The 55,920-nt window shown below is 61.2% G+C and carries 50 protein-coding genes, 1 tRNA gene and 5 pseudogenes (1 of these 56 only partly in view); 10 read left to right on the top strand and 46 right to left on the bottom strand.

The genetic code is table 11. The annotated features are described in order from the left end of the window. Window positions 1-161, bottom strand: partial view of an XRE family transcriptional regulator gene (locus AC1DUB_RS00280; protein WP_477727797.1) — the 5' portion only. It extends 694 nt beyond the left edge of the window; the window shows 161 of its 855 coding nt (coding positions 1-161); its start codon is at window positions 159-161; its stop codon lies off the left edge, out of view. A gap of 12 nt (window positions 162-173) precedes the next feature. Between AC1DUB_RS00280 and AC1DUB_RS00275 the strand changes: the two genes are divergently transcribed. Together AC1DUB_RS00275 and AC1DUB_RS00270 are read left to right on the top strand one after the other, a co-directional pair. Beyond that, complete coding sequence (locus tag AC1DUB_RS00275; protein ID WP_477727796.1) at window positions 174-677, top strand: helix-turn-helix domain-containing protein; 504 nt, start codon at window positions 174-176, stop codon at window positions 675-677. Between the two features lie 78 nt (window positions 678-755). Beyond that, complete coding sequence (locus AC1DUB_RS00270) at window positions 756-1,127, top strand: hypothetical protein (protein WP_477727795.1); 372 nt, start codon at window positions 756-758, stop codon at window positions 1,125-1,127. Here the strand turns inward: AC1DUB_RS00270 and AC1DUB_RS00265 are convergent. From AC1DUB_RS00265 to AC1DUB_RS00255, 3 genes are read right to left on the bottom strand one after another with little or no spacing between them, the layout of a single operon-like run. Next, the gene (locus tag AC1DUB_RS00265) at window positions 1,075-2,034 is read right to left on the bottom strand and encodes a PDR/VanB family oxidoreductase (RefSeq protein ID WP_477727794.1); all 960 of its coding nucleotides are present in this window, start codon (window positions 2,032-2,034) and stop codon (window positions 1,075-1,077) included. The genes AC1DUB_RS00270 and AC1DUB_RS00265 overlap by 53 nt on opposite strands. A gap of 10 nt (window positions 2,035-2,044) precedes the next feature. Next, window positions 2,045-3,220 carry an ABC transporter substrate-binding protein gene (locus AC1DUB_RS00260; protein WP_477727793.1) on the bottom strand — a complete coding sequence of 392 codons (1,176 nt, stop codon included), beginning with the start codon at window positions 3,218-3,220 and terminating at the stop codon, window positions 2,045-2,047. A 36-nt stretch (window positions 3,221-3,256) separates the two neighbouring features. After that, on the bottom strand, window positions 3,257-4,336 hold the full coding sequence (locus tag AC1DUB_RS00255; RefSeq protein ID WP_477727792.1) for a Rieske 2Fe-2S domain-containing protein: 1,080 nt from the start codon (window positions 4,334-4,336) through the stop codon (window positions 3,257-3,259). Window positions 4,337-4,562: 226 nt separating this feature from the next. On the opposite strand from AC1DUB_RS00255, the gene AC1DUB_RS00250 reads away from it, so the two are divergent. After that, window positions 4,563-5,171 carry a TetR/AcrR family transcriptional regulator gene (locus AC1DUB_RS00250; protein WP_477727791.1) on the top strand — a complete coding sequence of 203 codons (609 nt, stop codon included), beginning with the start codon at window positions 4,563-4,565 and terminating at the stop codon, window positions 5,169-5,171. 18 nt (window positions 5,172-5,189) lie between these two features. Here the strand turns inward: AC1DUB_RS00250 and maiA are convergent, their stop codons facing one another. From maiA to AC1DUB_RS00190, 12 genes are all read right to left on the bottom strand, one after another. Next, window positions 5,190-5,840 carry a maleylacetoacetate isomerase gene (maiA, locus tag AC1DUB_RS00245; protein ID WP_477727790.1) on the bottom strand — a complete coding sequence of 217 codons (651 nt, stop codon included), beginning with the start codon at window positions 5,838-5,840 and terminating at the stop codon, window positions 5,190-5,192. Then, on the bottom strand, window positions 5,841-6,554 hold the full coding sequence (locus tag AC1DUB_RS00240) for an ABC transporter ATP-binding protein (RefSeq protein ID WP_477727789.1): 714 nt from the start codon (window positions 6,552-6,554) through the stop codon (window positions 5,841-5,843). It lies immediately after the preceding gene. Between the two features lie 19 nt (window positions 6,555-6,573). Further along, window positions 6,574-7,329, bottom strand: coding sequence for an ABC transporter ATP-binding protein (locus AC1DUB_RS00235; RefSeq protein WP_477727788.1), 756 nt, complete (start codon window positions 7,327-7,329; stop codon window positions 6,574-6,576). After that, complete coding sequence (locus tag AC1DUB_RS00230; protein ID WP_477727787.1) at window positions 7,329-8,384, bottom strand: branched-chain amino acid ABC transporter permease; 1,056 nt, start codon at window positions 8,382-8,384, stop codon at window positions 7,329-7,331. The genes AC1DUB_RS00235 and AC1DUB_RS00230 overlap by 1 nt, the downstream gene beginning before the upstream one ends. Before the next feature lie 5 nt (window positions 8,385-8,389). Then, window positions 8,390-9,307: a branched-chain amino acid ABC transporter permease gene (locus AC1DUB_RS00225; protein ID WP_477727786.1), complete on the bottom strand. Its 918-nt coding sequence runs from the start codon at window positions 9,305-9,307 to the stop codon at window positions 8,390-8,392. A 4-nt stretch (window positions 9,308-9,311) separates the two neighbouring features. Further along, window positions 9,312-10,496: an ABC transporter substrate-binding protein gene (locus AC1DUB_RS00220; RefSeq protein ID WP_477727785.1), complete on the bottom strand. Its 1,185-nt coding sequence runs from the start codon at window positions 10,494-10,496 to the stop codon at window positions 9,312-9,314. A 66-nt stretch (window positions 10,497-10,562) separates the two neighbouring features. After that, complete coding sequence (locus AC1DUB_RS00215) at window positions 10,563-10,883, bottom strand: non-heme iron oxygenase ferredoxin subunit (protein ID WP_332778312.1); 321 nt, start codon at window positions 10,881-10,883, stop codon at window positions 10,563-10,565. Window positions 10,884-10,886: 3 nt separating this feature from the next. Then, window positions 10,887-11,375 (bottom strand): aromatic-ring-hydroxylating dioxygenase subunit beta, encoded by a 489-nt coding sequence (locus AC1DUB_RS00210; RefSeq protein WP_477727784.1) that lies wholly within the window; start codon window positions 11,373-11,375, stop codon window positions 10,887-10,889. A gap of 55 nt (window positions 11,376-11,430) precedes the next feature. After that, window positions 11,431-12,708 (bottom strand): aromatic ring-hydroxylating dioxygenase subunit alpha, encoded by a 1,278-nt coding sequence (locus AC1DUB_RS00205; RefSeq protein WP_477727783.1) that lies wholly within the window; start codon window positions 12,706-12,708, stop codon window positions 11,431-11,433. Window positions 12,709-12,774: 66 nt separating this feature from the next. Then, a complete protein-coding gene (locus AC1DUB_RS00200) occupies window positions 12,775-13,470 on the bottom strand; it encodes a fumarylacetoacetate hydrolase family protein (protein ID WP_477727782.1) in 696 nt (231 codons plus the stop codon). A gap of 42 nt (window positions 13,471-13,512) precedes the next feature. Next, the gene (gene gtdA, locus AC1DUB_RS00195) at window positions 13,513-14,559 is read right to left on the bottom strand and encodes a gentisate 1,2-dioxygenase (protein ID WP_477727781.1); all 1,047 of its coding nucleotides are present in this window, start codon (window positions 14,557-14,559) and stop codon (window positions 13,513-13,515) included. A 19-nt stretch (window positions 14,560-14,578) separates the two neighbouring features. Then, window positions 14,579-15,562 (bottom strand): 2Fe-2S iron-sulfur cluster-binding protein, encoded by a 984-nt coding sequence (locus AC1DUB_RS00190; protein WP_477727780.1) that lies wholly within the window; start codon window positions 15,560-15,562, stop codon window positions 14,579-14,581. A 168-nt stretch (window positions 15,563-15,730) separates the two neighbouring features. On the opposite strand from AC1DUB_RS00190, the gene AC1DUB_RS00185 reads away from it, so the two are divergent. Further along, the gene (locus AC1DUB_RS00185; protein ID WP_477727779.1) at window positions 15,731-16,636 is read left to right on the top strand and encodes a LysR family transcriptional regulator; all 906 of its coding nucleotides are present in this window, start codon (window positions 15,731-15,733) and stop codon (window positions 16,634-16,636) included. A 114-nt stretch (window positions 16,637-16,750) separates the two neighbouring features. Here AC1DUB_RS00185 and AC1DUB_RS00180 read toward each other — a convergent pair whose 3' ends face one another. Further along, window positions 16,751-17,647: a LysR family transcriptional regulator gene (locus AC1DUB_RS00180; protein WP_477727778.1), complete on the bottom strand. Its 897-nt coding sequence runs from the start codon at window positions 17,645-17,647 to the stop codon at window positions 16,751-16,753. A gap of 152 nt (window positions 17,648-17,799) precedes the next feature. On the opposite strand from AC1DUB_RS00180, the gene AC1DUB_RS00175 reads away from it, so the two are divergent. Beyond that, entirely contained in the window at window positions 17,800-19,320 is a 1,521-nt protein-coding gene (locus AC1DUB_RS00175; RefSeq protein ID WP_477727777.1) for an MFS transporter, read from the top strand. 409 nt (window positions 19,321-19,729) lie between these two features. Here the strand turns inward: AC1DUB_RS00175 and AC1DUB_RS00170 are convergent, their stop codons facing one another. After that, a complete protein-coding gene (locus tag AC1DUB_RS00170) occupies window positions 19,730-19,948 on the bottom strand; it encodes a hypothetical protein (protein WP_477727776.1) in 219 nt (72 codons plus the stop codon). 1,216 nt (window positions 19,949-21,164) lie between these two features. On the opposite strand from AC1DUB_RS00170, the gene AC1DUB_RS00165 reads away from it, so the two are divergent. Beyond that, window positions 21,165-22,004 (top strand): SDH family Clp fold serine proteinase, encoded by an 840-nt coding sequence (locus tag AC1DUB_RS00165; RefSeq protein ID WP_477727775.1) that lies wholly within the window; start codon window positions 21,165-21,167, stop codon window positions 22,002-22,004. Between the two features lie 528 nt (window positions 22,005-22,532). Here AC1DUB_RS00165 and AC1DUB_RS00160 read toward each other — a convergent pair. The 17 genes and pseudogenes from AC1DUB_RS00160 to AC1DUB_RS00080 form a co-directional block, all read right to left on the bottom strand. Next, window positions 22,533-23,051 carry a GIY-YIG nuclease family protein gene (locus tag AC1DUB_RS00160; protein WP_477727774.1) on the bottom strand — a complete coding sequence of 173 codons (519 nt, stop codon included), beginning with the start codon at window positions 23,049-23,051 and terminating at the stop codon, window positions 22,533-22,535. 18 nt (window positions 23,052-23,069) lie between these two features. Beyond that, window positions 23,070-23,468 carry a hypothetical protein gene (locus AC1DUB_RS00155; protein ID WP_477727773.1) on the bottom strand — a complete coding sequence of 133 codons (399 nt, stop codon included), beginning with the start codon at window positions 23,466-23,468 and terminating at the stop codon, window positions 23,070-23,072. A 212-nt stretch (window positions 23,469-23,680) separates the two neighbouring features. Then, window positions 23,681-24,670: pseudogene (locus AC1DUB_RS00150) on the bottom strand (DUF3387 domain-containing protein); the annotation flags it as partial. A gap of 66 nt (window positions 24,671-24,736) precedes the next feature. Continuing rightward, a pseudogene (locus AC1DUB_RS00145) lies at window positions 24,737-26,926 on the bottom strand (type I restriction endonuclease subunit R); the annotation flags it as partial. A gap of 675 nt (window positions 26,927-27,601) precedes the next feature. Next, window positions 27,602-28,507, bottom strand: coding sequence for a DUF3800 domain-containing protein (locus tag AC1DUB_RS00140; RefSeq protein WP_477727772.1), 906 nt, complete (start codon window positions 28,505-28,507; stop codon window positions 27,602-27,604). Further along, window positions 28,504-29,847 carry a restriction endonuclease subunit S gene (locus AC1DUB_RS00135; RefSeq protein WP_477727771.1) on the bottom strand — a complete coding sequence of 448 codons (1,344 nt, stop codon included), beginning with the start codon at window positions 29,845-29,847 and terminating at the stop codon, window positions 28,504-28,506. Before AC1DUB_RS00135 ends, AC1DUB_RS00140 begins: the two co-directional genes overlap by 4 nt. Beyond that, window positions 29,837-31,387 (bottom strand): class I SAM-dependent DNA methyltransferase, encoded by a 1,551-nt coding sequence (locus tag AC1DUB_RS00130; protein ID WP_477727770.1) that lies wholly within the window; start codon window positions 31,385-31,387, stop codon window positions 29,837-29,839. The genes AC1DUB_RS00135 and AC1DUB_RS00130 overlap by 11 nt, the downstream gene beginning before the upstream one ends. A 380-nt stretch (window positions 31,388-31,767) precedes the next feature. Continuing rightward, window positions 31,768-33,312 (bottom strand): hypothetical protein, encoded by a 1,545-nt coding sequence (locus tag AC1DUB_RS00125; RefSeq protein ID WP_477727769.1) that lies wholly within the window; start codon window positions 33,310-33,312, stop codon window positions 31,768-31,770. An 871-nt stretch (window positions 33,313-34,183) separates the two neighbouring features. Next, window positions 34,184-34,486: a type II toxin-antitoxin system RelB/DinJ family antitoxin gene (locus AC1DUB_RS00120; protein ID WP_477727768.1), complete on the bottom strand. Its 303-nt coding sequence runs from the start codon at window positions 34,484-34,486 to the stop codon at window positions 34,184-34,186. Between the two features lie 109 nt (window positions 34,487-34,595). Then, on the bottom strand, window positions 34,596-36,044 hold the full coding sequence (locus AC1DUB_RS00115; protein ID WP_477727767.1) for a hypothetical protein: 1,449 nt from the start codon (window positions 36,042-36,044) through the stop codon (window positions 34,596-34,598). 164 nt (window positions 36,045-36,208) lie between these two features. Continuing rightward, a complete protein-coding gene (locus AC1DUB_RS00110) occupies window positions 36,209-36,574 on the bottom strand; it encodes a glycine zipper family protein (protein ID WP_477727766.1) in 366 nt (121 codons plus the stop codon). A gap of 336 nt (window positions 36,575-36,910) precedes the next feature. Then, entirely contained in the window at window positions 36,911-38,551 is a 1,641-nt protein-coding gene (locus AC1DUB_RS00105) for a DUF6538 domain-containing protein (protein ID WP_477727765.1), read from the bottom strand. Window positions 38,552-38,632: 81 nt separating this feature from the next. Further along, a tRNA-Ser gene (locus tag AC1DUB_RS00100) sits at window positions 38,633-38,720 on the bottom strand. A 277-nt stretch (window positions 38,721-38,997) separates the two neighbouring features. Continuing rightward, window positions 38,998-40,329: a serine--tRNA ligase gene (gene serS, locus AC1DUB_RS00095; RefSeq protein WP_477727764.1), complete on the bottom strand. Its 1,332-nt coding sequence runs from the start codon at window positions 40,327-40,329 to the stop codon at window positions 38,998-39,000. Window positions 40,330-40,369: 40 nt separating this feature from the next. Next, a pseudogene (locus tag AC1DUB_RS00090) lies at window positions 40,370-41,273 on the bottom strand (threonine/serine dehydratase). 8 nt (window positions 41,274-41,281) lie between these two features. Continuing rightward, entirely contained in the window at window positions 41,282-42,283 is a 1,002-nt protein-coding gene (ispH, locus tag AC1DUB_RS00085; protein ID WP_477728075.1) for a 4-hydroxy-3-methylbut-2-enyl diphosphate reductase, read from the bottom strand. 92 nt (window positions 42,284-42,375) lie between these two features. After that, window positions 42,376-42,849, bottom strand: coding sequence for an FKBP-type peptidyl-prolyl cis-trans isomerase (locus tag AC1DUB_RS00080; RefSeq protein WP_011481908.1), 474 nt, complete (start codon window positions 42,847-42,849; stop codon window positions 42,376-42,378). 129 nt (window positions 42,850-42,978) lie between these two features. Here AC1DUB_RS00080 and radC point away from each other — a divergent pair, with 129 nt between their 5' ends. After that, window positions 42,979-43,653 carry a RadC family protein gene (gene radC / locus AC1DUB_RS00075; protein WP_477727763.1) on the top strand — a complete coding sequence of 225 codons (675 nt, stop codon included), beginning with the start codon at window positions 42,979-42,981 and terminating at the stop codon, window positions 43,651-43,653. A gap of 278 nt (window positions 43,654-43,931) precedes the next feature. On the opposite strand, the gene AC1DUB_RS00070 is transcribed toward radC, so the two are convergent. The 9 genes and pseudogenes from AC1DUB_RS00070 to AC1DUB_RS00030 form a co-directional block, all read right to left on the bottom strand. Beyond that, window positions 43,932-45,116 (bottom strand): acetyl-CoA C-acyltransferase, encoded by a 1,185-nt coding sequence (locus AC1DUB_RS00070; protein ID WP_477727762.1) that lies wholly within the window; start codon window positions 45,114-45,116, stop codon window positions 43,932-43,934. 108 nt (window positions 45,117-45,224) lie between these two features. Further along, a pseudogene (locus tag AC1DUB_RS00065) lies at window positions 45,225-45,362 on the bottom strand (Asp/Glu racemase); the annotation flags it as partial. Beyond that, window positions 45,359-45,901, bottom strand: a complete 543-nt coding sequence (locus AC1DUB_RS00060) for an acyl-CoA thioesterase (RefSeq protein WP_477727761.1) — start codon at window positions 45,899-45,901, stop codon at window positions 45,359-45,361. The gene AC1DUB_RS00060 and the pseudogene AC1DUB_RS00065, both read right to left, overlap by 4 nt. Beyond that, complete coding sequence (locus tag AC1DUB_RS00055; protein ID WP_477727760.1) at window positions 45,898-47,109, bottom strand: FAD-dependent monooxygenase; 1,212 nt, start codon at window positions 47,107-47,109, stop codon at window positions 45,898-45,900. The genes AC1DUB_RS00060 and AC1DUB_RS00055 overlap by 4 nt, the downstream gene beginning before the upstream one ends. After that, on the bottom strand, window positions 47,106-47,363 hold the full coding sequence (locus AC1DUB_RS00050; RefSeq protein ID WP_477727759.1) for a hypothetical protein: 258 nt from the start codon (window positions 47,361-47,363) through the stop codon (window positions 47,106-47,108). Before AC1DUB_RS00050 ends, AC1DUB_RS00055 begins: the two co-directional genes overlap by 4 nt. After that, entirely contained in the window at window positions 47,360-47,965 is a 606-nt protein-coding gene (locus tag AC1DUB_RS00045) for a VOC family protein (protein ID WP_477727758.1), read from the bottom strand. Before AC1DUB_RS00045 ends, AC1DUB_RS00050 begins: the two co-directional genes overlap by 4 nt. Window positions 47,966-47,979: 14 nt before the next feature. Beyond that, window positions 47,980-49,665 (bottom strand): AMP-binding protein, encoded by a 1,686-nt coding sequence (locus AC1DUB_RS00040; protein WP_477727757.1) that lies wholly within the window; start codon window positions 49,663-49,665, stop codon window positions 47,980-47,982. Window positions 49,666-49,779: 114 nt separating this feature from the next. After that, entirely contained in the window at window positions 49,780-50,760 is a 981-nt protein-coding gene (locus AC1DUB_RS00035) for a Bug family tripartite tricarboxylate transporter substrate binding protein (protein ID WP_477727756.1), read from the bottom strand. 74 nt (window positions 50,761-50,834) lie between these two features. Further along, window positions 50,835-52,091, bottom strand: a complete 1,257-nt coding sequence (locus AC1DUB_RS00030) for an alpha/beta hydrolase (protein WP_477727755.1) — start codon at window positions 52,089-52,091, stop codon at window positions 50,835-50,837. A gap of 95 nt (window positions 52,092-52,186) precedes the next feature. On the opposite strand from AC1DUB_RS00030, the gene AC1DUB_RS00025 reads away from it, so the two are divergent. The 3 genes and pseudogenes from AC1DUB_RS00025 (at window position 52,187) to AC1DUB_RS00015 (ending at window position 54,005) form a co-directional block, all read left to right on the top strand. Next, window positions 52,187-53,029 (top strand): TetR/AcrR family transcriptional regulator, encoded by an 843-nt coding sequence (locus tag AC1DUB_RS00025; protein ID WP_477727754.1) that lies wholly within the window; start codon window positions 52,187-52,189, stop codon window positions 53,027-53,029. A gap of 81 nt (window positions 53,030-53,110) precedes the next feature. Next, window positions 53,111-53,329 (top strand): annotated as a pseudogene (locus tag AC1DUB_RS00020) (JAB domain-containing protein); the annotation flags it as partial. 10 nt (window positions 53,330-53,339) lie between these two features. Further along, window positions 53,340-54,005, top strand: coding sequence for a Smr/MutS family protein (locus AC1DUB_RS00015; protein ID WP_477727753.1), 666 nt, complete (start codon window positions 53,340-53,342; stop codon window positions 54,003-54,005). Between the two features lie 9 nt (window positions 54,006-54,014). Here the strand turns inward: AC1DUB_RS00015 and AC1DUB_RS00010 are convergent, their stop codons facing one another. Then, entirely contained in the window at window positions 54,015-55,109 is a 1,095-nt protein-coding gene (locus AC1DUB_RS00010) for a patatin-like phospholipase family protein (RefSeq protein ID WP_477727752.1), read from the bottom strand. A gap of 228 nt (window positions 55,110-55,337) precedes the next feature. Beyond that, entirely contained in the window at window positions 55,338-55,778 is a 441-nt protein-coding gene (locus AC1DUB_RS00005) for a group II truncated hemoglobin (RefSeq protein WP_477727751.1), read from the bottom strand. Between the last annotated feature and the right edge of the window lie 142 nt (window positions 55,779-55,920).

The following is a 55,920-nucleotide window of genomic DNA, read 5'->3' as shown; positions in this document are numbered from 1 at the left end:
GCTTCGGTCCGCACTGTTTTCAGGCCAGCCTTGTCCGCTGCCGCAGCAGCGTGATGGAGATACCAGGCGATCGGCTCCTCAACGCCGACCGGCGGCGCTGGCTCGAAGGAATATGGCTCGGCGCCATCGGGCTGCACCGGCGCTGCTTCTTTTGTGCTCATGAACACTATTCTGTGTCCATAGACACAAAAAAGCAAACACAACCGATCGAATTCCAGGAAAAAATCATAAAAATATCAGCACAAAAACAAATTTTTGAGCAAAAACTTGTTGACTTCACTTTGTTTGTGCTGAAAATAATGGATATGAGCACAAATAAATCGACGCCAATACAAGAAGATATGCACCCCGCCGATGTCATTGCTGCCCTGCACAAGCGCGGCACCAGCCTTCGAAAAATAGCCATTGAGAACGGCTACAGCCATATACAGCGCGTACTGACCAGCCCCTGGTTGGCGGCCGAGCAATTGGTGGCGAAAGCGCTCAATAGGAAGCCGGAAGATCTGTGGCCGTCACGCTACCTGAATCCCGCTGATCGTGCGCTTGCTTTTCAGCAGACCCGCAAGATCACGGTGACCATGCCGCGCCAACGCAAGCAAGCACCCCGCATCACGCACGAGTTGACTGTCGGCAACTTCGGCTCACTCAACGAGGGCATTCCCCATTCCCAGTCATAGCGATAGAGGCTCTGCAAAACAACATCGCAAATGACGCCAGCCGCACCGGGCACTCCAGGGCAGAACCGGATGTCAAGCATGGGTGACCCCATCACTCAAGACGTGCGCGCATTGTGGCTGCGGCTACGCAAGGACGGCGGCTGGTGGACGCTGGACATGCTCACGCATCACTGGAAGCCGACCCACACACCGCGCACCATCCAGCACGCCATGGATGCGCTGGAGGCTGGCGGCTTCGTGGAAAGCCGCGACCAGGCGACCCGCCTGAGCTATCGAGTCACTTCGGACTGCGAACCGTTGCCCGGTTTTTTGAGCCGCTCTGTCAACCAGGAGGCCCCCGATGAGCGCTCCACGAACAACCCGGAAATGAGGCCACCGAAACCGACGCATCCATTTTTTATAAATCCAGGACCAGTACCTTCGATCGGGCCCTTGAGCAGCATGGAGTGAATTGATCGTTTCTCTCGTGTTCTTCGCTTGTCAGGTATTGATCATGGTGATCCGGAACGCCCTCTGCCACGCGTGTCAGGCAGGTTCCGCAAATACCTTGCTCGCACGAAACCGGTATCTCTATGCCAAGCCGAGCGACCGCGCTGACCACAGTCTCATCGGCAGCAACCACTACAGACTGTCCGGTGCTCGAAATGCGAACCTCGAAGGAATCGCCAGCTGTCGGCTGCGGCGGCGAAAAGGTCTCATAGTGCACCTGGCTGCCCGGCCAATCCAGCGCGGAGGCCGTTTCCAAAACGTGGTTCAGGAAACCGGTGGGGCCGCAGGTGTAAATATGCGCATCGCGCTGCAGGGTTTCGAGAAGTGAACGTAAGGGCCTGGCGCCCGCGACAGCCTCATCATCCAGGTGCAACACCACATTTCCGGCAAAGCCGCTGCTCTGGAGTTCGGCAAGGAATGCCACACGGTCCCTGGATCGCGCGAAATAGTGCAGCGCAAAGGAGCTGCCCAGCGCGTGCAGGTGATATGCCATCGCCAGCAAAGGCGTCACGCCGATACCGCCTGCCAGCAGAACGCTGGCCTGCGCCTCTGCAGCCAGCCTGAAGAGATTACGCGGCGCACTGATGCACAGGGTATCGCCTTCGTGCACCAGGTCATGGACCGCCTCGGACCCTCCACGGGATTTCGGGTCCCTGAGCACCGCGATGCGATAGCGGTCTTTCTGGTGCGGCATTCCGCACAGGGAGTATTGCCGCACAAGGCCATTGGGGAGATGCACATCCACATGCGCACCCGCTTCAAACGCGGGAAGCGCCTGCCCATTGACGGACACCAATTCATAGGAATTGATGTCCTGCGCCTCGCGGACCTTCCTCGCGACTTTTACGGCAATCTCATTGGCACTCATGACTTGCACATCACTTCAGGGGACATTGGGACGCGTAGGCATCCTGGTAGCTCTTGAACGGCGTGGAAACCGACTTCAGGTTCAGGCGGCCGCTGCCATCCCTGGCCACTTCCATGATGTGCATACCCTGTATGGGAAAGTTGTTGTTGCCAAACCTGAAGTCGCCCCGCAGTGACTTGAAATCGGCCGCTTTCAGCGCGGCCATGAAAGCCTTCTTGTCGGCGACATTGCCTTTGACCTTGCCGATGGCCGAGTCCAGTAGCTGGGCTGCGTCATAGCTCTGCGCTGCGTAGTTCGAAGGTATGCGTTTGTACTTGCGCTCGAATTCCTCGACGAACTGTTTGCTCTGGGCGTTCTGGAAGTCAGGCGCCCAAAAGCCGCCGCTCACGATCCCGATGGCCGAATCGCCAATGGCCGGCAGCGACAGCGCGTCGGCGATGAAGGTCGACAGCAAAGGCAGGCTCTTCGACATGCCGGCCTGGGCGTACTGCTTGGCAAACGCCACGCCCAAGCCACCGGGGAAGAACGCAAATACCGCATCAGGCCTCGCAGCAGAGACCTGCGACAGCTCGGCCGAAAAGTCCATCTGCGTCAGCGAGGTGTAAACCTCATCTGCCAGCGGCCCCTTGTAATAGCGCTTGAAGCCCGCAACGATGTCCTTGCCGGCCTGGTAGTTGGGCGCCAGCACAAAGACTTTTTTATAGCCCTTGTCTTTTGCGTACTGACCCACGGCCTCAGCCGCCTGGTCACCCTGCCAGGAGGTGATGAACTGGTAAGGAGAGCACTGGCTGCCAGCGATCTGCGACGGACCCGCATTCGATCCAACCAGAAAGACCTCCTTGTCGGTCACGTACTTGTGCACGGCCATCATGATGTTGGAGAAAGACACGCCGGTGATGATGGGCACGTTTTCTTTTTCAATGAGGCGACGCGCGGCCTGGTTGGCCACGTCCGGCTTGAGCTGGCTGTCTTCCTTGACCAGCTGCACCGGCACGCCGCCCAGCTTGCCGCCGTTGCGTTCAAGCAGCAAATTGAAACCGTCGAGCTGGTCCTGACCTACGCCAGCCGTCGGGCCCGACAGCTCCCCCATGAAGCCGATCTTTATTGGTGTCGCCTGCGTCCAGCCGGTGGCCAGCGAGAGCATGAGGCCGGCGCCGGCCAGGCATTGAATCACTTGTCTTTTCATCACTGTCTCCGTTTATGAATTCGTGAAATGGTGGTTTCAAACGCTCGCGTGTGCGGCTCGAACCACCTTGATAGGCACCACTGGCGTCTCGATGGCGGCGTCTGCTTTGACCATGCGTTCGATGGCCCGGCGCATGCGCACCGGGCCCGCATCCACACTCAACAGCACCGGCTTCATCTCCCAGAAGTCGTTGTCGCCAATGGCCGCCTGTTGTGCATTGATGATGGGTTTGTCCTGGGCCTCAAATGCGTGACGGCGCAGGGCGGAAAACTTCGCGGCTTCATCGGGTGTCATCCTGGTGCCCGGCGGCATCGCGGCGGCGAAGTGGTAGTGCACCGTTTTCTCCGACTCGGGCGTGAGGATGTGCACGCCGTAATACCAACCATGATCCTCGCGCTTGCCGCCCACTTCATGCACGCCGGAGTCCAACAGAAAGCAGCTTGGCGGAATCCAGGTCATGTTGGTCCACATGTCCACCGGCTTGCCGTCGCGGCGGTACACCATGTCGAAGATGGGAGGTACCGAAATGTTGGGCATCCAGCGGTCGCAATGGATCTTGCCGCCCTCTTCCTTGAGCACCTGGTCGGCGCCAACCTGTTCGGGGCTGCCGAGATAGCCGTCATGCAGATAGGTGATGTGGCTCAGGTCAAGCAGGTTTTCGCCCATCAGTTCGTAGTTGGCCTCAATGTGGAGGTAGCCACGACTGGTGGCAAAGCCAGCTTCGGACTCGAGCACGCTGTAGTCTGGAATGGTCACGGGATCCGCGGCCTGACTGCCCATCCAGATCCACAGCATGCCGTGCTTTTCGGCGACCGGGTAAGAGCGCACCCTGGCTGCAGATGGCACCTTGCCATCGCCGTGCGGGTTCTTCACGCACTTGCCCGAACAATCGAAGGTAAGGCCGTGGTAGGCACATTCGATGGAATCCCCGACGATTTTCCCCAGGTGAAGCGGAATGAAACGATGCGGGCAACGGTCTTGCAACGCGACGGCCGTACCGTCTTCCTTGCGGTAAAAGACCACCATTTCATTGAGCAGTTTGCGGTGAAACATCTCACCGGACTTGACTTCGTTGCCCCAGCAGGCCACGTACCAGGCATTTTTGATGAAGGCCATTCCAGGCTCCTTGTTAAAGAATAATTTCAGCCAGAATTTTCACATACAGAGCGCACGGTTTGTAAGTTAATCGGGAGAATTTTCTAGGGGTTGACCCGCATACGGGGTCCATAATCACGGCTTCGCACCCATCAACACTCCAAAGGTTTACCGGATGGCCAGTCCCCAGATCCAACGCGCATCGCCGGCATTCGAGCCTGCGAAAAAAACAGCGACTGTGAAGACCGTGAAAGCGGTCCGTCGCACCCAGGAGGACCGCAGCCGCACCACCAAGGAGAAGCTGCTGGCCGCCACCATCGAAGTGCTTTTGCGCGATGGCTACAGCGGCCTGACGATGAAGGAGGTGGCCAAGGCCTCGGGTGTATCCAACGGTGCGTTGATGCACCACTATGCCAACAAGGCCGAGCTCGTCGTCGAGGCGACGGCCATGGTATATGAGGAAGCCATCGTGCGGGGACAGCGCATGGCGCAGACCGCCGGTGCGGCTGACAAGCCCATTGAAGGCTTCATCACCGACTGCCTGAGCGTCTACTTTGACTGGCCCTTCCTGGCAGCACTCGAAAGCATCGTCGTCGCACGCACCGACCCGGACCTGATGGCCAGGATCCTGCCGGTGATGGAGCGTTACCGCGTCACCTGCGACGACATCTGGATGGGTGTGTTCAAAAAAGCCGGCGTACCCACCAAGCGGGCCCGCGTGCTGCTGAACCTGAGCCTGAACCTCGTCCGGGGCATGGGCTTAAACCGTCTCTGGCGACATGACGACGCGCATTACCAGATCTACCTCAAGGAATGGATCACGATGGCGAACCAGCAGTTGGCGCAGCTGAAGTAGCGGACTCGCCGCTGCACTTCATTCGGCGTCGGGCTGGCGCGAAGGAGCCGCCGCAGCGAAAGCAGGCAGTGCCTGGCAGGTGTTGAATATCGCCGTCAATCTCGGGCAGCCCGACAAATCAACATTGAAACGCTGGGCACTGAAAACCTGCGGCACCAGGCAGCAGTCGGCCATTGTCGGCGTGTCGCCAAAACAGAAGGCGCCGATGCGGCCGTGCTGCTGAATTTGCGCTTCGATCGCCTCCAGGCCCAAAGTGATCCAGTGCGCGATCCATTCGCTTTTCTTTTCTTCCGAAATCTCCATGGAGCCGGTCAGATACTTCAGCACCCGCAGGTTGTTGATCGGGTGAATGTCGCAGGCGATGCCCAGCGACAACTGGCGCACAAAAGCCCGGTCAGCCGGCGACGGCGGCAGCAGCGGCACCTGCGGATAAACCTCGTCGAGGTACTCCATGATCGCCAGTGACTGACTGATCTGCACGCCCTCCTCGCTCAACACCGGCACCAAGGCCTGCGGGTTGATGGCGCGAAACGCTTCGCCAAACTGTTCGCCGCCATTTCGGTTGAGGTGAATGAACACATGCTCGGCCTGAAGGCGCTTGAGGTTCATCGCGATGCGCACGCGGTACGCTGCCGAGCTGCGAAAGTAGGTGTGAAGGATGCGGCCCATTCAGACTCCGAGATACTGGTGCACGATTTCAGGCTGGCCGCGCAGGTCGTCCGAGGTTCCCTGCCAGACGACACATCCCTTTTCAATCACAAAGTGCCGGTCAGCCAGACCCATCAGCGCCTTCACGTTCTTGTCGATGACGATCTGCGACAGCCCGTCCTGCTTGAGCTCGGCCAGCGCGCGCCAGATCTCGTTGCGGATGACCGGCGCCAGGCCCTCGGTGGCCTCATCGAGCACCAGCAAGCGCGGATTCGTCATCAGCGCGCGGCCGATGGCCAGCATCTGCTGCTCCCCCCCCGACAGCTGCGATCCCAGGTTGCCGCGACGCTCTTTGAGCCGCGGGAAAAAGGCGTAGACGCGGCCCAGGTCCCAGGTCTTGCCCCGGCCCTTCTTGTCGTCGCGGGCGGTGGCGACCAGGTTTTCTTCCACCGTCAGGTTGGGAAAAACCTGCCGGCCCTCGGGCACCAGCGCCAGGCCCTGGCGCGCGATGCGGTGCGAGGGCAAGTGGTCGACGCGGTGGCCGGCCACGTGCACACTGCCGGCCGCCACCGGCAGCATGCCGAACAGGCACTTGACGGTGGTGGAGCGGCCCATGCCGTTGCGGCCGAGCAGCGTGACGACTTCGCCGGCGCCGACTTCAAAGGAGATATCGAACAGCGCCTGCGCATGGCCATAGGAAGCCTGCAGGCCTTTGACGGATAAGAACGGGTTCATGATGGGGTCCTCGCGCGCGTCATGCTTCGGCCTCTTCTTCGCCGAGGTACACCGCCCGCACTTCCGGGTGGTTGCGGATTTCATCGGGCGTTCCGGTGAACAGAATCTTGCCGTAGACCAGCACGCTGATGCGGTCGGCCAGCGCAAACACCGCGTCCATGTCGTGCTCGACCAGCAAGATGGTGTACTGGCGTTTCAGGCGCTGCAGCAGGGCGACGACGGCGGCGGACTCCTGCACGCTCATGCCGGCCATGGGCTCGTCGAGCAGCAGGAACTTCGGCCCCGCGGCCAGGCTCATCGCGAGCTCCAGCTGGCGTCGCTCGCCGTACCCCAGGTCGCCGGCCATCACATGGAGCCGGTGCGTGAGGCCGCTCGCTTCCAGCGCTTCTTCGGCGAACCTGCGCGCTTCCTTGCCCGCCAGCATCGGCGCCCAGAATTTGAAGGCGTGCTGGCGCGAGCCGAGCGCCGCAAACGTTGCATTCTCGAGCACGGTGAAGTCTTCAAAAATCGAGGTGATCTGATAAGACCGCAGCAGGCCGCGTACCGCGCGTTCGTGGATCGGCAGCGCGGACACATCGGCGCCATTGAACCAGACGCTGCCGCTGTTCGGTGCGAGCTCGCCCGACAGCTGGTTGATCAGCGTCGTCTTGCCGGCGCCGTTGGGGCCGATGATGGCGTGGAGCTCGCCCTCGCCGATGTCGAGCGACACGGCGTCGGTGACCAGCAGCGCGCCGTAGCGCTTGGTGAGGGAGTCGGTGCGAAGTACGCTGGCCATCACAGGGCTCCCTTCGCCACACCAGTCGCCACACCAGTCGCCGCAACGGCCGCTGCGGTGGTGGTAGGGGTGGTGGTCGTGGTGGTGGTGACTTTTGCGGGCAGCTTTCCACGGGAATCCAAGCGCTGCAGCAGGCCGATGATGCCGCGCTTGCCCAGGAGGGCGACGATGACAATGAGCGGGCCGAAGATGACCATCCAGTGATCGGTGAAGCCTTTCAGGATCTCTTCGAGGCCCAGGAAGACCAGCGCGCCCATCAAGGGGCCAAACACCGTGCCAAGACCGCCGATGACGACGATGACGATCAGCTCGCCGGAGACCGACCAGGCCAGGGTGCTGGGCGAGGCGAAGGCATTGAGGTTGGCCAGCAGCAGACCGGCCACGCCGCACAACATGCCCGACATCACATAGGCCAGCAACTGGTAACGCACCACCGGGATGCCGGCGGCATTGACCCGGCGCGCGTTCTGCCTGGCGCCACGGATCACCATGCCGAAGGGCGCGGTGCGCAGCCTGGCGAGCCACCAGATCGACAGCACCAGCACGACGAAGGCCACGACGTACACACTGGTCGCGGACGACAGGTCGACGGGGCCGAAGCGGCTGGTCTGCGCGATGGACATGCCGTCATCGCCGCCGTAGTTCTTCAGGCTGACGAAGAGAAAATAGCCCATCTGCGCGAAGGCCAGCGTGATCATGATGAAGGCGATGCCGGTGGTGCGCAGGCTGATGGCGCCGGTGACCAGCGCGACCAGGCCGCACCCGCCGAGGCACAGCGCAAGGTGCACCCAGCCGTTGCCGATCTCATGGAAGGAGGCAAGGCCGACGGCATAGCCGCCCAGTCCGAGGAACAGCGAATGCCCGAAGCTCACCAGCCCGCCGTAACCCAGCGCGATGTTCAGCGCGCAGGCAGCAATCGCGTAGATGATGATGCGCGCGAAGAAGGCCACATAAAACTGCTGGCCGGTGGCCTGCGCGACGAAGGGCACTGTCGCCAGCAATAGCAGCACCAGCAGGGGAACCCAGGTGCTGGGACGTGAAAGAAGTGGAGTCATGGGTTTCACCTGTTGGCTGGAAAGAGGCCTTGCGGCCGCCACGCCAGCACCACCGCCATCAGCAGGTACACCAGCATGGAGGCCAGCGCCGGGCCGGCCGCGTCGGCGAACGACCGCTCGGTGACCTGCCGCAGCATGAAGGGCAGAAACACGCGGCCCATGGTGTCGACGATGCCGACGATGAGCGCCGCATAAAACGCACCGGTGACCGAGCCGATGCCGCCGATCACGATGACGACCAGCGTGGTGATCAGCACCGACTCGCCCATGCCGGACTGCACCGACAGGATGGGTCCCGCCATCGCGCCCGCCAGGCCCGCGAGCATGGCGCCGACCGCAAACAGCATGGCGTTGAGCAGGCGAATGTTGACGCCCAGGGCCGCCACCATCGCAGGGTTGACGGCGCCGGCGCGGATCAGCATGCCCACGCGGGTCTTGTTGATCAGCAGCCAGGAACCGATTGCCACCGCCAGCCCGACGACGATGATGGCGAACCGGTAGGCCGGGTAGCTGAAGCCGCCGATGTCGATCGCGCCGCCGAGGAATTCCGGAACCTGCAAAAATACCGGCTGCGCTCCCCAGATGATGCGCACCAGTTCGTTGAAGAACAGCACCAGGCCGAAGGTGGCCAGTACATGGTCGAGGTGGTCGCGGCGGTACAGGCGCGCGACTGCGACGAACTCCAGCGCCAGGCCCAGCAGCAGCGACCCCAGCATCGCCGCCAGCACGGCCAGCCCGAAGGAGCCGGTGTACTGGAAGGCCGTGGCCGCGAAGTACGCGCCCATCATGTAGAGCGAGCCGTGCGCCAGGTTGACAAAGCTCATGATGCCGAAGACCAGCGTCAGGCCCGCCGCCAGCAGGAACAGCAGGACGCCGTACTGCAGGCCGTTGAGCAGCTGCGCGAAAGCAATCGTGCTGTTCATGGCGTCACTTCAGCGCGCATTGCGCGTGGTAGGCATCGGTCTGCTTGGTCAACGGCGTTGCGACGAGTTTTCCGGCGATGCTGCTGCCGCTCTTGACGGTTTCGAACGCATAGTAGTTCTGCACCGGCAGATTGTTGTTGTTGAACGCGAACGGGCCGCGCACCGACTTGAATTCGCTGCCAGCCGCTTTCACTGCGACGGCAAGCGCCTTGGCGTCGCCGGGCGTGGCCTTGCCGAGCGCGATGTTCAGAATATTGGCCGCGTCGTAGGCCGTTGCCGCGTATTCGCTGGGCGTACGCTTGTACTTGCGCTCGAAGTCGGCAACGAATTTCTTGCTCTCCGGCGTGTCAAGCGCCGCGTCCCACATCGCACCGCTGACGCTGCCCACCGCGGCATCCTGCAGGCCCGGCAAAGTCGTGCCGTCAACGGTGAAGACGGAATACAGGGGCACCTTGGCCATCAGGCCGGCCTGGCTCATCTGCTTGATGAAGTTGACGCCCATGCCGCCAGGGTAGAACACAAACACCGCGTCGGGCTTGGCTGATTGCAGTTGCGCAAGCTCGGCCGAGTAGTCGGGCTGGTTCACCTGCGTGTAAACCTCGTCCACGATCTGGCCCTTGAAGTAGCGCTTGAAGCCGGTCATCATGTCCTTGCCGGCCTGGTAGTTGGGCGCCATCAGGTAGACCTTTTTCAGGCCCTTGTCCTGGGCAAACTTGCCCATGGCTTCGGCGGCGCCGTCGTTCTGCCACGCAGCGGAAAACACATTGGCCTTGCAACCCGCACCGGCCAGCGGCGATGGGCCGGCATTGGTGGCGATGGCCACGGTGCCCGACTCGGCGATGCGCGGCAGGCTGGCCATCAGCACGTTGGAAAAACTCAGGCCCACGATGGCATCGACCTTGTCCTTGTCGATGAACTTGCGCACGATCTGGCTGCCGATTTCCGGTTTGAGCTGGTCGTCTTCCTTCAGTATGGTGGCGGGTTGACCGCCGAGCTTGCCGCCCAGTTGCCCGACCGCCAGCATGAACCCGTCGACCTGGTCCTGGCCCACGATGGCCTGCGGGCCTGACAACGGCGCCATGATGCCGATGGTGGCGGCTGTGGCGAGCTGGCTGGCGCCTGCAAGCGCCACACCAGTCAGGGCGGCGAGCGCGGTGCGGCGGAAGGAGGTCGCGGGTGTCGTAGTCATGTTCTCTTGTCTCATGTTGTGTGGATAGGGTGAGGGAAGGATGCGAAGAATGGGACGGTTGCGGGGTCAGTCAGACATCTGCAAAAATACGCGCCCGCCTTCGATGCGCACGGGGTAGCTGCGAATATCCTCCGTGACCGGCGCGCAGGTGCCACGGCCATTGCGCACGTCGAACTTGCCCTGGTGCAGTGGGCATTCAATTTCATAACCATCCAGAAAGCCGTCGCACAGCCGCGCATGGCCGTGGGTACAGATGTTGTCGGTGGCAAAAATACTGCCTTCGACCTTGTAGAGGGCAATGTCGCGGCCACCGACCTGCAGGCCGATCACATCGTCTTCGGGCACGCCGTCTTCTTCGGTGGCGTCAATCCAGTTGGAATTGCTCATGGTTTAAATCGGGTAAATGATGGAATTCGGAATCATTTCGCTGTCGTACACACAGTAGCGCGACGAGAACTTCAGGCCTTCGGGCGTGCGCTCGATCACGTCGATGTAACGGCCTACATTGAAGACCGTCGACTCCTGCGACAGCTTGGTGCGGAAAACGGCGTAGTTGGCCTCGGCCTCAAAGCGGTTCTTTTCGGCCTTGTGGATCAGCGGCGCGCCGACGACGTGACGCTGGTAGTAGGGGTCATGGAACAGCGTTTCGCGGATGCCATAGACGCGGTCTTTGAGCATGCCCTTGCTTTCAAAAAACAGGGTGGCCAGCGGAAAACCGCGTTCATGGTTTTCACGCGGGATCAGCTTGTAGGTGCAGTTTTCGGTGAAGAACTCGGGCCACAAATCCCAGTCGCCCGAATCGACCGCCCGGGCGTAATCGGCATACAACTGCGCGATCTGCAGGTAGTCTTCGAAATTGATGTTGACAGCGGTACTCATTGGGTAACCTCCACGCCATGCGTTGCGGTATTCGCCTTGGGAGCGGTCCGACGGCTCATGCGTCGGCCTCCATCACTTCGCGCCAGTATTGGTACATGCCGCGTATCAGTGTTTCGGTGACCATGTGGTCGGTGTCCTCAACCGTGCGCCCGCCCAGTTCGGCCAGGGTGCGATGGAACGGCTTCTGCTCGAAGCCTTGCTGCGAGAACTCGATCACCTCGCCGTCGTCGGCCGACACGAAGCCGGCCGGGCCGAACAGGTTGGCCTGGCGCAGCCGGCGCTGCGTCATCTCTTCCGTGTCGTCCGCGAAGCCGAAATGCGTCCACACGAAGTCGAAGGAGCCGTGGCCGTCGGGCTGGATGTGGCGCGTCGACACGCTGTTGACCTGCTGCTGCAGGATGACGCTGGGGAAAAGCGTCATCATCACCGCGGTCGGGCCGCCCCACCAGGGCTCGGGCACGATGTCGAGAAAGCGCGGGTCGTTGAGCTCCATGCTCTCCTTGAAGCTGGACACCTGGGTGACCTGATCGGCCTTGCCCGACTGTCCACGCGTGGAAATCATGGCCGCATGGCGGTGGCGTGCATCCATCTTCAGTTCGGACTTGTTGTCAGCGCGCCAGAGACCAAAGGTGACAAACCAGGTGTGCAGCAGGCCGGGGTGGTATGGGTCCTTGATGTTCTCCTGCATCAGCTTCCAGTTGCCCGGAATGCGCTGGCGGTTGTAGCCCAGGATCTTCAGCTCGCGGCCGTCGAAGAGGCGGTCGAAATAGCCGAGGATGACCGGTCCGAGAAAGTCTTCGAGCGATTCGATGTCGTGGTCGAAACTGGCAAACACCACGCCGCCACGCGTCGCGACCTTGAGCTTGTTGAGGCCGTGGTCGGTGGTCTTGAAGTCCGCCGGCATGCCGCCGTTGACCTTGCCGTCCTGCTTGACGCCGCGGCGAAATGGCACACCTTGCAGATCGCCCTTCAGCGTGTAGCTCCACTGGTGGTACGGGCAGACAAACTCTTTTTTGTTGCCATGGCGTTCGCGGCAAAACTGCATGCCGCGGTGGGCGCAAACGTTCTCGACCACACTGACGCCACCGTCGGCATCGCGCACCATGATCACCGAACGTTCTCCGACCACCGTGCGCTTGAAGTCGCCGGCGTTGGGGATCTCGGCATCAAGGCCGACGTAGTTCCAGTGTTTGGTGTAGAAGAAGCGTTCGAGCTCTTTCTTGTGCTGGTCCGGGTCGGTGTAAGCCATGAAGGGAATCCGGCTGGTGCCTTCGGATTCCCAATGGATCTTGATGGGAAAGGTTCCGGTGGGTGCGGTGGTCGATGCAGTCATCGCTGTCTCCTTGGTTTCCGTTTTCCGTTTTTTCGTTTGCCGTTTTCCGTTTTCCGCGCCTACGTATCAGGCCTTCACCGTGACCGTGATGCCGGCCAGGCCTGCGATGTCACCCTGCATCACATCGCCCGCAACCACGGCGTTCACGCCCTCGGGGGTGCCGGTCATGATGATGTCGCCGGGCTCCAGCGTTTCGTATTCAGACAGGTAGGCGATGCATTCCGAAACCGACCAGATCAGCTTGGCAATGTCCGACGACTGACGGGCGCTGCCATTGACGGAGACGCTGATGGCGCCTTCAGCCACATGGCCGCTGTCGGCCACGCGTGACAGCGCGCCGACAGGTGCCGACAGCGCGAAGGATTTGCCGAATTCCCAGGGGCGGCCCTTGTCGCGCGCGTCGAGTTGCAGGTCGCGGCGTGTCATGTCCAGGCCGACGCCGTAGCCGTAGACATGGTCCAGCGCATCGGCCACAGCGATGTCGCGGCCGCCCTTGCCGAGGGCGACGACGAGTTCAATTTCGTGGTGGAAGTTCTTCGTCTTCGGCGGATAAGGAATGCTGACAGGCGACGACGCATCGACAGCGGCGTTGGCCGGTTTCATGAAAAAGAACGGCGGGTCGCGGTCAGGGTCTTTGCCCATCTCGCGCGCATGCGCGGCGTAGTTTCGGCCTACGCAAAAGATCCGGTTGACGGGAAAGCGTTCGCTGATGCCGGCTACGGCGAGCGTGGGGATGGTGGCGGGTTCGATGGCGTAGTTCATGTGATGGATGTGATTGTGTTTTGTCGCAGAGTTGAAGGGTTTTCAGGCGCGGTGTTCGCGCCACAGGCCGAGGGCCTGCTGCACGGGGCGATCTGAATAGCTGAAGAGCACGGCCTCGGGACCGGCGCGGAACTGGTGGCTGTGCCAGGACGGCACGACCATCACGTCGTTTTCATCGAGGCGAACGGTCTTGCCTTCGACAGTCGCTTCGGCGCTGCCGCTAAGGCACACGTACACCGTGCCGTCGGTGCAGCGATAAGGCAGCGTCTCGAAGCCTGCGGGAATCAGCTGCGAGAACGCCGCAATTGTCGGCATCGGCGAGCGGCCGGTGGCCGGGTTGATGTAGCGCTGCTTGTGGCCAAAGTGCGCATCGGGCGTACCGGCGGCTATGGCTTTCAGCGAGGCCAGCGTGCGTTCCCATGGATAAACAAACACCTTGGTCGGCTCGGCCGGCTGCTGGTAGAAATCGACCGGGACCATGTTGGAGCCGTAACGCGCCAGCGCATCGCCTTCCGGCCGGATGACGGCCTGGTAGTCGCTGTCGCTTTTCTCTGCAAATCCGGCATCAAGGAAACGCACAATGGGAATGTCCAGGCCGTCGAGCCATACCACCGGCTGGTCGCCCAGGTTGCCATGGTCGTGCCAGGTCCAGGCCGGCGTGATAATGAAGTCACCGCGGCGCATCGTCGTGCGTTCGCCATCGACCGCGGTGTAGGCGCCCTCGCCGTCCAGCACCAGCCGCAGCGCGGACTGCGTGTGGCGGTGGGCCGGCGCCACTTCGCCCGGCATGATGAGTTGCAGGCCGGCATACAGCGACTGCGTGATGCAGGACTGGCCGCGCAACGCGGGGTTTTCCAGAATCAGCACGCGGCGTTCAGCCTCGGCCGCGCTGATCAGCGTGCCGGCCTCCATCACACGGTCGCGCACGTCGGCGTACTTCCACAGATGCGAGACCGCCGGCGACTTGGGCGAGTGCGGCACCAGCGCGCCCAGCACTTCCCAGAGCGGCGTCATGTTGTCGGCGCCAATGCGGTCGTAATAGGCTTTGCGGCTCAGCTGGGATTCGAGGTCTAGATTTCTGGCGTTCATGGCGATTCCTGTTGATTTTTCAAGTGCCGCTGGCGTAAAACGCGTCGGCATAAATTTGTTCGGCGAGCACGCCCATCTGGCGCACCAGCAAGGTGGTGGCCTCCACCATGGGCGGCGCGCCGCAGAGGTAGGCGCGAACGCCTTCGAGGCTGGACCAGTCCTGGGCAATGGCTTCGGTGACCAGGCCGGTGCGGCACCCGGGCGCCTGGCCGGACGTGACCACGACGTGCACATGCAGTTGCGGATGTTGGCGCTGAAGCTCTGCCAGCCATTCGCGGCCGTAGATGTCGCGTTCCGAGCGAACACCGAAATAGAGGTGGATGCTGTTGCGCATGCCTTCGGCAATGACGCCGCGGATGATCGACAGGATAGGCGCGAGGCCTGTTCCGCCAGCCACGCACAGCATCGGGCCCTCATGCTTGCGACGCAGGTAGGCCGAGCCCAGCGGGCCGCTGACGCGCACCGCGTCGCCAACCTTCAGCGTGTTGGCGATGTAGCCGGTGACCCGGCCATCGGGGACCAGGCGCACATGGAACTCCAGCTCATCCTCCGCACACAGGCCGGCCATCGAATAGGGCCGGATATGGTCAGGCGTGAACTGAAGCTGCGCGTACTGGCCGGGTGAAAACGCGAGGGGTTTGGCGGCCTTCAGCCGGATCCGCTTGATGTCGTGGGTCTGGTCTTCTACCGCCACGACGGTGGCTTTGACGATTTTTGCCGTATGGACAACGACCTCGTCAGGTTCGGGGATTTCGACAGTGCAGGACTCAGTCAGAAAGGTCTGGCACGCCAGCACATAACGGTCTTCAGTCACCAGCGGGCGCTGCGCTTCCCGGCCCGAATCGAGCACATGCCCCTCGACAACCTTGCAGCGGCAGGTGCCGCAACGCCCGGCCATGCAGCTGTACGACACCGGCACGTCGTTGGCGCGCAGGGCATCCAGCAGATTGACGCCGGCGATAACGCTCAGCGTGCGCTGGAGGGGACGTACAAAAATTTCCATCAGTTGGGTCTTGTCTCGTGGAGAAATTGCTTTTTGCGACGACGGCGGAAACCGTGGCTGCCATGGCGGTGATCTTCGGCCGCGGTGCATAATCAGTCAATACAATGACATCAATGTTTAACATCATTTAAATCAATAGTCACGCACAGACGTAGATCGGAGACGCAGATGGAACTCCAGGACATCGACCTGAACTTGCTGGTCATCTTCAACCAGCTGTTGACTGAAAGAAAAGTCTCAAAAGTCGCCGAGAACCTCGGCCTCGGGCAACCCGCTGTCAGCAACGCGCTGGCGCGCCTGCGCAAGCTTTTTGGCGACGAACTTTTCCTGCGCACGTCCAGTGGCATGCAGCCCACGCCTTTCGCCGATCAGTTGGCCGAATCGATAGGCTACGCGCTGGGCATGATCCACGGCGCGGTCAACGCCAGGAACTCATTCGACCCAGCCACCAGCAAGCGGACTTTCTCAATCGGGATGACCGACATCGGCGAGATCTACTTCCTGCCCCTTTTGATGGAAAAGATCCAGAAGGTGGCGCCGGCCGTGTCGATCAGCACAGTACGCAATACCAGCATTAACCTGAAGGACTCCATGGAGGCAGGCCATATCGATCTGGCCATCGGATTGCTGCCCCAGCTCAAGGCCGGCTTCTTCCAGCAGCGATTGTTCACTCAGCAATACGTCTGCATGTTCAGGCAGGGGCACCCGCTGGACAAGAAAAAAATCCTGCCGTCGGATTTTTTTGCGGCGGACCATGTGGCGATTGTTTCGGCAGGTACGGGCCACGGGATCGTCGATGAAATACTGGACAAAAATTCACCACAGCGGAAGGTGAAGTTGACCGTACCGCATTTTGTGGCGGTGGGTCACATTCTTCAGTCAACGGAACTTGTGGCCACCGTGCCGGAACGCCTCGCAGAACGGATGGCCACACCTTTCAACCTGAAATACGTCGCACACCCCATCAAGCTTCCGCAGATTGCCATCAATCTGTTCTGGCATGCCAAGTACCACAAAGACCCGGCCAATCAGTGGTTGCGGGGCCTCATCTTCAACATGCATGCAGATGGGTAGTCAGGGGTAGTTGGCTTCATGGCCGAGTGGGTGTAGTACTCTTTTTTGTGGGGCCTGAAGGCGTCGGCGGGTTTGACATCAGCGATGCACTCCAACTCCGACATACTTTTCCATTCAGCGGATGTCCGCGCAGACGTCCCGAACACACCCGCGCAGCCAGCGGTGCGCCGGATCGGCATCCAGCCGCGGGTGCCAGAGCAATGACACCGTGATCTCCGGCGTGGCGACCGGAAGGGGAAAACTGTGCATTCCGGCGCGCAGGTTTCCGGTGTGTCGTTCGGGAACGGTGGCGATCAGGTCGGAGGCCCGGGCGAGCGCCAGCGCGGCCGCAAAACCACCGACGATGGTGGCGATCTCCCTTTCCAGTCCAAGCGGCACCAAGGCTTCATCCACCGGCTCCGCGCCCAGACCCCGCCGCGAAACGCCAATGTGCCTGCCGGCCGCATAACGGGCCGGCGTGATCTCGCCCTGGCTCAGCGGGTGCCCCGCTCGCACGACGCCAATGAAACGGTCCCGGAACAAGGCCTGCACGCGCAGCTCCGGAGCCGTCGTCTTCCCCATAACGCCGGTTTCCAGATCGACGGTCCCGTTGCGAAGTGGCGTGCTGTCTTTGTCGAGCTTCTGCACGAAGCACAGCCGCACGCCGGGCGCTTCCTGGCCGACGCGGGCAATGAGGTCCGGCCCGAAGTTCTCCACAAAGCCTTCGCGGGTCCGCAGCGTGAAGGTTCGGACCAGCTTCTTGAGCTTGAGCTTCTCCACGGGGCGCAGAACCGCTTCCGCGTCCTGCACGAGCTGGCCGACCTGCTCGCGCAGTGCTATCGCCCGGGGCGTGGGAACGAGACCGCGCCCAGCCCTGACCAGCAGCGGATCGCCCGTGGTCTCGCGCAACCGCGCCAGCGCCCGGCTCATCGCCGACGGGCTGAGCCGCAAGCGCCGGGCCGCACGCGCAACGCTGCCTTCCGCGAGCAGCACATCGAGCGTGACCAGCAAGTTGAAATCGGGTGTCGCCATGCATCGACCATAGCGCAGTTTGGCCGTTACATGGCGTCAAACGCACGAATAAAGTGCAAATGGTGCGCCTTCCGCCATGCCAGGCAAAGAACTACGCTTGCATATCAGCTCCATTTCGGAGTCGCCAGTAAACGGAGCAGAAAGCGGAGTTCATGTTGAAGTCAATCATTGCAAAACGGGATGAGGCAGTCGCCGGAAGTGAAAGCAAAAGTGGAAGTTCGGAACGGACACCTTCGGTTCGGTGGGCGCTCGCCGCCCTTTCGCTGTCCATGTTGCTGTCCTCGCTCGGCACCAGCATCGCCAATGTGGGCTTGCCGACGTTGGCACAGGCGTTCAACGCCTCCTTCCAGGAAGTCCAGTGGGTCGTCCTCGCTTATCTCCTCGCCATCACCACCCTGATCGTCAGCGTCGGACGGCTCGGTGACATCACCGGCCGGAAGCGGCTGCTGCTGGCCGGCATCTTCCTGTTCACGGCGGCCTCGTTCCTGTGCGGCATCGCGCCCACGCTCTGGCTGCTGATTGCCGCCCGGGCGGCACAGGGCCTCGGAGCAGCCGTCATGATGGCCCTCACCATGGCATTTGTCGGTGAGACGGTTACCAAGGCAAAGACAGGTAGCGCCATGGGCCTGCTCGGAACGATGTCCGCGATGGGCACCGCGCTCGGTCCATCGCTTGGCGGCGTTCTGATCGCCGGACTCGGCTGGCAGGCCATCTTCCTCGTCAACGTACCGCTGGGTATCCTGACTTTTCTTCTCGCGCATCGCTACCTGCCCGCTGATCGCCGGGGGCCGAAGATCGATAGCGCCGGCTTCGACCATGCGGGCACCCTGCTGCTGGCTCTGACGCTCGCGGCTTATGCCCTCGCCATGACCATTCGTCATCATGACGGGCGCGGCAGTTTCGGTCCGCTCAACATGGCGCTGCTGTTGGCGGCTGCCCTGGGCGTCGGCCTCTTCGTGCGCGCCGAGGCGAGAGCCGCATCCCCTTTGATCCGATTGGCGATGTTCCGCGATCCAGGCTTACGTGCAAGCCTCGCCATGAGCGCGCTCGTCTCGACGGTGATGATGGCAACGCTGGTGGTCGGGCCGTTCTATCTCTCTCGTGCGCTCGGGCTCAACGCGGCACTTGTCGGACTCGTCTTGTCGGTCGGCCCGCTTGCCGCCGCGCTGGCCGGTGTGCCAGCCGGCCGCATGGCGGACCGTTTTGGCGCACGACGCATGACCATCATTGGGCTCATCGCCATAGCGGCCGGTTCCTTCGTGTTATCCATGGTGCCGGCGACGCTCGGCATCCCCGGCTACATCGCCCCCATCGTCGTCATCACCGTCGGCTATGCGCTGTTCATGACGGCCAACAACACCGCCGTCATGACCGATATCCGTCCGGACCAGCGGGGCGTCATTTCCGGCATGCTCAGCCTGTCGCGCAATCTCGGGCTCATCACCGGTGCATCCGTGATGGGCGCGGTGTTCGCGCTTGCATCGGCAACGACCGACATCACAACGGCGCGTCCCGAAGCTGTTGCCGCCGGTATGCGGATTACGTTCGCAGTCGCGGCGATTCTGATCGTCGTCGCGCTCGCCATCGCGATTGGAACTTACCGCCGCACATGGCGCAATCGGGCACTTGCTCCGGAAGCAGCGTTGCAGGCGGACACGAGAGATTCGGGATGATGACCTTGCGACCTGCCGGGCGATTCTTCCGTTCGCGTTGATAGGCACCAAACCATTGCTGCGCGAACTCATCGCGATGCAGAAGGAAACCAATGATCTGCTGCGCCGGCAGCTTCAGGACCCAGCGGTGCGCGGTACTCCGGCAGTCCAGCGCGGGAACTGACAGTGACGGAAAGTCGATCGCCCCTGATGCCCGTGACGCTCAAATTCGCAATCTCAAAGATGCGCTGTGCTTGGCACGGCGAACAATCATCGATCTCATGCCCGAGGCGTTTGGAGCACAGCTGGCTTCACCTGGACACGGTACTAACAGCCGAATCCTTCAATCAAGGCCTTCATAGCCTTTGCGCGTTGATCATCAACCTATCTAGCGACATTCGTGATGTGTCCGTTCCACTTCTTTCCAGGCTTATTTGGTTCGGGTGATCTTGACGATGACATATTGATGGCCACCGCTCGCACTTTCTTTGCCCGCGTCGGAAACAGTAAAACCATCTCCTCCGCCAGCTGCGACCCAAGTCTCAACAAGCTTATGAAAGCTTTCACCATCCACTCCTAATATATGGGGGCTGACATAGAAAGAACTCCCAATCGCGGAATCGGCCAAGAGACTATCAAATTTATTCATGCAACCACCACCCTTTCACCTTTAAGGAAACAGGGACGCACAGATCAGCTGCCTGGTCCCGTCCCGTGCCTTGCTGTTCTTCAATAGAACACCATACTTGCCATCGGTGGACACCACCTCAAGGCACAAACCGCCAGAGTCCGGGTAGCGCTCTCGAGCCTTGCCCTCAGGGTATTTGGCGTTCTTGCATGCTGTATCTGTCAAGGCCATTTTGGGGGACTTTCTGGCTTAGCGGGGAATTTCCCTGCTTTACGGCCCCCAAAGAACTTAGGCGTCAAAAGACGATGCGAGACGACTTGAAACAAAAAAGCCCCGGCTGGCGGGGCTTTCAGGGCATTTAGATACGTCCTGAGATGTTCTTGAATGCATTTTTTGGCGGAGAGGGTGGGATTCTAATCCCCGATTTCTCTCGCGTTGATTTCATTACGTTTTTCGTAGCGCGGAGAGTGCCCATGTAGCAACTCTGTGAATCAATTCTGACAAGCCTGCGGTGTTTCGTCAATTTCAAAGTGTGTGCCAGGCAGGCCACGTCAAGCAGTCAAGAATCATTTGCTGCACCCGCCGGGAAGTGCGCGGGAATAGGCATTTTTGTAGGCCCCGGCAAGTTGTGGGTCATCAGGATGCCTACAAATCCACCAGTAGCGCCCTATGCATGCGCCGTGGGTTTGATTCCCTGCGCATCCGCGGAGAGCTTGCTTCTGAAATTTGTAATATAAAAGTACTACATTGAAGGGGTCGGTGCGACCATGCAGACGTCTGGACGCTAGAGGAAATGATCAAAAAGGGAGAGTGCAGGCGTTTGCACATGGAACTTTGACCTCATGTAGGAGGCAATCGGGCCGACAAGCGGCACTTTTGATGATGCGAAAGCGCATCGCCGGAGTTGACGAGGCCGTCAATTGGCGGACAATTGAAGTTAGCAGCCGCTCCAACGGCTGCAGGAGGCATCAGGCATAAGATCTGGGCCGAGACGGCAACTGCACGAGACGGAGAAAATAAAATGTTCAATAGGCACACACTTGCCAGAGTGGGGGCACTTGGTTCTTCCCAGCCAAGCACGCTGCTATCCCCACAACTGCCCGAACGCATTGTTAAAGATCAGGTGAAAACACGCCCTGTTCGAGATCAGTATGCCGATCTGGCTAAAGCTAGTGAGCGCCTGAACGCCGGTAAAAGCGTGTTTGAGGCTCAGCCTAAACAACCTGAGCCCGCGTAAGTGTCGTCAGTCGGAAAGTTTCCGCGCACGACCGAACTTCCCAGTCAATCAACCCTTTTTTGGGTTACTCATAAAGATCGATATCTTCGACAGCTTCTGATCGAGGATATTGAGGCTGAGACTGGGCGTTGCCTGATCGTCTATTTCACAGATTGCGACAACACCAACGCGCAGATCGACGTCGGTGACGATGTTCATCTTGCGGAATTGCTCAACTACTGTGCCGGCAAGCCCGTAGATCTAATGCTTGAGACGAACGGCGGCGGCACAGATGCCACCGAAAAGCTGTGTTCCCTACTGCGCGCTATGGCGCCGGAACTGCGGGTTATAGTACCGCGGCGCGCCAAAAGCAATGGCACAGTGCTGACTATGTGTGGGCAAACTGTAGTGTTGGGGATGGAATCTGAATTGGGGCCTATTGATCCTGCCATTGGATCTGTGCCTGCTCATTTTGTTTTAAACGCTCCACCGGGAAGTGGCTTTAACGCCATCGATATGGCACTGGCCAAAACAGCCCAAGCACAAACAGAAAAGCTTGCGAAGAGCCTACTTGCGACCGGGATGATGAAGGGCAGGGAGCCCAAAGACATCGACGAGGCCATCGAGAAGCTAGCAACACGCAATGTCTATCACTCTCATGGTTCGGTGATTGACTACAAGGAGGCGCAAGAACTGGGCTTCAACGTAACCTTTCTGAATCACGCCTCGGCCGTCTGGAAAAAACTCTGGCTATTGAGAGCTATGTATCAATTTGATTGCCCTCAAGGTGGCTATGCCAAGATGTTTGAATCTGCGCGAGTGAGCACAGGTACTTCTATTGCGCTACCGAAAGGGCCGTGATCAGTTAATTCTGCTCGACATTGCTTGGCCTTTTTCGTAGGTTTGACTCAGCTTGCAAGCGCTGAATCCTCATGTGTATAAAAGACGCGGTTTTCTATGCACATGGGCCAGCCATTGCCTGCGTCAGGCTAGGCCAAGCCGCCAAGTAAGGCTAACCGGCATTTACCGTAAATGGAAGCACGTTGATGGGCGAGAAGTTCTCACCTTCGCGATGCTCACGGTCAACGCCGATGGGCACCCGGTAATGCAACGCTTTCACCGCCTCGATGAGGAAAAACGCATGGTGGTTGTGTTGGACCCCAAGGATTACGGCACGTGGCCATCGTGTTCCGTCCAGGCAGCACCTGGATTTTTCAGGCTATGGCAAGGCCCGCTGGACGCCATGCCGGCGCCGCGCCTAAAAACAGCAGTGTCAGAACGACCCGTCCGCCTCCCCCACCAGATGCGGACGAGCTCTTTTGGAGCATTTGTCGACACCCATATGGAAGACAAAAACCTGCCGTGCGGGCCTACCCAAATGACGCAGGGCTACGGGGACCAGGTTTCCAGCAGTTCCGGGTGTATCGGGTCATAGCGATCCACGCCAGGCAGCAATTGATACTGGCCGTGGCGCCCTCCTGCCATCAGCCTACGCTCCTGTTCACGGAATCCTGCAGCCGGAGTGCGTATGTGGCCAGCCTCCGAGTTGTAACCATACCGCTCGTCGTGAGCCGCCAGGTGGATGGTCCACCACAACTCCTTTTTTTCAAGGCGGGAGCGCCAAAAGGTTTTCCCATCCTGGAGATGCTCCTGCAGGGTAAAGTAGAAAAACACATCAGGCCCGTAGATCGCAGCGTGCTTACGCATCAGCATGTTGGGCGCCGTACCTGCGCGCAGGGTGGATCGGTGGCTGCGCACCCTTTTCCACATGCTCGTGGCAGAGCAGCCGACATAACGGTGGCCGGACTGGCGGTTGAGAACGCAATACACCCCCGGCACATCCGGGATGAAATCGACGCCATCCCCGGGCCTTGTGGCGTAGATCTTTTTACGCTCAGTCCAATGCATATCCTTGCCCTCCTGGTTTCAAGCAGTCACCAAGGCAATCACGCCCTTGCCATCAAAGACAACCGGCGCAGCTGGTCGGTCTCCTGCCAGGTTGCGCAGGTGGCGGATCAGGCGCATCTCACCGGTGGTCAGGCGGAGGGAGTTGAAGACCTCTTCAATGACCGAGATCAGGTCGGGCGAGGATTCTTGCAGAGCCGCCCGGAGCACGTCGGCGGGCTCAAGCGACAGTGCCGCGGCCAGGGCTGGCACCTTGTTGATGGGCAGCTTCATGGTGCCCTGCTTGATCAGCACGAGGGTGATTTCACGCTCAAACCCGAGTGCGTCGCAAAGCTGCCGGTCGCTCAGGCCGAGCTCGGCCTGACGCGCTTCGATTTGCTGAACCAGGGTAACGGGCATGGTGGGCTTGGTGATTGACATTGCTTTCTCCTTGGTGAACTGGGAAACCGGGCTGCAACAATGCAGACTTCACAATTCACTATAGGGAGCGCAGTCGGGCGGAATGGGTGGCAATGTAGGTGCCCCACGTGGCAACCACCGGGCGCTTGAGGCGGACCTTGCCCACGTGTATGGCGCTCAGCAGGTTTAGGCGGTCAAAGGTGTGACGGTGACCCTGCTGGTCTACATTGGCATCACACTGCCCAGCTCTCCCCCATTACCTGCGCCTGCTTCAGCACCAGCTCCACAGCCGCGTCCTGCAGATCCGGTGGGTATTTGTATTTGCGCAGAATGCGCTTGACCATCAGGCGCAGCTTGGCACGCACGCTCTCGCGCTCTGACCAGTCCACGCTCAGGTTCTGACGCAGGTTCTCGGTCAGTTCATGAGCGATCTTCTTGAGGGTTTCGTCGGTCAGCTCGCGTACCGCCGCCTCGTTGTTGGCCAGCGCATCGTAGAAGCGCACCTCGTCCTCGGTCAGCCCAAGTGACTCTCCGCGGGATGCCGCTTCACGGAATTTCTTGGCCATGTCCACCAGTTCCTCCATCACCTGCGCTGTTTCAATCGAGCGGTTTTGATAGCGGGTAATGACGTTAGCCAGCATCTCCGAGAACTTCTTGTCCTGCACGACGTTGCTGGCGAAGCGGCTTTTGATTTCACCCTCCAGCAGGCGCTCCAGCAACTCCACGGCCAGGTTCTTTTCCGGCAGGTTTTTCACCTGGGCAAGGAATTCGTCATCCAACAGGCCGATGTTGGGCTTGTCCAGGCCCACAGCGTCGAAGATATCCACCACACTCTCGGACACTACCGCCGAGCTGATGATCTGCCGGATAGCCAGTTCGCGCGCCTCATCGGTGCGCTTCTTGGCCGTCAGATCCTTCTTAGTCAGGATGACCTTCACGCCCTGCATAAAGGCCACTTCCTCACGCACAGCTTTGGCCTCATCCAGCGTGCAGCACAGCGTAAACGCCTGGCTCATGGCCAGTGCAGTATCGGCAAATCGCTTCTTGCCGTCCCGGGCCGAGTCGGTTTTGAGGCCCAGCACATGGTTGGCGGCACCCGCCAGCGTCTTGTGGCCGCCCGTGAGGAAGCCGCTATAGTCAAAACCGTGCAGCATGGAACGCAGCACATCGAGCTTTTCCGCAAGCACGCTATACGCCTCGTGCGCGTCCACCGTGGGACGGCCACGGCCCTTTGACTGGGTGTATTCCTTCATGGCCGACTTCAGTTCGTTGCCGATGCCGATGTAGTCCACCACCAGGCCGCCCTGCTTGTCCTTGAACACGCGGTTCACGCGGGCAATGGCCTGCATCAGGTTGTGGCCCTTCATGGGCTTGTCCACGTATAGGGTGTGGACGCAGGGTGCATCGAAGCCGGTCAGCCACATGTCGCGCACGATCACCAGGCGCAGCGGGTCGGCCGGATCCTTGAAGCGCTTTTCCAGCCGCTTTTTGGCCTGGGCGCTGTAGAGGTGCGGCCGTAGCAAGGCCTTGTCGCTGGCCGAGCCGGTCATGACGATCTTGATCGTGCCTTTCTCGGGGTCGGTATCGTGCCAGTCGGGCCGCAGCCTGACGATCTCGTTGTACAAATGCACGCAGATGTCGCGGCTCATGGCCACCACCATGGCCTTGCCGGTCTGCGCCGTGTTGCGCGCATCAAAATGCGCCACCAGGTCGGCGGCCACGCTGGCCACGCGCGGCTCGGCGCCCACCACCTTTTCCAGCGCGGCCCAGCGGCTTTTCAGGGCCGCCTGCTGGCTTTCCTCGTCATCCTCAGCCAGCTCATCCACGTCTTCGTCGATCTGCGCCAGATCAGCCTCTTTCAGGCTGAGCTTGGCCAGGCGCGACTCGTAATAGATCGCCACCGTGGCGCCGTCCTCCTTGGACTGCTGCATGTCATAGACATGGATGTAGTCGCCAAACACGGCGCGGGTGTCGCGGTCTGTGCTGCTGACGGGGGTGCCGGTAAAGGCGACAAAGGTGGCGTGCGGCAGCGCGTCGCGCAGGTGCTGGGCATAGCCGGCCTGGTAGCGCTCAACCGTTTCGTTGACCTGGTAGTCGGGCGGTGCAAATTCAGCGCGGTGCGGCGTGGTCACCCCATCGCCGGTTGCCACCTTATTAATAGCTACTTGCGCGTAACCTGCCTGGGCTTGAGGAATTTTTCGTGCTGAATTACGTGTTTTCAGCTTGGCCTCAAAGCCATACTGCGTGCGGTGCGCCTCATCGGCAATCACCACAATGTTGTGCCGCTCCGAGAGGATGGGAAAGCTGTCTTCGTCTTCCCCCAGCATGAACTTCTGGATGGTGGCAAACACAATGCCGCCCGAAGGCCGGTTGGCCAGCAGCGTGCGCAGTTCCTGCCGCGTGCGCGCCTGCACCGGTTGCTCGCGCAGCAAATCCTGCGCCAGGCTGAACACGCCGAACAGCTGGCCGTCCAGGTCGTTGCGATCGGTGATGATCACGATGGTCGGGTTCTCCATCGCCGGCTCCCGCATTACGCGGGCGGCAAAGCAGGTCATGGTGATGCTTTTGCCGCTGCCCTGGGTGTGCCAGACCACGCCGCCCTTTCCCTTGATGCTTTGGCTGCCACCGGGCCGCGAAGCCGCCACCACCTGATGGATGGCAGCGCGCACCGCGTGAAACTGGTGGTAGCCTGCAATCTTTTTGACCAGCGTGCCGTCGTCCTCAAACAGCACAAAGTAGCGCAGGTAATCGAGCAAATAGCTAGGGGCCAGCACGCCGCGCACCAGGGTTTGCAACTCATTGAACTCGCCCAGCGGGTCCAGCGTGACGCCGTCAATCGTGCGCCAGGCCATGAAGCGCTCGGCGTCGCTGGAGAGCGAGCCCAGCAGCGCCTCGGTGCCATCCGAAATCACCAGCACCTCGTTGGTCTGGAACACGTCGGGAATCTGCGCCTTGTAGGTCTGGATCTGCTCGTAAGCCTTCCAGACATCGGCGGCCTCGTCAGCCGGGTTTTTCAGCTCCAGCAGCACCAGCGGCAGGCCGTTGACGAACAGGATGATGTCGGGCCGGCGCGTGTGCTGCGGGCCCTTGATGGAAAACTGGTTGGCCGCCAGCCAGTCGTTGCACGCCGGCTCGGCCCAGTCGATCAGGCGCACAAAGTCGCCGCGCGTCTCGCCGTCTTGCTGGTACTGCACCGGCACACCCGCCACCAGCAGGCGGTGAAAGTGCCGGTTGGCAGACAGCAGTGCCGGAATCCCCAGGTCCAGCACCTGCTTGAGTGCGTCTTCCCGCGCCGCAGCTGGAATGCCGGGGTTCAGCCCATCGATCGCAGCCCGCAGCCGCCCGGCCAGCAGTACCTGCCGGTAACTGGATCGCTCAGGCGCGGGACCGTCATGCGCTAGGTCAGGGCCATAGGCGTGGCTGTAGCCCACGTCTTGCAGCCAGGCCAAGGTTTCTTGTTCGAGTTGGTCTTCGGTCATGGGGCTGTCCCGAAGGTCGCCTGGCAGGTCGCGTGCATGGGCTAGCTCCAGAATAGGTTTAAAAAATAGATGGAAATCGACATATCGCTCGCATCTGTCGATTCCATCAACATTTCAATGCACACCAGCCTGCGGCATCAGCAAACCTTCGTCAAGCCGCCTTTGCACGATGTCGGGCTGGGTTTTGGCCATTGGCCGTATTTTTTACTGAATTCGCAGCTCACACGGTCATCCACCAAAGATTAACAAGAAAATCAGGCTCAATACCAATCAACACAGGCACTGTTAGCTACCAAATCAGCAGCAAACCGTCGACCTCAAGCCACTTCTGCACGCCGCAACTGGCCCGAAATCAGGCGCGAGCCCGTCATGCGCCACGTCGGGGCCGTCGCGGTGGGTATAGCCCACATCCTGCACCCAAGCCAGGGTTTCCCCGCTCGAGCTGGTCTTCGGCCATGCCCCTTCCTTGCCTTTCGGCGAAGTTTGCCCGGAACTATTGCCTAAACACTTAACTTGTTGAAAAACAACAACTTTTTAGCTTTTTGGCAGCTTGTGTTGTTTTGCTTTAAAACACTTTCAGGCCCAAACAGGCAGGTAACGGGCGTACCGGGTAGATGCGCTCTCTGATGCATTTTTTCATTGCTCGCTGTGGAGAGATTGCGGTAAACTCGCGACCTAAGTGGATTGGGGGTTCCTGGTCGGCGTTATAGCCTCGGTGGGTTCATCGGGGCTTTTCGCTTTCTGGGGTGGATAAATCATCAGGCCCACGCTCTCATAGTCGCTGCCCACCTTGGCGCGCCCGCCATCGCAGAAGAACTTCTTCTTCAGTAGCTCGAAAGCCTGGTTGGCTTGCCGGGGACGGATGTAGTTGAGCCCCACCGGGCGCGCAACCAGATCGGCCAGTTGCAGGCCGGCCAGGTTGGTCTTCTTGTCTGCAAACACGATGTCGAACGGCAAGTGCCTGTTGCCCGGGTTGTCACCGTCACAGATGCGCCGGAATTCCAGTTCCAGCTCCGCGTCCTCTTTCTTGCCCCGGCACTCCACCACCACGTGGGTCTTCACCTGGTCTTGCCCTTTTTCCGCCAGGAACTCGCGCAGGGCCTCCAGGCAGATGCCCAAGGCGATGTGGTAGGGGTTGGAGCTGGCGCCCTCACTCCGGCTCAAACGGGCCTTGTCCACCACGCAAGCAATCAAGATGAAGTTGCTGGCCTCCATGATGGACGACAGCCGCGCCATGAACTCGTCCCGCGTCGGGCGGTGGCTCAGGAACGCAAAGTCCCCTTTCTGCTTGCGAATCTCGTGCTCGTGCAGCACCACGCTGTCATGCCCAAAATAGTTGAACTTGAGCTTCTCGACGGCGGGGATGATTTTTTCTGCGTAGTGCCTCTTGTGAAAGACGCAAAGAGCAAGCACGAAGACGGGGTAGTCGGCATCGATGCCGGCCAGGGAGTGGTCGCCGCTCTCATCCACATAGACCACGTAGTCGCTGAACCGTCGGCCAGAAGGTTCCTGGGCCGCCTGCTCGATGGGCAGGGCCTCCGCCGACTCGAAGAGGGCGTATTGGGTGCCTGCGGTACTCATGCCATGGCCTCCTCGGCAATGTGAGGCAGCTCTGGCAACCGGAGCTGGCCGGAAATCAGGCGCGGGAGCAGGGTGTCGCGGAGGGTGGCGAGGGTTTGGGCTTTTTCAAGATTGGCTGCAAAGCGCTCACGTAACGGCACGACGACTTCATCAAAATTCTGAAGTACCACAGCAGGTGGAATAACCAACCGGAGAAGTGCCAGCTTTCCTCGGCTCAGCTCGGTTTGCCCTGTTGTGCCTTCGCCCATGGCTTCAATTTCTGCCTGTCTGCGCATTGTTGAAAGACCAAGATAATTCCAGGTCAGCGAGGCATCTGCACGCATTACCGTGACATGCGAATCAACAATCGCTGTTTGATCCAAGCTCAGGACCTGGGCGACACGACCCAGCGTTCCAACACCAGTTGAATTCACTAGCATGTCACCTTTTCTTAACTCACGCCCATCAATTTTTCGCTGTGCTGGATCGTGTCGGCGAGCTTTGCTTAAGTCGAGAGTGAAATCTCGAATGCACTTTTGATTGATTACAAGAACGCCACCTTCTTCGACATACTTGGGTGAAATTCCCCGGTTCAGGTAGCTGGTGTGTTCACCCAGTACTCCAACCCGCCACCCCCTCGGCACCAAACCCAGCTCCGACTCCTCCAACCCATCCGAAAACAGCGCCGCCGTGGCCTCGTCCATGCCTTCGGGGGCGCGGCCTTCCGTCTTGGCGCGAACGGGGTCGAAATCAACAAACCATGACTTGAACAGCGCTTGGGAGATGGCTTCGAGCGTGGCGTTGGTTTCGCGCAGGAGGGTGATGCGGTCGTCAACTGCGCCAAAGAATCTCGCGAAGCTTCGTTGTTCGTCAATGCCCGGCAAGGCAATTGGAAGCGCCTTGATGATGTCCGTGTTTAGGTTGGGCATGACGGCGCCAACTGCGTGTGTCCTCAACCAGACATACGCGGCCTCGCTTGACAAGAACATCGCAAGATACTTGGGATCAACGCGCCGGCTTTGAACTCGCAGCAAAAGTGCGCCGGTGCCACAAAGTGCGCCCTCAAACCGCTCATCGACGATTGCGGATAGTCCGGTAGCTTGAGCGCCACGACGGGCAAACAAGATGTCGCCGAGCCGTAGCCGATGCCGTGCGAGCTCTGCAGCCTTGATCGAGTCCACCTGGGGTACGGAGATGTCGAGAATGCGCCCGCGTCCGATGGCTTCGGTCGGGATCACCGCAGTACCAGCGGCAACGTAATCGTGCCTGTGCAGTTGCGAGCCGAATGGGCCAGTTTGAACGGTTGCTTCCCCCTGCCGCACCAAGTCACCGATGGTAAGCGAGGCCCACTCAGAACTCATACCCCAGCCCCCCCAGCTTCTGCCGAATCAGCTGATCCAGCTCCGCCCCCTTGGCCATCTGCTCGCCCAGCTTCTCCGTGAGTTGCTGCATCTTGGTGGCGAAGTCTTCATCGTTGTCTTCGACCTCTTCCGCGCCAACGTAGCGGCCGGGCGTCAGCACATGGCCGTGCTGGGCGATCTCGGCCAGCGGCACGCTGCGGCAGAAGCCAAGAATATCCTGATACTCCCCAGCATCGGCCTCGCCGCGCCACGCGGCCACGGTGGCGGCGATGCGATCAATCACCTCGTCGGTGAACTCGCTCTGCACGCGGCCGATCATGGTCGCGAGCTTGCGGGCATCTATGAACAGCACCTCGCCCTGGCGCTTTTTCTGTTTGGCCAGGAACCACAGGCAGGCCGGGATCTGGGTGTTGAAGAAGAGCTGGCCGGGCAGCGCCACCATCACTTCCACCACGTCGGCCTCGACCATGGCGGCGCGAATCTGGCCCTCGCTGTTCTGGCTGCTGCTCATGCTGCCGTTGGCCAGCACAATGCCGGCGCGGCCCGTGGGTTTGAGGTGGTGCAGCATGTGCTGTAGCCAGGCGTAGTTGGCGTTGCCCTGCGGCGGGTCGCCATATACCCAGCGCGCGTCGCCGGTCAGGCTGGCATGCCACCAGTCGCTGATGTTGAAGGGCGGATTGGCAAGGATGAAGTCGGCCCGCAGGTCGGGGTGTTGGTTGCGCGTGAAGCTGTCGCCGGGCTCGCGCCCCAGGTTGAAGTCAATGCCGCGAATGGCCAGGTTCATGGCGGCCAGGCGCCAGGTGGTGGGGTTGGACTCCTGCCCGTAGATGGACACGTCGCCCAGCTTGCCGCCGTGGGCCTCGATGAACTTTTCGCTCTGCACAAACATGCCTCCCGAGCCACAGCAGGGGTCGTAGACCTTGCCGCTGTGCGGGCTGAGAACCGCGACCAGGGTCTTGACGATGCTGGCCGGGGTGTAGAACTGCCCGCCGCGCTTGCCTTCGGCGCTAGCAAACATGCCCAGAAAATATTCGTAGACCTGGCCCAGCGTGTCGCGGGCGACGCTGGGGCTGTCGCCAAAGCCTATGGTGGAAACCAGATCGACCAGCTCGCCGAGTTTGCCGTCGGGCAACTGGGCGCGGGCGTAGCGCTTGTCGAGGATGCCCTTGAGCTTGGGGTTTTCTACCTCCACCAGCGTCAAGGCTTCGTCAATGCGCTTGCCGATGTCGGGCTGCTTGGCGCTAGCGCGCAGGCTTTCCCAGCGGGCGGCTTCGGGCACCCAGAAGACATTGACCGACTTGTAGTAATCGCGGTCTTCCAGCTCGGCGGCCAGGGTTTCGGGCGTGGCGCCGTCAAAAAAGTATTCGTCTTTGGGGTCTGCCAGCCGGGTGGCGACTTCTGACCGGCGGGCGGCGAAGGTGTCAGAGATGTATTTGACGAAGATCAGGCCCAGCACCAGGTGCTTGTATTCGGCGGCGTCCATGTTGGCGCGCAGCTTGTCGGCGGTGGCCCAGAGTGTTTTTTTGATGTCGTCAAGCATGCAGCGGCGCCGTCCCTTTTCGTCTATTTTTGATACCGCTACAGATTATGCAGTTCTGGGAAATAAGGGGTGCGGAGCTCTGGCGGAACCCCATGCAAGGTTGGCCGAGACCTTTCGAGGAGCCAAACGACATCTTGGTAACTTGAAACGCATGGTCCTCCACCCGAAGCACGTCTCCTCCGGGCTCTGAAGCGACATCCAGGGCGCTGAATTGCTAGCCGCATAGCCGACATTTGCGAGGTGGAAGCTCAGCGTCGGTCGATAAGTCGAGGAAGTGAAGAATGCGCATGTTTGTTTAAGCTGAACTGGCACCGCGCGCTACTTGCTGGCCAATTTGACGCTCACCGCGGTCTAACCAGCCACACCCCTCGAAGCCCCGCCTAGCGGGGCTTATTCCGTTCTCGCCGCGCTTCTTTATCCGCTTGGCGCCGCGCGGCCCTGTTCATTGGCATGCCTCCCTCGCCAAGGTAGCTTGGTGGGGCGTCGACGAACCGGAACGGGGCAGGAAACTCGGCCTCGGTGTGCCGAAATAGCTTCGTCTCGGTTTTCGGTCGCAGGATGTCGAGTTCGTCCGCTTGCTTACGCCATCCCTTGAGTTCCTCGTCCGACATCTCAGATAGGTCGACGTGCATGAAATCCTGGGACGCCGTCCCCTCTGAGAACGGCTCACTGGCCACCCCGATGGCCTCCTTCAGCGTTGGCATTGCGTCTTTGACGGCGTGGCAGTAGACCATGAGGGTGTGCATCCGCCGGTGCCGGTAGGTCGTGTCGTAGTCCTCGCCTTCTGTCCTCGGGATGGTGAGGAAGACAAAGGCTTGGTCGGGTGGACGGCCGGTCATCTTGATGCGGGCGAACATGCGGCCCGGGTCGCTGCGGTGCATCGCAACTTGAAGGTCCGCAGACAGGCTGCGCCGGGCGAGACGCGGTTGGGCGGCGTGGGCTCGAACGATGCGCTCGTGATTAACGCCGTCCATGGTCGGCTGCCAGGGCACGGTGATGGCTTTGCCCGAGCGGATGAACCCGCTCTGGTGTTCGATGAGCGCATCCCACATGTAGCTGATTTCGTTCGCCTTCTGCTTGGCTTTCCATTGGGGACTTGCTCGGTACACCTCCCAGTCGCCCTCGGGAAGAGCGACGAAGTTGACGCCCTTCGGTGTCTTGGGGAACGCATGCTCCTCGTCGCGCATCGTGGACATATATCGAGCGAGTAGCTCCTCCTCACCCGGCACGGAGACGATGACACCCGGCTGCTGCATGAACTCTTCTTTCTTCTTCAGGTATCCAACCAAGTCGGGCACCGTGTCGAGCTCCTCGAGCAGCAGGTCAACCGTCATCTCGTCAAGGACGTGGACAAAACGGCGGCTCTCCAGGGGGAAGCCGATGTGGAATGGCGTTTGCGCATGAGCGGCCTTGCCCACCAGCTCGTTGAGCAGCATGACGCTGCCTGAACTTCCGCCACCGAAGAACTGTCGCGCGGGCAAGTGCGACCCTCGTGTCACAGCGATGAGGTAGTAGCGCGCTACGCTGGCGTCGGGGAGCTCAATGGGCAGCGGTGACTGACCGGCCTTGTCCAAGAAGATTCGCTTCGGGAATGCCTTGATGAACTTCTCGGCTCCCGCGAGTTGCTTCGCCGACTTGTCGATCGCGCTTCGGTACCACCGGGGCCAGGCGACCGCCACATCCACGTTGCTCCGGTAGGCGCAGTCTTTGTCTGAGAACAGCAGCACGTCGTTTCCGAAAACAACCAACAGGTCGCAGAGTTCCTTGCCATCCCCTTTGCCATTGGCCCGTCCCTCGTCCGTGAAGACGTTCGGATAGCTCCATAGGGTCAGGAACGCTTTGCGCGCGAGGCTGGCGAGCGCCCGCTCTGACGGCGTCGTTCCGTCTGCCGAAGCTGCCTTTTCCCATGCCGTCTCTTCTGTCATCGCGTCCTCGCTGGGAGCTGGCGAACTCGCCGGGAGTTGTCAAGGAGACTTCGCCGCGCGCCTACGTTGCCCGCGCGTCGCTTGCCACCCAAGCGGTCATTGGCGAGTGACCGGTTGTGGCCGATATTACCCGTTCGCACCCTTCCAGCGAGCGACCGAGTTCAGTCTGAACCCGACTTCCGTTATGCAGCGTTGCTGCCGATCGGCGATCTGGGCTAGCTCCAGCCAGGCAACGTCTGGCTCGGTGAAAGTGAACTTCGGAAAGGCTGCGCACCCACTTGAAACCGCTCCAACGTAACTTGCGCGCGGGTTGCTTTCGCCAGCAGCAAGTAGCAGCGCGTGAGACTTGTTTCGTGCTGGGCCAGCTTGGAGCTTTGGCAGATATCTGCTCGGACGGTTGAGCGATCTGTTATCCACTTTGCCTCCGTGAGTGGCGCGTAGCAGGCGCAGACCATCGAAATCGTCGCCCTCAACGATCAGGTTACGGTCTTACGTAGCGCCCTCCGGGGCGTGGTTGAATTGGGCACCTGACGGGGTAAAACCAGGTAGCATATCGCTGCATTGCGCTAATGCCATGACACCGATGCAAACTCAGAAAGACTTCACCTTTTTTGATGGCAGCAAGGACTAAAGCGGATGCCCCTGCTTATAGAGCCAATCAAAAAACCAGGAAAAACTTCTCACCAAGGGCCACCAAGTCTGATTTCCTCCATAGGGGGTACAAGGTCCATTGCTATGACCCATCGCGGTCGCCCCTGAATTTGCGCATAAACACGCCCTGTTTGCGCCGTTTTTGCCGAAAATTTGCATTAAACCGCACTTCGCCAGTTTGACCTCCCAAAGCCAGCATTAAATTTGCGTTTGGCGGGCACTATTCTTCTGAGTGCAAATCCGCCATCAGGTCGGCAACAGTACCAAAGCGAGGCACCGTCATTTGCCGGACTTCCAGCATGGCGGCACGAGTGACTTCGTTGGGAACAGGGTCGAAGGGCAGCCGGCCATCTTCGACCACGCGGTGAAGTAGCAGGCGAATCGCGTCGGGGATCGTCAACCCCATCGTCGCCAGGGCTGCAACTGCGCGCTCTTTAGTCACGCTATCAAGACGGGCGCGGACATAGGTGGCGGTGCTGGTGCTGGTGCTGGTGCTGGTGCTGGTGCTGGTGCTGGTGCCCATGTGTATTCCTTGAGCCCATTGTGGCCACAATGCGGGTCCTCTTCAAGGCCGCGTTAAGTGCGCGCCCGCATCCCGATTTCTAGTAGGGGGGGAGTAGTCCCCGTATCCATTAATCAGCAATGACTGAGTCAAAATCTATATCCGGCGCGGCCTCCCGGGCCATTTCACTTTCCAATCTGATCCGCCGCACACGGGCATCAGGATGAAGCTCGAGCCGTTGCTCCTCAAGCATGAGCCTGTAGCCCAGCTCTCGCAGGAGCATCTCCTCAAGTTTCTCCCGGTCAAGTCTTCGTAATGCCGTAAAGCCATCGTGCTGAAGCAGGACGATGTCTTCCGCGTGCAGATTGACGATCGTCATGAGCGCCTTAGCCTCTACCCCTTGAACAAGGTGCGCCAGCTGTTTCGCGGGTTTCGCTTCACCGCTGATGGCCTTTCCGTAGGCGTTGGTAAGGCTGCCGTTCGCGGTTCTGGGCCACCCGTCCAGGATCGCCCTCCCTGCACGCGCAATCTCCTTGCTTAGCGCCCTGAATACAGGCAGCGCATATAACCTCGCCGCTGCGTCCAGGCCGATCATCGAGGGAATTGCATCCTTGCGCCGAACCGAGGCCCTGGCGCCATACAAGAGCGCCAACAAACACTGCTTGGCCTGGTAGACCGAGATTGACGCACCGTCCGCAACTGCTTGCCGAACCTCGGCCTTGTTGGCCATGTAGTGCTCAATGCATAGGCAAGTGACGCCGGCCTTGGCCGCCAGCTGCGAGACGATGGTGAAGTGACAGTTGGAGAAGTCGTATTCCCAGAGTCCGTGCAGGGCGGCTTCCTTGATCAGTCCGGGCGCGCTCTGGAGGTTCAAACCACGGGCGTACAGCCGACCATTGGGCGCGATCGAATACACCTGCGGGATGTACCCAGGCCCGGCAAGGATCGTGTTGGACATCCTGATAAACCTGACCGTCATATCTCGAAGGCGTTTAATGAACTGGCGCAACGTGCCCTCCACCCCCTCGGTGTCCCGCAAGCAAGTCTCCAACCACAGGCGCAAACTGTCCAACATCTCGGTATTCACCGGAACCTTGTTCATGCCCTTCGCGCGGCCCCAGTAGGCCGTGCTGATGGTCCTGCCGTTGGTATCTCTTGACGAGACCGCACTGGGGAGGCTGACGGCCACCTTCATACGCTTGCCGCTCAGCCATAGCAGGTTCACCGGGCCGGTAGACGGCTTGTCGGCGTAGGCGTTGAGAGCTCGACGCACCTGGGCAGAGAACCAATAGGCCCTCGTGGTGCCGTCTTTTTTTGACCACCCTGACGACCGCCGAAACAAGTCGATGCGGAGGAGCAGAGACGGGAATCGCCCGCGCCCAAACAGCTTGTCTTGCTCTTGTGCGCTGAAGCTCATCGCCCCGGCTTCCGTGCGGTGCTGGCGACGCTTCTGTACGCCCTCCCATACCATCCGGGCCATCCCCCACTGATCCCGCTGAGACTCGCGACCAAAGTCCGCGACACGCTCGCGCAGATTCTGGATGAAATCCTGCGGGATGAACACATCCCGTCCTGCCAATTACTTCTCCTTGGGCCTTGACGTGATCACCGGCACGCCTGATGGCGGCGAGTATATCGGCACGTAGCAGTCGTGCCGACTTTGAGCCCAGAGCGCTGAACTTGCCGGCATAAGGGTCAGCAGCGACCACCAAGGCCGTTGCCAACCTCTTCAGCATTTCTGCGTCAGTTCAGCACGTTGTAGCCGCGTCCTGCCAGGCAGCGCTTGATGATGGTTTCCTGGTTGTCCGTAGCCGCACCTGCGCCGCCGATGGCGCCCACTGCCGCACCGTGGCCCGCCACATTGCCGCGGTAGCCGCGCGGCGCGATGGCTGCGCCCAGAATCGCGCCAAGCAGGGCGCCAGCCATGGCCCCTTGGGCGGCGTCCAGGCGCTGGGTGGCATATGCCTGGCACTCGCGCAGGTCGCTCTGAAAGCGCACCTCCGACTGGCCCTGCATGTCCACCAGCGGGACATAGCCGGCGCCGCGGGTGGCGCAGCCGGTTAGTAGGATACCTACCAAGGCGCCTATGATTGGCGTGCAAAATTTCATCGCTATTTCCTCCAGAACCGTCTTCGCTGTTATTAAAAAAATTCGAGCTACGTTGCAGGTGCGGTCAACGCATTTCGTGATTTATGTTAGCAGTTGTAACTTAAATTTCTGTCGAAATTTTGCGTGATTTATTGCCAATATTGCCGTTAGTAATTCGGTTTTGGCTGCCTTGAAATTTGTCTCAAAATAATGGTGGTCCAAGTGACCACGTTGGCGCAAAACCCATCCCGGTGAGCGGCCATGCACCTAGATGTCGGTCAGCGCTAACCCAAAATCATGGGGGCACCCTAACTCCCTCTGCCGTCGTCGCAGGCGATCAACACCCCTGCAGGCGATTCAGCTGGTCGCAAGTTCTGCCGGCCTGGAAGCATCCAGGTATGAAGGGCGTTGAAAAGTGATGCCGTAATTCAACTTGTTGATCAGTGACGCCTTGTCCGACAACGAGCTCAGCATTGACAAGGTCAGATACCCCCTCCCGGCGCCTGTTGCATGAATTGGCGCCTCGTCCTGGACGTGGCCAGTAATGCAAAACAGACTCAAAGGCGGCTTCTGCATCGCACCATGGGTCAGGATCGTGTGGCGAAAAGCGTGCATCCCAGTGATCTTGGACTTCGGGGTGTCATCGCGCAAACCCGTATCGCGGAGAAATTGGCGAAACCACTTTTCAGCATTGCCGCTCGCGCGTCGATTGATGGGCTCCCAAGCAGGAAACAAACGCCTTGCACCTTCAGCCTTGATCGCCGTTATGTATTCCACAAAACCCAGTTCAACCAGCGTTGAGTGAAATGGCACCTTACGTGAATCTCCGGTTTTGATGGACTTGACGATACCGTTGTCCGCCGGTGTATCTTCGTTAAACCAGAAATACCAAAGTCCGGTTTCTGGCTCCTGCAGGATGTCGGTTTGCGGGTTGAGCTGACAAATTTCATTCACGCGCGCCCCGGTGAACAAGCCTAAATGGCATAGCCAAAAATAATGCGCCAGATCTTTGTCGGCAGCGAATTTTTTCATTTCTACGCCACCAAACAAACGTTCAAGTTCAACCTGCGTGAATGATCTTTGCTTATTAACGCCCTCTTCCTCATCCCCAAGGTACTGGACGCCATCAACGGTTAGACCCAACGGAAATCCTTGATCCTGCCAGTCCCTTTTCGCCGCGATCAAGAATGGGCGCAGGGACGCTATGTAAGTGTCCTCCAGGCTTTTAGGGCCCAGCCGTTTCGGATGATCAAGGGCGGCCAGTTCCCGGATTGTGAGTTTCCTTTTCCGGCACTCATAAGACCACCGCGGAGGTAGTCGGCCCAAAACATCAAAAAATTTGTTGATGTCGTCTTGAAGGATTTCATCAACCGACTTATTGCCGACGAGCTCCAGGAGCATCGTAAGCACAGGCCTGTGCTTTTTGAGCATCTGCGGCCTATTGGTTTTCTCGTAGCCAGCTAAAAACCCGTCAACTACGTCCTTCAGAGTCGGCACCGGGACCGCCGCTGCCCGTTCAGGCGCAGGCAAAATTACCGTTGAAGCACTTCCATTGCGCCCAGTCAACGCGGCCATGAGGGCGCGGTTCTCTGCTTGAAGTTTCGCCATTTCAAGCTCTTTGAGATGTTGGCTTCTCTGGGCAATCAGCTCGTCCTGATGATCATCTTGCATGGCAAGCACCTGCATGCGGTGCTTAAGCTGCCGGGCAGCTTCCTTGAGCAACTCTAGATGCGCTCCTGGCTGCCGCTCTTCGTCGTCCTGAAGTGCTTTCATCGCCGTCCTGAGTTCAAAGAACATGCGCTTTGAGAATGCGGCGTAGTGAAGTGCCAATGGCGCAGCCTGATTTTTGTCGGCCGTGAGCAGTGCTTTTGTGATTTCTTGCGCTTCGACAATAAGACGAAGGTCTTGAGGAACACCGATGCGAAAAGTGAGGCCGTAGCCCCGGCGCTGGAGATAGGGCGCATTGTGAGCCATGAAGTATCCGTAGGCAGAGTGCATATGTAGCACTCTCTTGTAGCAAACAAGAAAAAACCTACGAAAAACAATAACTTATGTTCAAAATCAATGACTTAGAACCATTGGCGGAGAGGGTGGGATTCGAACCCACGGTACCTTGCGGTACGCCTGATTTCGAGTCAGGTACATTCGGCCACTCTGCCACCTCTCCTGTGTCGAGCCGCAATTCTAGCAGGCTCTGTATATAGGGCCCCCACGCTTTTCACTTCGTGTAATGCGCTGCCCCCCGAGGGGGTGCATTTTTCCTTGGGGCGGCCCGGCGGAAAAACACCGAGCCCCCACGCTTTTCACTTCGTGTAATGCGCTGCCCCCCGAGGGGGTGCACTTTTCCTTGGGGCGGCCCGGCGGAAAAACACCGAGCCCCCACGCTTGTCGCTTCGCGTACTGCGCTACCCCGAGGGGCTATGCCTGCTTCCTGTGGCAAAGGGTCAGGGTGCCAGCACCGTCACGCCGCCCATATAGGGCTGCAACACCAACGGCACCTCAACAGTGCCGTCGGCGTGCTGGTAATTTTCCAGCACGGCCACCAGGGTTCGGCCTACGGCGAGGCCGGAGCCGTTCAGGGTGTGCACGAACTCGTTTTTGCCTTGCGCGTTCTTGAAGCGGGCCTGCAGCCTGCGCGCCTGGAAGGCTTCGCAGTTGGAGATCGAGCTGATCTCGCGGTAGGTGCTCTGGGCGGGCAGCCACACCTCGAGGTCGTAGGTTTTGCTGGCGCCAAAGCCCATGTCGCCGGTGCACAGCAACATCACGCGGTAGGGCAGGCCGAGCTTTTGCAAAATCGTTTCGGCGTGGCCGGTCATGGCTTCCAGCGCTTCGTAGCTTTTCTCCGGATGCACGATCTGCACCATTTCCACCTTGTCGAACTGGTGCTGGCGGATCATGCCGCGGGTGTCGCGGCCGTAGCTGCCGGCTTCGGAGCGAAAGCACGGTGTGTGGGCGGTGAATTTCAGTGGCAGTTGCGCCTCCGGCACGATCTCGTCGCGCACGAAGTTGGTGAGCGGAACTTCCGAGGTGGGAATCAGGTAGAGCGCGGTGCTCTCGGCCTCGGCGGCGCCTTCCTGTCCGCCTTTTCTGGCAGCGAACAGGTCTTCTTCAAACTTGGGCAGCTGGCCGGTGCCGCGCAATGAGTCGCCATTGACGATGTACGGCGTGTAGCACTCGGTGTAGCCGTGCTCCAGCGTCTGCACGTCCAGCATGAACTGGGCCAAGGCGCGGTGCAGGCGCGCGAGCTGGCCTTTCATCACGGTGAAGCGGGAGCCCGTGAGCTTGGTGCCCAGCTCAAAGTCCAGCCCCAGTGGCTGGCCCACGTCCACATGGTCCTTGACCTCGAATGCAAAGGCCGGCGGCTCGCCGCCCGGGCCTTCGATCGGGCTCCATTTGCGCACTTCGACATTGCCCTGCTCGTCGGCGCCCAGCGGCACCGATTCGTGCGGCAAATTGGGCACCGCCAGCAGCAGGCCCTGCAGTTCGGCCTGGATCTGGTCGAGCCGCGCTGCGGAGGACTCCAGCTCGGCCTTGGAGGCGCTCACCTGCGCCATGATGGCGCTGGCGTCTTCGCCTTTGGACTTGAGCTGGCCAATCTGTTTGGACAGGGTGTTGCGCTGGCTTTGCAGCTCTTCCGTGCGGATTTGCAAGGCTTTGCGTTCGGCCTCCAGGGCCTGGAACGCGTCCACATTGAGGAAGGCTTGCGGGCTCTTGCGCATCTCCAGGCGGGCGATGGCCGAGGGAAGGTCTTTGCGGAGCAGGTTGATGTCTAGCATGGGGTGATTGTATTTCGGGGACTTTTGTACCGATTTAACTTCACACAAGCGACGCTGGGTCCAGGTTTGCGCCGCAAATGATGAGGCAGACCTTTTCATCGGTGCGCGGCACGTAGCGGCCGCTGTGCAGCGCGGCCAGCGGCAATGCAGCGGCGGGTTCAACGGCCAGTTTCAATTCGTTCCAGAGCCACGACTGCGCCGCCCGGATGGATTCGTCGCTGAGCAGCAGCGCATCGCGCACATGGGCCTGGGTGGCGTCCCACGCCAGCCCGCCAATACGTTTGGCGCCCAGAGAATCGGCCGCAATGCCGCTGATGGCCACGTCCACCGGCTCGCCGGCTTCGCGGGCCTTGAACAGCGTCGGCGCCAGTTCGGGCTCCAGCGCCACCACTCTAGAGCGCTGTTCAAACCAGCTGGCCACGCCGCCAATCAGGCCGCCGCCGCCGACGCTGACCAGCACGGCATCGGGCAGGCCGCCCTGCTGCTCGATTTCCAGCGCCAGGGTGCCGGCCCCGGTCAGGACTTCGGGCTGGTCATAGGCATGCGTGAGCAGCGCGCCGGTTTCCTGCTGGCGCGCCAGGCAGGCCTGCAGCGCATCGGCGTAAGCCGCGCCCGTGACCACGACCCGGGCGCCCTCCAGGCACAAACACCTCGCAGGGCACGCCCAGCGCCCTGGCCGCTGCCGCGGTGGAATTGCCGGCATTGCCACCCGACGCCACGATCACGCCGCTGGGCGGAATGGGGTTGGACAGCAGGCGGTTGAGCATGCCACGCGCCTTGAAACTGCCGCCCGTCTGCAAATGCTCCAGCTTGAGCCAGACTTCAGCGCAGGCCGCGCCCACCGCGCTGCCCGGCAGTTTCCACAGCGGAGTTTGGCGAACAAAGTGCCTGTAACCCTGATTGAACGCCAGCAGGCAGCGCTCGATTTGATAGCGGCTGACCATGGCCGCGATCAGGTCAGTTGATGCAGATGGCTGTCGCTGACATCCAGCGTGTGGCCCTGGGCATCCAGTTTCAGGCCCTTGGGCAGCGGAAACTTGATGGTTTCCTCGATGCCGTCCATCTTGCGCACGGAGACCGCGCCCAGCGCCCGGATACGGTCTATCACCTGCTTGACGAGTATCTCCGGGGCCGAGGCGCCGGCCGTCAGACCAACGCGGCTCTTGCCCTCGAACCATGACTCCCGTAGCTCGCTGGCGTCGTCCACCATGTAGGCCTCAGTGCCCAGCTTGGCGGCCAGCTCGCGCAGACGGTTGCTGTTCGAACTGGTCGGGCTGCCAACCACGATCAGGATATCCACCTGCGGGCTCAGCACCTTCACGGCGTCCTGCCGGTTTTGCGTGGCGTAGCAAATGTCCTGCTGCTTGGGCTCGCGCACCTGCGGAAAGCGCGCCTTCACGGCCGCGCTGATCTCGGCTGCGTCATCCACGCTCAGCGTGGTTTGCGTCACCACGGCCAGCCGCTCGGTTTGCGAGGGGGTGATGCGCGCCACATCGGCCACGTCTTCCACCAGGTGGATGCCGCTGTCGAGCTGGCCCATCGTGCCCTCCACCTCGGGGTGGCCCTTGTGGCCGATCATGATGAACTCGTAACCTTCCTTGTGCAGCTTGGCCACTTCGACGTGTACCTTGGTCACCAGCGGACAGGTGGCGTCAAAAATCTGGAAGCCGCGGGCGCGCGCCTCGTCCTGGATGGCCTTGCTCACGCCATGGGCGCTGAACACCAGCGTGGCGCCTGGCGGCACGTCGGACAGCTCTTCAATAAAGATCGCGCCCTTGGCCTTGAGCTCGTTGACCACATAGGTGTTGTGCACGATTTCATGGCGTACATAGATGGGTGCGCCAAACTTGGTGAGCGCCCGCTCGACGATTTCAATGGCCCGGTCGACACCGGCACAGAAGCCGCGTGGTTCCGCGAGCAGGATTTCGTCAAGTTGAGCCGGTTCCGCCGACAGGCCGCCCTTGGGCGGAACAGCCCCTTCTTCGTGTGAAAGGGGCAGCGCACCGCCGGAGGCATGCGAAGCGACAAACGTGGGGGCCTTATTGCTCATAAAACGCCAATCACTTGCACTTCAAACACCACCGGCTGGCCGGCCAGCGGGTGGTTGAAATCGAACTGCACGGCATCGCCGCCTTCCTTGACCTGCTGAACGGCGCCGGCGTATTGGCCCATGCCGTCCGGCGTGGGGAACTGCACCACATCGCCGACCTTGTACTGCTCGTCGGGATCGCCCAGCTCATTGAGCAGCTTGCGCGCCACCCATTGCACCAGGGTGGGGTTGCGCTCGCCAAAGGCCGCACCGGCGGCCAGTTCAAACGTGGTACGCGTGCCCTCAGGCAGGCCCAGCAGGCGCTGCTCGATGGCGGGCGACAACTCGCCGGTGCCCAGGCTCAGCGTGGCTGGCTTGCCGCCAAAGGTATTGATGATGTCGGCGCCGTCCGGGCCGGCCATGCGGTAATGCAGGGTCAGGAAAGAGCCTGGCTGGACAAGTGCGGGAGCGGTGGTTTCCACGGGGGGCATAAAACTCTCTGGGCCGGCGGGGGCGGCCAACAACTGTTTGTAAACTGCCTCTATTGTAGAAAGTAAGCCATGTCCGGGAGAAAAGCCGGATTTGCCCCGCTCCCCCTCCCTGATCGGACCCCTTCCCCCATGCTGCTGAAAGACCTGCCCGAGGACGCCCGCCCCCGAGAAAAACTGCTGGCGCGCGGCCCCGGCGCCCTCAGCGATGCCGAACTGCTGGCGCTGCTGCTGCGCACCGGCCTGCCCGGCAAGAATGCGCTGCAAATGGGCCAGGAACTGGTGGACACTTTCGGCGGCGTCGCCGGGCTGCTGCACACCGGTCCCGAAGCGCTCAAAAGCATCAAGGGCCTGGGCCCGGCCAAACGGGCCGAGCTGGTTGCGGTGCTGGAACTGGCCCGCCGTGCGCTGGCCGAAGAACTGAAGGAAAAGGCGCTGTTTTCCACACCGCAGGCCGTGCGTGACTATTTGCAGCTGCAGCTGGGCGGCCGGCCGCACGAAATCTTTGCCGTGCTGTTCCTGGACAGCCAGCACCGGCTGATTGCCCTGGAAGAGCTGTTTCGCGGCACGCTGACGCAAACCAGCGTCTACCCGCGCGAAGTCGTGGTGCGGGCACTGGCGCTGAACGCCGCCAGCGTGGTGCTGGCGCACAACCACCCCAGCGGCGGCGCCACGCCCTCCCGCGCCGACGAGGCGCTCACGCAAACCCTCAAGTCCGCGCTGGCGCTGGTGGATGTGCGCGTGCTCGACCATTTTGTGGTGACAAGTACCCAGGCGGTGTCGATGGCCGAGCTGGGTTTGCTCTAAAGTTGGCCCGATGAAATCTCCCGCCATCAAGGGCCTGAAGGGCCCTGAAACTGGAGATCGAGCCACGCGCCCGGCTGGCCGCAGAACTGCAAGCCGCCCGGCGCGCTGTGGCGCGCAAGCTACAGGCCAAAAAGGAACTGTTTGCCAGCGCCGTTAGCTCGGCGAAGGCACTTCCGCCACGTGCCGCCGATGACAAGCGCCATTTCCCCGGTAATCGCGAAAAGATTCGCGTTGCTCATGGATTCCTCTGGCTGTATATCTGAATTGTCCAAGGCGCCTTACAGTATCTCGAATAAGCCCGCGGCTCCCATGCCACCACCCACGCACATCGCGACAACGACGTATCGCACGCCGCGGCGCTTGCCTTCAAGCAGTGCGTGTCCGACGAGGCGCGATCCCGTCATGCCATATGGATGACCGATGGAGATCGCGCCCCCATTCACGTTGTACTTCTCAGGGTCGATACCGAGCTTGTCCCGGCAGTAGAGCACCTGGCAGGCAAACGCCTCGTTCAACTCCCAAAGGCCGATGTCTTGCACAGTGAGTCCATGCTTCGCCAACAGTTTGGGAATCGCGTACACGGGACCGATGCCCATTTCCTCTGGCGCGTTGCCGGACACGTACATGCCGCGATAGAAGCCCAGAGGAGCTAAGCCCTCACGTTCAGCGGCTTTCGCGTTCATCAACACGCAGGCGCTGGCGCCATCGGACAACTGGCTTGAATTGCCTGCTGTCACGCTCCCCGCCTCAAGGACCGACGGGAGGCCCGCGAGCGACTGCAAGCGCGTGTCGGGGGGGTTTCCTTCATCATGGGACAGCGTCACCTCCTTGTGGGTGACCTGACCGCTTTGCTTGTCTGTCACCACCATCGTCGTGGTGATGGGGACAATCTCGGTATCGAAACGGCCTTCAGACTGGGCCTTCGCAGTGCGCTGCTGGGAAGCGAAGGCGTACTCGTCCTGCTGTTCCCGCGAGATGCCGTACTTGCGTGCGATGTTTTCAGCGGTCTGCAGCATCGGCATGTAGGCATGCTCCGCAAACTTGAGCAGGTTTGAATCCTTCTCTGCCTGCACCCATTCGAAATAGCGGTTCTGCACGGCAGAAATGTTCTCCTGTCCGCCAGCGACGACGACCTCCATGCCATCGACCATGATCTGCTTGGCCGCCGTAGCAATCGCCATCAGCCCCGACGCGCATTGCCGGTCGATCGTCTGCCCGCTAACCGAATACGGCAAGCCCGCGGCGAGCGCAGCGTTGCGCCCTATGTTGGAACCGGCAGTGCCGGCGCAGAGCACGGTGCCGACAATGGCATCTTCAATGCGTTGCGGGTCGACGCCTGCACGTGCAACCGCATGGTGGATAGCATGGCCCATCAGGGTTGGCGACTTTGTATTGTTGAAGGCGCCACGAAACGCACGGCCAATCGGCGTGCGCGCGGTCGAGACAATTACAGCTTCATGCATGGTTTTCATCCGATTCAGTTAAACGATGGTCTGGCCGCTATCGACAGCGATCACTTGCCCAGTGATATGACGCGAGGCGGTGGATGCTGCTCACGGCATGACGCAATGCATGCGCATCCGGCTGGAATGAAAGGTGAAACGCTCGGGTCTGAGTGCCTCCCTGGCGCGAAGCATGGCCGGGATCTCCGTCTCCATGGTGGCGTTGGAACTAGGGACGATCTGACCGATTCGAAATAATTTACTCACGATGTGGGCTCCTTGGGAACGGAATGGGCAGGCAACCTGAAGCGCTGCAATGCCTGCAGCATTTCTTCCGGGATCGGCACACGCCGCCGCACTTCGCGGCTGATGCAGATCGGCGAGAAGCGGCCGGTGAACACGCGCCGCCCACCTTCCTGCACGGCCTCGACCCGGATATCGAAGCTGTGCTGCCGCACTTGCGAAATGCCGCAATGCATGTCGAACTCGTCTTCCGGCCAAAGGGCGCCATGGAACTCCAGGTCCATTCCCTTGCAGGGCGTGTTCACCTGCAGCGTCTTCAACCATTGCGCATAATTGCCCTGGCCCAGTTCGTTGAAGAGGTAGTTCACCGCGATCAGCAGGTACTCGGTGAACTTGCCGGTATAGACCACGCCCGCGGGATCGCAATCGGCCCAGCGCACGCGCTTTCTCACCACGAAGGGCTCGCGCGATATGAGGGCTTCGTAGCTGGCGACTCTTGCCCCCACGCTGGCGGCCACGGTCGCTTCGCCGGACAGGCCAACGCCAGAGTCGGTGGCGCTCATGCCGGGTGCCCGCTTTCTTCGTGGCTGGCCGTTTTTTCCCGGAGCACGCCTTCATGCTTTAGCTGCGCGAACAGCTCCGGATACTGCTCCGCCAGCCGCTTGTCGCTCATGCGCCCGGTGCGCGTCATGAAGGCGTGGATGAATTCATACGGGGAGTAGCGCCGCATCCATTCGCCGATGTTTTCATACCAGAGGTAGGACTTGCGGGAGGCTGTGAGCAGCTTGGCCTTTTCGGGGCCGCGCTTGTCGGTGAAGCGCTGCAGTCGCTGCAAGGCCGCGGGCTCCGTGGCTCCCGGCGGCGCTGCCTCGGTCAGAGCTTCCGCCAGGGCGATGGCGTCTTCCATCGCGATGCGGGTGCCCGAGCCGATGGAGAAATGCGCGCTGGTTTGCGCATCACCGATCAGTACGAAGTTGCCCGCGGTCCAGTATTTGTTTTCCGTGACCGGAAACTGGCGCCAGCTGGAGTTGTTGGAAATCAGCTTTTCCCCTTCGAGCTCGGGCGCGAACACGCGCTCGAAGAGTTCCTGCAGTTGTTCGTTGCTCATCGCCTGCATGTCGAACTTCAGCCAGGTGGCATGGTCGCACTCGGCCACGAAGGTACTGCCCGTGGCGCAGTAGGGATAGTAGTGGGCTACGAAGGAGCCGCCCTGCCAGTCGCGAAACACCAGCGCCGACTTGATGAAGACGCGCCGCGTGCCGAACCAGGCGAAGTGATTGGTGAGAAAAGACTTCGTGGTGCCGAACTCCTTTTGATGCGCGGCGCGCACGATCGAATTCACGCCGTCCGCGCCGACGATCACGTCCGCGTCGGCCAGGCCGTGCCGCGCCAGCTCGCTCGGGTGCTCGATGCGCTGGCCGAACCGGATGTCCACCCCCGCTTCCTTCGCCGTGTCCTGGAGCACATGCAGCAGGTCGATGCGCGCGATCGCGCCGCCCTTGGCCGGATGGTGGATGTCCACCGGCTGTTCCTTCAGGTTGATGGTCTGGCAGCCGGAGAAGGTCATCTTGCCGATGAGCCTGTCGTGCACCTGGGCATCGGCGGCCTGGATGCGGTTGAGGCCCGAGTCGGCCAGCACCACGCCGAAGCCGAAGGTCGAATCGGCGCCGTTCTGCTCGATGACGCTGACCTGCCAGTCGGGACGGCGGCGCTTGACGAGGATGGAAAGGTACAGGCCCGCGGGCCCGCCCCCGACGACGGCGATCTTCATGATGCAGCCTCCTCGATGGTCAGCGTGTCGTTGTCGAAATGGGTGATGTGGCCAACCAGGCCCCCTGTGAGCGCGCCGTGCCACACGGCAGGCTTGAAGCCCAGCTCCTTGCGCCTGAAGCTGAGCACCGGGCTGGCCGTAAGGCGCCAGTAACCAAGGCGCGGACCTTCCACCTTGCAACCGGACAGCTCGCGCGCATGCTCAACCAGGGGCAAGAACTCGGGCACATCGAGGACGAAGATCGAGGGCATCATGACACCTCCGCTTGACGATCGAATTCGGCAGCCAGGGCCTTGCCCTTGCGGGTCCAGACCTGGTCGATGGCGTCGAACGGGACCGAGATTCTTGCGTTTTCCAGCGCCACGGCAGCCTCGATGGTTCGAGTCGCGTCTTGCCTGTCGACGGTTTCGAAGGGCCGCACCTGCCAGGTCACTTCCAGCGAATAGCCGTTGGGATCGTCGAAGTAAATCGATTCGATGACCTCGTGGCGGATCTGGTACTTCACCTCGATGCCCGCCGCTTCGATCTTGGCGCGGCAGGCCAGTAGGTCTTCGCGCGTGGCGACGCGCCAGGCCGTGTGCGAAGCGCGGTAGCGGTAGTCGTCGCGCACCGCCACGAAATCGGGCGGTGTGGTGCCAATGTAGTAGAAAAAGGCGATGGTGCTGCCGTTGCCGCTGTCGAAGAAGAAGTGCAGGAAGTCGGCATGGTCTTCCGGACCCCAGCCGCGCGCCGAGATCGCATGGACCAGGGGCAGGCCCAGCAGGTCGCGGTAGAAGTGCACGGTCTCGGCGAGCTTCCAGGTGGGTCGGGCGGTGTGGTGCACGCCGGCGATGGGGATGGATTGGTTTTCAGTCATGGCATTCTCCTGGGTCAGGCAGCGGCTTTTTCCGCAGCAAGTTTTTCGATGATGATTTCCTTCAGCGCAGGCTTGCTCAGCTTGCCCGATTTGGTCAGCGGCAATTCGCCAAGCACTTCGATGCGCTCGGGCCACTTGAACTTGGCCAGCCCGGCCTGCTCCAGAAAGGCCCCGAGTTCCGCCGTGGAAGGCGCCTGCGCGCCATCGCGCAAGGTCACGAAGGCGCAGATGCGCTCGCCGTAGACCTTGTCCGGCATGCCGACTACGGCAGTGGCGACGATGGCAGGATGGCGGCTCACGAGAAGCTCGACTTCCTCGCAATTGACCTTCTCCCCGGCGCGGTCCACCACATCCTTGGTGCGGCCGCGGAACTGGTAGTAGCGCTTGCCGCCGATGTCGCGAAACAGCATGAGGTCACCCGACCGGTAGAAGCCCTGGCTGGTGAAGGTCTGCGCATCGCGCTCGGGCGCATCGTAGTAGCCGTGGATGGTGTAGGGCCCGGCGAAGGCGCACTCGCCTTCCACGCCCTCTTCGGTGATCTCCTCTTCGGTGCCGATCTTGAACAGCTTGACCTGGTCCAGGGCGGAGACCGGCGCGCCAACCATGGTGTCCAGCACCACCTGCGGGTCGTCGCCGCGCGTGAGCATGATCACGCCTTCGGTCATGCCGAAGATGTGGCGCACCGGCGCGCCCAGAAGTTGCCGCAGCGCCGGTGCGTTGCTGGCGCTGATCACCCCACGCAGCCGGCGCAGCGGCAAGGCTCCGGACTGGATGGCGGGCTTGAGCTTTTCCACGATGGGCCCGGCCATGGCCGTCCAGGTGGGCTCGTAGCGCTTGAAGATGTCGCCCAGCACATCCGGCGCCAAGCTCGTCGCCACTGCCACCATGCCTCCTGTGAGCAGGAATGGCCCGAAGCAGCAGCCCATGTTGAGGTTGTGCATCATCGGCATCGGCATGAAGAGGCAGTCGTCGGGCCGGTAGCCATTCCACGCCGCCACCGCGCGCATGTTGTAGATGTACTCATTGTGAAAGCGCGGAATGATCTTGGGGACGCCCGTGGTGCCGCCGGAGAGCTGGAATACCGCGACCTGAAAGGGATCACGGGTGATGCGCGAGATGATCTCGCGCGCTTCCTGCGCCGTGACGGACTCGACGAGTTCGCGCAGGTGGCTGGCCGCGCCGCGCTTCTCGCCGCGCGCCTGCACGATCCATTGCATGCTGGGAATGCCTTCACGCATGCGTTCGGCGAAGGCGACGTCGTCGAACTTCGCGTCGTCGCCCTGAACGAAGTGCATGCGCGCCTGCGCATGCTGGCCCAGGTAGCCGATCTCCTGCTCGCGGTGCGCCGCCAGCGTGCACACAGGGATCAGGCCGGCCTTCAGGCAGGCGATGAAGCCGAACACCAGTTCGTTGCAGTTGCCGATCTGGAAGATCACCCGGTCCAGCGGCTGCAAGCCCAGGCGAAGGAAGGCTGCGGCGAGACGGTCGGTAATCTCATCCAACGCACCGTAGCTGTATTCGCCTTCGCTGCCGCAGAGTGCGAGGCGATCGGCGTGTTGCCGGAAGGACGCGCTGAAGGCCTCGGCCATGGTTTCGCGCGTCAGGACGCCGGCGTCGAGGTAGCGCTTCAGGTCGGTGCTTGGCGCGTAAACGACACCAGGCATGGGCTCGCGCACCTGGCCAAGGATGCTGCCTGGCATGGTCATGCCTCCTGCCGAGCCGCCTCAAAGGAGGCATGCGCCCCCTCGGGGGGCCGCGAACAAATGTGAGTTTGGGGGTTCATATTTTCTCCTTGCCGATGAAAACTGACTGGCTTATTCGGGCTTCAGGCCCAGCGTACGGATCACTCCGCCGAACAGCGCTTTCTCGCTCTTTACGAAGCGCTCCGCATCGGCCACGGAGCCGGGGGTAGCGTAAGTGCCGAATTCACGGAACTTGGCGATCACGTCGGGCTGCTGCATGGCCAGGTTGACCTCCGCGTTCAACCGTTGCAGCACCGCAGCCGGTGTGCCTTTGGGTGCGAGCATGGTGAACCAGCCGTAGACATTCAGGCCGGGCACCGCCTTGTTGGCGAGCGGCAGGCCTTCGAGGCCGGGCAGCTCGGTCTCGGACGCCACGGCCAAGGGACGCAGCTTGCCGGCCTTCACCAGTTGGATCAAGGGCCCGACGCCATCCACGTAAAGTGCAATATCGCCGTTCATCACGGCCTGTATGCCCTGCGCGGTATTGGAGAAAGAGATCTGCTGGAATTTCACCTCGGTTTTTATGCCGGCCAGCTCCGAGGCCAGGTGCGGGATGGACGTGCGCGTGGGATTGCCCACCGCCAGTTGGTCGGGTTTCGCCTTCGCGATGGCGATGGCTTCCGCGAAAGTCTTGGCCGGATGGGCCGCATTGGCGACAAACATCATGGGCGTCTTGCCAACCATGGCGACCGTCTCGAAATCACGCTCGACTTCGTAGTTCGCTTCCTTGTAGGTGAAGGGCGTTACCACCACCACCGCTGCCTGGGGCAAGGCGATGGTGTAGCCATCGGCAGGCGCCGCCTTCAGCTGGTTCATGGCCACGATGCCGCCTGCGCCGGGTTTGTTGTCCACGAGCACGGGCTGGCCCATCGACCGGTTCAACTTGTCGCCAATGATGCGGGCGATCAAGTCCGGGGCGCTGCCGGCCGGCGCGGCGACCAGCAGCCGGATGGGTTTTTGCGGCCAGGCGCCGGCGGTCTGCGCGCCGACGTTCAAGGCGGCGGCGGCAACCAGGGCGGTGAGGGTCAGCTTGTTCAGTGTCTTGAATTGCATGGTGTTTGTCTCCAGGGGTGTCGGTGGGTGAGAAATCTTCGAAGCGCGTAGGGGTGAACCCCTTGTCGTGGCAATCAGGGCGCGGGCGCTTCGCGCAGCCATTGCTGCACCATCCGGCCGGCGACGACCTGACCCGACTCTTCACCTTCGGCCAAGGCCTGGCCATGGTGGTTGCCGCGCACTCGTTCGCGGCGCTTGTTGACCGCGCCTATCGAGTCGTAGATCGCCACCATGTCGGAGGGAAAGGCCGCCTGGTCGCCGGTGTACTCGATCACGAAGGAGGGCACGCTCAGCTCGGGCCCGCAGTTTTCGAAGCTGGCGTTCGAAGTGATGCCCGACCAGGTCGATAGCCAGGATTCCGGCGTCACCACGCGCGCAAATCCGACGCTGCCCAGGTTGGAGGCATAGGGATCGCGCCCCCACAGCGTGCCGACCTCGCGGTCGGACGGATCAAGGGAGAGGTCCCAGCAGCGCAGGTCGGCGTCGGTGCGCCAGATCTGGAAGATCTGCGTATGGGCCGCCAGCCGCTTCAGGGCGGGGGACGCCTCACCCTCCTTGACTTGCTTGCGCGCCCTGCCGCGCACGGCGAGCATTTCGCGCGCTTGTGCGTCAAGGCGCTCTATTCGCGCGCGCTGCGCACCGCGGTAGCGGCCGACGAACTCCGGCGCGTAGCGCGAGGAAGCTGGCGGCGCTGCGAAGCCGTTACGCGCATCGAAGGGATCGAGCGCACTGTCAACCGACAAGGGGTCCTGCTCGTCGGTGACCGAAGGATCGATCCCGTTCATGAGCAGCTTGCCTTGGCCCGGATGGGGCGAGACGAAAATCAGGTCGGTGGGCGCAGGCATGTCCGAGGTCGCCAGCTTGACGGGCCGGCCACCGGGCGTATGGGTCAAGCGGCGCTCGGGCGAACGCAAGGCCTGTTGGGTATAGAAAGCATAGAGACCGGCGCCGCCTGAATTGCCGAGCAGCACCGTCCGAGTGAAGCCAAGGCCGCGCAGGTGGGTCATGCCGGCGGCCACGTCGAGCAGTGCGAGTTCATGTTCGAGCCGCAGATCGTTGCCGATGGAGCGCGGCGCCTGCACCCAGGCGGCGCAGCCGGCGTCAAGCACGTCGGGCACCAGGTAGGGCGTACCTGTGAACTCGCGCGGATGCATCAGGCACACCACCGTCTTTTCATTGCCGGTCTGCGAATAGAGCAGGCCCAGCGTGCGCTGGTCGTCCGCGGTGCGCAGGCTATAAGGCACCACGCGGTAAGGGCGGTCCATGCGCGCCGGGTTCCAGCCCGCGCCGCGCAAGCCCGCGGTAACCTTGCCTTTTTTTGTCTCGTTCATGGTGTGTCCTGTGGATATAATTTAGACAGTCACAATTAAACAATTTAGACCATCACAATTAAATAAGTACAAACCCTGATATGCCAAAGTCAACCATGGAAACCGGGATCAAGCGCGCGCCGCATAGCCTCGATGCAGCGCAAAGTCGAGGGACCCCCCCGAAGCCAGAGCCTGTTGCCGAGGAAACCCCGGTTCGCAAGCGTGGACGCCCCAGCAGGACAGGCGCACCTGCGAACGGGACCGCGCCCGTGCTCTCGCGGGAACAGATCCTGGACCGGGCCACCACCATGGCCAAGGTCGAGCCACTGGGAGATATCTCTATGGTGGGCCTGGCGCGCGAGCTGGGCGTTACGCCGACCTTGATCCACTACTACATCGGTAGTCGTGACGACCTGATCTCCGGCGTGGCCAACCGCTACTTCAAGGAAAGGATCTCCCGCTTGCAGCCACTGACCGGCGACTGGCAGGGAGACCTGCGGCGCGAGGCGACGCAGTCGTTCAAGATGTGGGTGGAATACGGTGGAGTGTTGCGCTACATGATGTCGCACAACCGGTTTCGCCTGTTCCAGCAGGTGAGCGAAGGGGAGACAGATTACGGTGTTCTCTACCTCGATCGCCTCGCCGGGATTTTTCGCAAGGGGGGCTTCACGCCAAAGCAGGCGGCCATCGGCTATCACCTGCTGTCGCAGTACGTCATGTCATCGGCCTATGCTGAAGTTAGCCGGCAGCTGCCGGCCTTCCATGAGCATTACATCCGCGGGCAGATCGAATCGCGGCCTGCTGAGCAGTTGCCTGGGGCGCATTACTTCGCGGAAGCTTTTTCGACGCTGGACTCCGCAACGTCTTTCCCCGAAGGCCTGCGGCTTCTGATCGAGAGTTTCGAGTCCTGGCTCGGAACAAAGCCGCGAAGTGGCCGCGGGCAAGCGAAGGCGCAGTGAGCGGCTGCGGCATCGCGCGGCCCAATGGACAATCGCGGTTCAGCAGATGGCGTTACTTCTACAGTGAGATTTATGTCTATTCGGAAATTACTTGCACGTAAGGAGTTTTATCCGCGCGAAGTCGTGCAGCGCGCCTTGGCGCACAACCATCCCAGCGGCGCGGCTCAGCCCTCCCGCGCCGACGAAGCGCTCACGCAAACGCTCAAGTCCGCCCTGGGCCTGGTCGATGTGCGGGTACTTGACCATTTTGTGGTCACCAGTACCCAGGCAGTCTCGATGGCCGAGCTGGGACTGCTATAAAGTCCGGGCCATGAAAGCGTCCGCCCTCAAAAGCCTCAAGGACCTGAAGTCCGTCAAGCAGGAAATCGAAACGCGTGCCCGGCTGGCGCAAGAACAAGAGGCCGCACGGCGGGCCGCTGCGGCCAGGGCCAAAGCCGAAAAAGAACTCTTTGCGCGCGCCGTCGGCCCCGTCAAGGCCTTGCCGGCCAGGCACCTGCCCGGCAATCCGGGCCACCGGGCCAGCCTGCCGCCAGCGCAGCCCGCGCCCATTCCGGTGCAGCAGCAGCGCGACGAACTGGCCGTGATGCGCGAAGCCATCTCGGACGAGTTTGATGTGGAAAGCCTGCTGGATACCGACGAAGCCCTGAGTTTTCGCCGGCCTGGCATGGGGCCCGACGTGGTGCGCAAACTGCGCCGCGGCGGCTGGAGCATCCAGGGCCAGCTCGACCTACACGGCCTGCGGCGCGAGGACGCCCGCGAGGCACTGGCCCAGTTCATCAAGGACGCCCACAAAACCGGCTGGCGCTGCGTGCGCGTGGTGCACGGCAAGGGGCTGGGCTCGCCGGGCAAGACGCCGGTACTCAAGGGCAAGGTGCAGAGCTGGCTGATCCAGAAGCAGGAAGTGCTGGCCTTCGTGCAAGCCCGGCCGGCCGAAGGCGGCGCCGGGGCGCTGGTAGTGTTGCTGGCGCAGGGCTGAGGCAGACTGTCACAACCCGAACACGGCACGCCCGATGGCGGCGGATTCGTAGCCGTGCCTGAAAAGGAGCTCATAAGTCTGCAGTGGCACCTTTTTCAGCGAGGTCGGGTACGCGGCTGCAGCCTTCACGCTCTCCTTGTCGAGCCAGTTACCGGCGGGGCATGCGGCGCCTGAGCGCCTGGCAATGTCCTGGGCGGTGGCGCCGAGCCGCAAATAAGCGGCGCGCCCGCTTTCTTTCCACGCATAGGCCATCAGCCCTCTCGCGCGCAGCGCCCGGGTCTGGTCAGACATGATGTCGGCCACGCGCTTGAGCCGGAACAGGTTCAGCCGCCCCATGTCAAAGCCTTTGGGCAAAGGCGCGCCAGCGTCGGACGAAATGATCACGCCGTCAACTTTCGGCTTCGGGCCGAAACCGGCGTCAAAGAACGGCTCAAGCCCGAGGTTGTCGTACACACCGCCGTCATAAAGATGAATTCTGGCGAAGCGGTCTTCCGCCGGCCGGGCCTCATCGCCCGACGCATACATCGGAAGGTCCCAGTCGAAGCTGTCGGCTTGCAGGACATAAGGGCCTATCAGCCCGGGGAAGGCCGCGGACACGGCCATGGCGTCGCGCAGCGGAAACCGCTTCATCTGCGTAGCCCCCAGCGTCCAGTCGCGCAACTGGCCGCCTTCAATGCAGGCGCGCTTGCCGGTTTCGGCGGTGGTGGCATTGATCGACCAGACCGGCGATGCAGGAAGTTCATCGAGCAGGGCATCGACACCCCAGGTGCTGCCAATGGCCGAAGCCAGCACGTTGGCGCGAGACAGGGCAAAGCGCCAGTTGGCCGGGCGCAGCATGGCCAGCATCGCGGCCTTTTGCAGGTCTGTCTGCGTCAGCACGTCCTTCAGCTCCGGCAACAGCGCCTGGAGGTACTCGTCGCTGCTGGGCCAGCGCATGCCATTGAGCTGCAGGAGCAGGCCCACCAGCAGGCTTCCGCCGGACACGGTGGAGACCTTGCTCACGTGTTCCAGCGCCCCATGCTCCGCCAGGGATTTCAGCACCCCACAATGAAAGACCATGGCGCGCATTCCTCCACCCGAAAGGGCAAGGTAGATGGGCTTCATATCCGCATCCGCCACATTGCCGTGGCGTGAGCCTCGTCGCACCGGCGGCCGCACATCAAGGGCCGCAGCGAAGGGTTGCTCCGCGCAAGGCCAGCCGCCTCGGACGGCAGCGAAGCACACGCAGTGACAAGCGTCGGGGCTAACGCACGCAGCGAAGCGTCCCGCGAGCCGCGGCCTGCAAGGCCTCGCGTATTACACGCAGTGAAAAGCGTGGGGGCTAACAACTACTCACTCGCCACGATTTCGCATCCAGTCAGCCGTCTCGAAAAACGAGGCATTGAGCCGGGTGCGCAGGGCGTCGTCCACGCCGGTTTCGCGCATGGCCTGGTCCATGCAGGCCAGCCACTGGTCGCGCTCGAGGATACCGATTGAGCCGATGGAGCCGCCGCCGGTTTGCTGCGGCATGTGACGCATGCGCAGGCGCGGGTGGCCAAAGCGTTCGGTGTAGTGTTGCGGTCCGCCCAGCCAGCCGCACAAAAACCAGAACAGGCGCTGCCGGGCGTTGTCCAGCGTGCTGCCGTGCGCCGCGCGCAGGGCAGCGTAACCCGGCTCCAGGTCCATCAAGTCATAAAAGCGCTCGACCAGGGCCTTGACGCGCTCCTCGCCGCCTATCCAGGCGAACGGGGTTTCAAACGGCGGGTTGCCGGGGGGTTTTTCTTCGATCTGCATGCGGGTGGTTGGATAAGTGGCTGGGTTGAGAGATCTGCGTGCTTAGCGTAGAGCCCTCACCCCAACCCTCTCCCAGAGGGCGAGGGGGGCAAGATAATCCAGAGAGAGAGAGAGAGAGAGAGAGAGAGAGAGAGAGAGAGAC

The organism is Polaromonas sp. P4_F9, assembly GCF_056401235.1.
The sequence above is the reverse complement of the archived record's forward strand: the minus strand, read 5'-3'. Positions and strand labels throughout refer to the sequence as shown.

What these genes read in the sequence shown, in the direction of transcription:
- AC1DUB_RS00130 (WP_477727770.1), bottom strand. Translation starts at nt 31,387, where the DNA reads ATGCTTGACGACATCAAAAAAACACTCTGGGCCACCGCCGACAAGCTG.
- AC1DUB_RS00185 (WP_477727779.1), top strand. Translation starts at nt 15,731, where the DNA reads ATGGAACTCCAGGACATCGACCTGAACTTGCTGGTCATCTTCAACCAG.
- AC1DUB_RS00120 (WP_477727768.1), bottom strand. Translation starts at nt 34,486, where the DNA reads ATGGGCACCAGCACCAGCACCAGCACCAGCACCAGCACCAGCACCAGC.
- AC1DUB_RS00210 (WP_477727784.1), bottom strand. Translation starts at nt 11,375, where the DNA reads ATGAGTACCGCTGTCAACATCAATTTCGAAGACTACCTGCAGATCGCG.
- AC1DUB_RS00050 (WP_477727759.1), bottom strand. Translation starts at nt 47,363, where the DNA reads ATGATGCCCTCGATCTTCGTCCTCGATGTGCCCGAGTTCTTGCCCCTG.
- AC1DUB_RS00105 (WP_477727765.1), bottom strand. Translation starts at nt 38,551, where the DNA reads ATGCACTCTGCCTACGGATACTTCATGGCTCACAATGCGCCCTATCTC.
- AC1DUB_RS00040 (WP_477727757.1), bottom strand. Translation starts at nt 49,665, where the DNA reads ATGCCAGGCAGCATCCTTGGCCAGGTGCGCGAGCCCATGCCTGGTGTC.
- AC1DUB_RS00080 (WP_011481908.1), bottom strand. Translation starts at nt 42,849, where the DNA reads ATGCCCCCCGTGGAAACCACCGCTCCCGCACTTGTCCAGCCAGGCTCT.
- AC1DUB_RS00200 (WP_477727782.1), bottom strand. Translation starts at nt 13,470, where the DNA reads ATGAACTACGCCATCGAACCCGCCACCATCCCCACGCTCGCCGTAGCC.
- AC1DUB_RS00025 (WP_477727754.1), top strand. Translation starts at nt 52,187, where the DNA reads ATGGAAACCGGGATCAAGCGCGCGCCGCATAGCCTCGATGCAGCGCAA.
- AC1DUB_RS00220 (WP_477727785.1), bottom strand. Translation starts at nt 10,496, where the DNA reads ATGACTACGACACCCGCGACCTCCTTCCGCCGCACCGCGCTCGCCGCC.
- AC1DUB_RS00255 (WP_477727792.1), bottom strand. Translation starts at nt 4,336, where the DNA reads ATGGCCTTCATCAAAAATGCCTGGTACGTGGCCTGCTGGGGCAACGAA.
- AC1DUB_RS00005 (WP_477727751.1), bottom strand. Translation starts at nt 55,778, where the DNA reads ATGCAGATCGAAGAAAAACCCCCCGGCAACCCGCCGTTTGAAACCCCG.
- AC1DUB_RS00160 (WP_477727774.1), bottom strand. Translation starts at nt 23,051, where the DNA reads ATGCATTGGACTGAGCGTAAAAAGATCTACGCCACAAGGCCCGGGGAT.
- AC1DUB_RS00060 (WP_477727761.1), bottom strand. Translation starts at nt 45,901, where the DNA reads ATGAGCGCCACCGACTCTGGCGTTGGCCTGTCCGGCGAAGCGACCGTG.
- AC1DUB_RS00055 (WP_477727760.1), bottom strand. Translation starts at nt 47,109, where the DNA reads ATGAAGATCGCCGTCGTCGGGGGCGGGCCCGCGGGCCTGTACCTTTCC.
- AC1DUB_RS00045 (WP_477727758.1), bottom strand. Translation starts at nt 47,965, where the DNA reads ATGACTGAAAACCAATCCATCCCCATCGCCGGCGTGCACCACACCGCC.
- AC1DUB_RS00175 (WP_477727777.1), top strand. Translation starts at nt 17,800, where the DNA reads ATGTTGAAGTCAATCATTGCAAAACGGGATGAGGCAGTCGCCGGAAGT.
- AC1DUB_RS00140 (WP_477727772.1), bottom strand. Translation starts at nt 28,507, where the DNA reads ATGAGTACCGCAGGCACCCAATACGCCCTCTTCGAGTCGGCGGAGGCC.
- maiA (WP_477727790.1), bottom strand. Translation starts at nt 5,840, where the DNA reads ATGGGCCGCATCCTTCACACCTACTTTCGCAGCTCGGCAGCGTACCGC.
- serS (WP_477727764.1), bottom strand. Translation starts at nt 40,329, where the DNA reads ATGCTAGACATCAACCTGCTCCGCAAAGACCTTCCCTCGGCCATCGCC.
- AC1DUB_RS00135 (WP_477727771.1), bottom strand. Translation starts at nt 29,847, where the DNA reads ATGAGTTCTGAGTGGGCCTCGCTTACCATCGGTGACTTGGTGCGGCAG.
- AC1DUB_RS00125 (WP_477727769.1), bottom strand. Translation starts at nt 33,312, where the DNA reads ATGACAGAAGAGACGGCATGGGAAAAGGCAGCTTCGGCAGACGGAACG.
- AC1DUB_RS00270 (WP_477727795.1), top strand. Translation starts at nt 756, where the DNA reads ATGGGTGACCCCATCACTCAAGACGTGCGCGCATTGTGGCTGCGGCTA.
- AC1DUB_RS00030 (WP_477727755.1), bottom strand. Translation starts at nt 52,091, where the DNA reads ATGAACGAGACAAAAAAAGGCAAGGTTACCGCGGGCTTGCGCGGCGCG.
- AC1DUB_RS00240 (WP_477727789.1), bottom strand. Translation starts at nt 6,554, where the DNA reads ATGAACCCGTTCTTATCCGTCAAAGGCCTGCAGGCTTCCTATGGCCAT.
- gtdA (WP_477727781.1), bottom strand. Translation starts at nt 14,559, where the DNA reads ATGAACGCCAGAAATCTAGACCTCGAATCCCAGCTGAGCCGCAAAGCC.
- AC1DUB_RS00230 (WP_477727787.1), bottom strand. Translation starts at nt 8,384, where the DNA reads ATGACTCCACTTCTTTCACGTCCCAGCACCTGGGTTCCCCTGCTGGTG.
- AC1DUB_RS00190 (WP_477727780.1), bottom strand. Translation starts at nt 15,562, where the DNA reads ATGGAAATTTTTGTACGTCCCCTCCAGCGCACGCTGAGCGTTATCGCC.
- radC (WP_477727763.1), top strand. Translation starts at nt 42,979, where the DNA reads ATGCTGCTGAAAGACCTGCCCGAGGACGCCCGCCCCCGAGAAAAACTG.
- AC1DUB_RS00155 (WP_477727773.1), bottom strand. Translation starts at nt 23,468, where the DNA reads ATGTCAATCACCAAGCCCACCATGCCCGTTACCCTGGTTCAGCAAATC.
- AC1DUB_RS00235 (WP_477727788.1), bottom strand. Translation starts at nt 7,329, where the DNA reads ATGGCCAGCGTACTTCGCACCGACTCCCTCACCAAGCGCTACGGCGCG.
- AC1DUB_RS00015 (WP_477727753.1), top strand. Translation starts at nt 53,340, where the DNA reads ATGAAAGCGTCCGCCCTCAAAAGCCTCAAGGACCTGAAGTCCGTCAAG.
- AC1DUB_RS00215 (WP_332778312.1), bottom strand. Translation starts at nt 10,883, where the DNA reads ATGAGCAATTCCAACTGGATTGACGCCACCGAAGAAGACGGCGTGCCC.
- AC1DUB_RS00070 (WP_477727762.1), bottom strand. Translation starts at nt 45,116, where the DNA reads ATGCATGAAGCTGTAATTGTCTCGACCGCGCGCACGCCGATTGGCCGT.
- AC1DUB_RS00110 (WP_477727766.1), bottom strand. Translation starts at nt 36,574, where the DNA reads ATGAAATTTTGCACGCCAATCATAGGCGCCTTGGTAGGTATCCTACTA.
- AC1DUB_RS00205 (WP_477727783.1), bottom strand. Translation starts at nt 12,708, where the DNA reads ATGACTGCATCGACCACCGCACCCACCGGAACCTTTCCCATCAAGATC.
- AC1DUB_RS00260 (WP_477727793.1), bottom strand. Translation starts at nt 3,220, where the DNA reads ATGAAAAGACAAGTGATTCAATGCCTGGCCGGCGCCGGCCTCATGCTC.
- AC1DUB_RS00010 (WP_477727752.1), bottom strand. Translation starts at nt 55,109, where the DNA reads ATGAAGCCCATCTACCTTGCCCTTTCGGGTGGAGGAATGCGCGCCATG.
- AC1DUB_RS00180 (WP_477727778.1), bottom strand. Translation starts at nt 17,647, where the DNA reads ATGGCGACACCCGATTTCAACTTGCTGGTCACGCTCGATGTGCTGCTC.
- AC1DUB_RS00035 (WP_477727756.1), bottom strand. Translation starts at nt 50,760, where the DNA reads ATGCAATTCAAGACACTGAACAAGCTGACCCTCACCGCCCTGGTTGCC.
- AC1DUB_RS00170 (WP_477727776.1), bottom strand. Translation starts at nt 19,948, where the DNA reads ATGAATAAATTTGATAGTCTCTTGGCCGATTCCGCGATTGGGAGTTCT.
- AC1DUB_RS00265 (WP_477727794.1), bottom strand. Translation starts at nt 2,034, where the DNA reads ATGAGTGCCAATGAGATTGCCGTAAAAGTCGCGAGGAAGGTCCGCGAG.
- AC1DUB_RS00225 (WP_477727786.1), bottom strand. Translation starts at nt 9,307, where the DNA reads ATGAACAGCACGATTGCTTTCGCGCAGCTGCTCAACGGCCTGCAGTAC.